The organism is Acetanaerobacterium elongatum (assembly GCF_900103835.1).
GTDB classification, from domain to species: Bacteria; Bacillota; Clostridia; order Oscillospirales; family Ruminococcaceae; genus Acetanaerobacterium; species Acetanaerobacterium elongatum.
This window is the reverse complement of the sequence record NZ_FNID01000005.1, coordinates 57672-103865: the sequence shown is the minus strand read 5'-3', so window position 1 is coordinate 103865 and position 46194 is coordinate 57672. Positions and strand designations below refer to the sequence as shown.

The following is a 46194-nucleotide window of genomic DNA, read 5'->3' as shown; positions in this document are numbered from 1 at the left end:
TGATAGGCATGCAAATTTGAAGTATAAGTATGGGAACAGGCATTTCTGGTGCAGAGGATATTATGTTGATACAGTAGGAAGAAATGCAAAAGTAATTGAAGAATATATCAAAAACCAATTACAAGAAGACATAGCTTCAGATCAAATATCATTCAAAGAATACATAGACCCGTTCACGGGTAGCAAGGAAACAAAGGCATGAAAAACGAACAGCCGCTTTAGCGGCTGCCCGTAATAGTAATGCGGTTGGCGGAACCATTCAGTGCGTCTTGAGACGCTGTGCCAGTAATATGCCCTTTTAGGGCTGGTGCATACCACCAGTTTAACTGGTGGTTTTGATTATAACGGCAGCGTTACTATAAACGTCGCCCCACCGCCAGGGGTATCTGTAAGTGTAAGAGTACCGCCGTGCAGTGCCGCAAGCTCCTTCGCAACCGAAAGGCCAAGGCCGAAATGTGCCTTGTCGGTACGGCTTTTTTCCATTCGGTAAAAACGTTCAAACACTTTTCTCTTTGCCTCATCAGGTATACCCGGCCCATGGTCGACTACTGAAAGCTGTACGTTGCGGTGCAAAAGTTCTGCCTTAAGCAAAATGGGCGTGCCCGCCGGGGCGTAATCCATGGCGTTGGAAAGCAAAATGACAAGCAGCTGAACCAGCCGTTCCTTGTCGGCATTAATGGCAGGCAGCACCTCTTCCGGCAGGCACAGCTGCAGCACATGGCCCTTCTGAGAAGCCAGTAGCCGCATCTGCTCATAAACCTCAATACACAGGGTATCGGTTTCTACAGGCTTGGGGGAAAGGCTCCAGGTCTTGGCGTCTGAACCCGCGAGCAGGAACAGGTCGTTTACGAGCCTCGCCAGCCGTTCGGTTTCCCGCTGCGCAATCTCCAAGAACCGTGTAGCTTCTTCAGGCTGTTGCCTGGCAGCAAAAATATTGGCGTTAATCACGGCAAGAGGGTTGCGCAGCTCGTGGCTTGCCGCCGCTACAAAGTCGGATTGCTCGCGAATCGCTTCCGCTGTGGGGCGGATGGCAAGCCCCGCAATAAACCAGTTCACTGTGTACAGCGCAAGGATGCCGATAACGCCGAGACCGATGTAGAGCAGCAACAGGTTCACAAGATGCTGGCTCCGTGCCGAGATATCCTCCAGAAGCACTAGATTGTACCATCCGTATTGTATGGGAATGCGAACTACGGTTACTTTATACGGCTCTCCGGACTGTCCCTTAAGGGCAAAATCCAGCTGCTGGGCATATAGGGAGGAGTGCGGTGTGCCGGTAAGCGATACACCCTGCTTTTCCGCCTCTGCCTTTGCAAGCCCTATCAGTATGCTACGGTCGGTTGCCGTCTTCCACGAGCCCTGAAAATGCAGTGCGACCCCTTTATCCTCTATATGTATAATACTTCGAGAATCGGTCTCAAGTGTCGCCAGCCATAAGTCTTTGATACTGCGCTCGGTCTGCAGCTTGATTACAATCGAGGTAACGGTGTTTTGATGCAGCATGTCCATACTGGAGCTGTATTGCTGCTGTGCCATGAGATAGGTAATACTGAGCGTAGCACCCAACACAACGCCTGTAAGCACAGTAAATATAATGGTTAAGCGTCTGCGAAGCCTGCATAACATCAGTATTCCTCATGCCTTTCCTTTTGATGATAAACCCTTAAAACCGGCGGTTTTCTCTGAATACCGGCTTATTTAGCATTCTCCATACGGTAACCTATTCCGCGAACGGTAGTTACAATAGCTGAAGCGCCAACCACGCGGATACGCCTGCGCACGAAGTGTATGTAGCTGTCTAAGATAGCCTCCTCCACCTCAGTATCCGGCCCCCATATCTTCCCAAACAAGATTGTACGGGAAAGGGTTTGTCCGCTGTTTGAAATCAGCGCCGCCAACAGCTCGCTTTCCTTTTTTGAAAGAGTGCATTGCCCCTTTGGCCCGTTTAGTATCAGCTGCGCGGTATCCAGCGTGATATCCGCAAACTGCTTTAGCCCATCCGGCTCAGTATTTGCGGGGCGCCTGCATAGAGCGCGTACCCTAGCTAACAGCTCCCGCATGTCAAAAGGCTTCACAAGGTAATCATCTGCACCGGCATCCAGGCCGTCCACGCGGTCACCGATGCGGCCCATGGCAGTCAGCATCAGCACCGGAGTGGTAATGCCCTTAGAGCGAGCAGCGTTCAGCAGGCTTAGGCCGTCCAGGCCAGGCAGCATGCGGTCAAGCAAACACGCATCATAGAGCCCTTGATTTAAATAATACAAGCCATCCTCTCCGTTATGGCAGGTATCTGTCTCATACCCAGCCTGACGAAGCTGCTGTATCACGGCTGCACATAAATCCTTATCGTCTTCTATCATCAGGATACGCATCGAAGTTCACCTCATTTTATTACTCCCATTATACAGCTTTAATCTTAAAATAACCTAAAATTTTCTTAAACTTTTTCCATAAATAAGTATTACATTATTATTGCTCTTTGAACCATATCACAAATGTTCAGACATAGAATATTAACATTTTTAATCATAAACCTTCATAGAAGCAAATGATTATTTAAGGATTTTTTAAGACTGCGTTGTTATAGTTTTATTAGGATATGGAACCATATGACATTCAAGATAAGGAAGGGATAACCTTGAGCAGTAGAAAAAGAATACTGGCGGCTCTGCTTGGAGCAGCCATCATCAGCACCTCTTTTACCGCGTGTAATAGCGGTACAGCCAACACAGACAGCACGATTTCAAAAGAACAGACACCGAAGGGCGGCTATGTTGAAACGGAGATCACTCCGCCTAATGTTACCGGAAACCCGCTTGGGTTGTGGGTAAATACCGATGGCAGCATTGATTACTGGGCAGAAAACGCAAGCAGCCCCACGGGGAATGGGCTTTACCATTCAACAGACAACGGTGCCACCTGGCAGCAGGTAGATTTGAATTGGGTGAATGACCTGAAAGCCGGGCTTTTGAAACTGGCGGTAACCGGTTCCGGCAATTATTTTGCGGTCACTCAGGGCAGTTCTCTTTTCGAAGTCTGGAAGGTTAACAAAGGTGAAAAGCCTGTGAAAATACCTGTTTCGGGCTTGGAGGATGCCGCAAAGGGCGGAAGAATACTAACCCCCATAAAGCTGCAGGCAATAGGGGAAGACAGCTTCTTACTGGAGTATATGACAATGTCAGCAGAGCCGCAGCCAGGTGGATCAGACACCGGCGTAACTGTTAAGTCACCGGGTGCTGAATCAAAGAATAGCTCTTCAAACTCCGCTTTAGAACCCGGCAGCTCCTCCTCGGAAGAAACGCGTAAAAGCGGCACAGCATATTTTAGTTATTCAGCAAAAGATGGTTCGGTTTCCAGCGACCAGTTCAAGCAGGTAATGGGTATCTATAACGTAAAAGGCGAGCTGGTTAAAGTCATGGATAATCTACCTGATATCCGCGCTTGTGCGACAAACGAGCAGGCGCTGTTTATGATGGATTATTCCGGTAAAATACAGGCTTCCGAAATTTCTACGGGAAACCTTCTTTCCCAGTATGCAAGCAACGCGGAAATCAAGGATATGAATACAGCATTTACCGTGGATAAGGACGGGAACGCCTACCTTGCATCAAATTCGGGCATTCAGCGCATCGCGTCCGGCGGCAGTCTTGCTGAAACTGTACTGGAAGGCAGCATGTACAGCATAGGAACCCCCACTGCAAGCGTAAAGCACATATGTAATGCAAAGGATGGCAGCTTCCTACTGGCGTGCGAATCTTCAAATAATACGGGAAAGCTTTACCGTTATGTTTACGACGAAACGATTTCTGTTAGCCCGGATAACACCTTAACGGTTTGGTCGCTTAAAGAAAGCCCGACCGTGCGAGCGGCAATTCCGGTATTCCAAAAGAAGAATAAGAATTTCCGCGTAAACTATGAGGTTGCCCTTACCAAAGAAGCAACTGCCGCAGGCACGCAGGATGTATTGCGCAGCCTTGTTACCGAGCTGCTTGCAGGCAAAGGCCCGGATGTTCTTATACTCGACGGATTGGATTACCAAAGCTACAAACAGCAGGGGCTTTTAGGCGACATTTCAAAGCAGATGGACGTTTCGGGGCTTTATCAAAGTGTCATTAAGCCCTTTCAGGGAAGCGACGGCCTGTATGTGCTGCCCACACGCTTTTCATTGCCGCTGCTCTTTGGTAAGAAGAGCGGGCTGGATACGCTCAACAGCCTGAAAGACCTTGTCGCGGCTATTGAAAAGGCGCCGCAGCCCAAACAGGTTGCTATGAATTCGCAAGACTACAACAAGGCATTCCCTGAAGCGGAACGCTCGGCGTTTTCGTTTGAAGATCTCCGTGATGCTTTTGATTTCTTCTACAATGTCAGCGAACCGACTATAATCAATGACGGCAAGGGTATACAAACGGATGCGCTCCGCCAGCTTCTCGATGCGGTGAAAACCGTTTCTGATAAATACGAACTTGTTAAACCCAACACACAAACAGAAGAAGTTAAGATTGGTGTAGCAGCATCAAATTCTAATGGCTTTGTAGTAATAAAGAAAAGCCTGATGGACTATTCAATGGAGCATACCCTATATGGCAGCAACAATTTCACAGCACTTGATGTTATGCGGTTTATCATATCCTCCGGCAGTATTGGTGAACCGGATGTCAAGCTTATGCCGGGTTTGTGCCAGGGAGTTTACTACCCGTCTGCAATGGCAGGAGTAAATGCAAAAAGCTCCAAACAAAAGGAAGCACTCGCATTCATCGCCTCAATGCTAAGCGACGAAGTGCAAAGCTTTACACTCGGTGATGGCTTGCCAGTTACGCAGAGTGGGATGAAGCTGATTATTGATACCTATAACAAAGAAAATGAAAAAAACGCGTTTTACGGCGGTGCCACTACAAAAATACCACCACTGAAAATGGATATCAACAGCCTTATTTCTCAGGTTTCCACGCCTGTAACCATAGACACTGCAATGGCCGATATTATCTTTAAGTCCGCAGAGCGTTACTGCAAAGGGGAAATCAGTATTGAAGATGCAATAAAGGCCATTAGTTCGGAAACCGAGATTATTCTTGCCGAAAAGAAGTAGTAAGTAGTGTAAAGACCGGAGCAGCGATGCTGTTTCTGGTCTTTTACATAACGAAAGCAGTATTAACGATTAACTACAGCAAAGCAAGACGACAGAACGGAGATGTATTCTACTGAAATACAGTAAGAATAGAAACAGCATCAACAGACATATGCGCAACAGTACGGCATACCTTTTTCTGGCCCCAAGTTTGGTCGGCTTGTGTATCTTTGTACTGTTTCCCTTTGGCGATATGGTTCGGCGCAGCTTTTTTAACACTATCGGCTCCCGCTTTACAGGGCTTGAGAATTATACAAGCGTTGTAACCAATACCGCCTTTCAGCAGGCAGTTACCAACACCGCGAGATTCATCTCGGTATGTATCCCGCTGCTGCTTTTGATAAGCCTTGTGCTGGCACTTTTAGTGCGGTTTATTCGCCCGCATGGGAAGGTGTTCAAAACAAGCTTCCTTATTCCAATGGCGGTACCGGTGGCAAGTATTGTACTGCTGTGGCAGGCGTTGTTTCATAAGATGGGGATTATTAATAATATCCTCGCCTGCATGGGGGGCACCCCAATTGACTTTATGGAGACGGATGCCGCATTTTGGGTGCTGATTATCACCTACCTGTGGAAAAACAGCGGCTACACCATGATTCTGCTGCTTGCGGGGCTAGACGGTATTCCTAGCCAGATGTACGAGGCGGCGGGCGTAGACGGCGCGGGTACGCTGCAAAAATACAGGTTTATTACTCTGCCGGAGCTGTTCCCAACCCTGCTGCTCACCGCAGTGCTCAGCCTTTTAAATTCCTTCAAGGTGTTCCGCGAGGCCTACCTTGTGGCGGGCAGCTATCCGCACAAAAGTATCTATCTTTTACAGCATTTGTTCAACAACTGGTTTTTAGACCTTGATTTAGGCAGGCTGAGTGCCGCCGCTGTGCTGGTAGCGGCAGCATTGCTGGGGTTGATGATAGTGCTGTGGCGGATGTGGAAAGGGGAGGATGCTCTGTGAAAACCAAGTGCAAAGGTATTATTCCTGCAATTGCGGTACTCATGGTTGCGGCTCTCCCCGTTTGGTGGGCCATCTGGTTTATGATTGCGGGAGCCTTAATTCCGCTGGATGAGCTGAAGGCAACCATCGGGCCCGTACTGGGAATAGAGGAGAGCGGCGGATACGCTTATTGGCCAGTTCTGCCAAGCTACCCCACGCTACGGCCCGCGGTGGAGCTATTGCTGGATACCCCACAGTTTTTCACAATGTTCTGGAACACCTGCAAGCTGGTGTTTCCGCAGGTGCTCGGGCAGTTTCTGGTGGGTGCTCCCGCGGCATGGGCGTTCTCACGGCTACGTTTTCGCGGGCGTACAGCAATGTTTGCCATTTATACAATTCTGATGCTGATGCCTTTTCAGGTAATGATGGTGCCTAGCTATCTGGTGGCCGATACATTGGGGCTGATGGATTCAATATGGGCGGTTATTCTGCCCGGCGTGTTCTCTACCTTTCCGGTATTCATCATGGCAAAGGGCTTTGATGCTGTACCATTTGCGGTGCTGGAGGCGGCTTCTCTGGATGGTGCAGGCCCGCTGCAAACCTTCGTCCGCATCGGAGTGCCGTTAGGGGTACCAGGCATTCTTTCGGCGCTGGTGCTGGGCTTTTTAGAAGCATGGAACGCCATAGAACAGCCGATGACCTTCTTAAAAACGCGTTCCAACTGGCCGCTCTCGCTTTTTTTACCGCAGATCGTTTCCGATAAGGTCGGGCTTGCGATGGCCTCCAGTCTCGTAATGCTGGCACCTACGGTACTGATCTTCCTTTTCGGGCAGAAGTATCTGGAATTGGGTATACAGGCAAGCGGTTTGAAGGAGTAGCACTTGGCCATGACAGGAATGAAAGGCATGATTAACAACATGAACAATAAAGAGTCTATTTTAACGTCGGTAAAAAGCCGGCTGCCGCGCTTTCAGGATTCCAACCAGAAGAAGGCACTTGCCAATATCTCGTTTTTTTTTGCACTGATGCTGGTGCTCACCTTGGTTGCGCGCGGAACTGCGGCTGCAAATATGCCAGTCGTAACAGTAAAAAGGCCTGCAATGGGTGAGATTGTACAGCGTATTAAGCAATGCGGAACGGTGAAGGGCGCAACCGGAGAGGCACAGCAGGCGGTATCGGGTATTACAGTTGATGAGCTTCTTGTATCCAACGGGCAGGCTGTGAAATCGGGCGATGCGGTTGTAAGGCTAAACCTCAAAGAGATTACACAGGAGCTTGATAAAGAGCAGGTAGCACTTCAAAAGCTGCAGCTAAGGGTATCGCAGCTAACAAAGCAGGAGGAAACCGACCGCAATGCGCTAAAGCAGGCACAGCAGGCTCTCGCATGGGCACGAGAGGATTTTGATACTGTGGTGCATAAGAGTGATGATGTTCTGGACGAAACCAAGGAGGCCTACCTGAGTGCACGGGATACCCTAGAAAAGGCCAAGAATGCGCTTGCGGCGCTGGAGAAAAATCCGGATGCAAGCGCAGATGATCTCAAGGCTGCGCGTGAGCAGGTTGCTGCGGCCCAAACTGCCTACAATGCAGCGAGGGATGCTTTTTACAATGCAGATTCCGCTGCGGATGCGCAGCTCACCGAGGCAGACCGCAGTGTAATTCGGGCCGAAAACACCCTTGAACAGGCCATTGATAACGTACGAAAGGCCGAGGAACAAGCGAAGGAACAGGCAGATACCAATTCGCTGGAGGCCAAAGGCCTCACATTGGATGTCGCGGAAAAGAAATCCCGTATTGAAGGGCTGAAGTTACTGAAGAACAGCAAGGGGATAATGACGGCACCGAAAGATGGAACCGTTCGTGATCTGAGCCTTACCAAGGGCCAGAAAACCACCGAGACGCCGGCCTATTATATTGCGGATGATACCGTCGGCTACCTGCTGGAATTAGTACTCACCGAAAAACAGGCGAAGCTCGTAAAGACAGGTACAAAGGCGGTAGTTACCAGGGATCGTGCAAAGCTTGAGGCGATAGTACAGGCACTCGCCCCCAAGGGGGAGGATGGCACTATGACTGCAACCCTGAGCCTGCCCAAAGAGGATTGGCGCGACGGGGAGCAGGTTCAGGCCGAGATGGAGATAAGCCGTAAGCGTTACGACCTTTGTCTGCCGATCTCTGCGGTTCACAGCGGCAGTGACGGGGATTATGTACTGGTAATTGATAAGCAGAACACAATTTTGGGCCTGCAGAATGTGTTGCGCAAGATGCCAGTAACGGTGGAAGAGAGCGACGACAGCTCCATTGCCGTAGCCGGAGCACTTTTTACCGAAAATGATGTGGTCATTACCGGTTCAAGGCCTGTTGAGAGCGGTGATCGTGTGAGGATAGATTCATGAAACAGCTGCTCATAAGACTTGCCGGGCTGCTGATGCTTTTCTTATTGCTGCTTGCTGCTTTCGGGAATGCCGAGCGGTTTTGGGAGGTATATCAAGCGCCCGTCAGCCTGCGCTACGATACCCCACTTACCCAGCAGCAGGTGGAGAACGCGCTTAATTATGCCAAAGGAAAACAGAATGAGGAGGGCTGCTGCCCGACCTTCTGGCTTCAGAAGAACAGCGAAAAGGTAAAAGCTGAATACGCCGAGGTTTCTACGCCCATGATTATCGGCCTTGGTGAGGGTGATCTTATCATGCCCGCACGCTTTATTACAGGCGGTTGGCCGGGGGTATATGATGAAAACGGCTGCGCTGTATCCATGCAGCTTGCATGGAAGCTATGGGGTGATACAGACGTACTGGGCAAAACAGTGGAATATAACAAGCACAAACTGATTGTCCGCGGCGTTTTTGAGGGATCCGAGCCGCTCATATACACAACCGGCGGCACCGATGTCGGATACACCTGCGCAGAACTTGCGCCATTAGCACATAGTGACCGACGCCAGGCCGCTGAACGCTTTTGCATGTATTCAGGGCTTTCGCTCCCGCCTTACATGGTTTATGGCAGCTCGATGCATACTATTCTGTGCTTATTATGCTGGCTCACGCTGGCTTTGCCGGCCATTGTTCTGCTTTACCGCCTTGTAGCCTGCTTGCCCAATCATCTTCAGCGCTGGGCGGGGCTGAGCTTGCTTTTTGTCGTGGCAGTGCTGCTGCCGTTTGGGCTTGCGCAGCTGCCTGGCTGGATGGTTCCTACCCGGTGGAGCGATTTTGCATTTTGGGGGCGGTTGATTCAAACGTTCAAAGATTGCACAGAGGAGTGGTTCGCACTGCCTGTGTTGTTTAAAGATGTTGAGGCAAAATGGCTGCTGGTGAAACAGGTTTTGATATTTTTTGCATCCTTCTTTATAACTATACTGTTTATTACAACAAAAACCAAAGGCATGAACGGCAGAAGCTGATTCATGCCTTTGGTTTTTATACTTATCTCAATTATAGAACATCTGAAGAATGGAGCAAAGAGCTTGGACTTATGGCATTTTGTTAAGACTCGTTGAAAGCTTATAATAAGAGATTAGTATTGTATGCTTAATCTTAATCCGATTAGCTATACTAAAAGAAGGACGTTGCAATATACCTTAAAATAATGTTTTTGCAAGGAGGATGTTTTAGTGATAGGATTAGGTGACGAGTATGCGTTGCACAACGGCGTAAGGATTCCATGCATCGGCTACGGAACATGGCAGATGCCCGATAATGAGGAGACTGTAAACAACATTAAAGAGGCAATCGCTTGCGGCTATCGGCACATTGATACAGCTTCGGCATATGAGAACGAAGCGAGTGTCGGTAAAGCGGTGCGGGAAAGCGAGGTAGCCCGTGAGGGGCTTTTTATTACAACAAAGCTGTGGAACAGCGATCACGGCTACGACAATACCCTGCGTGCCTTTGAAAAAAGCTTAAGCCTCCTTCAAATGGAGTATGTGGATCTTTACCTCATCCACTGGCCGGTGCCGGTGCACCATAAGGAGGATTATCAGGAGCTGAACCGTGAAACATGGCGCGCATTCGAGCGGCTTTACAATGAGGGCAGGGTAAAGGCCATAGGCGTAAGCAACTTCTTAATTCATCACCTGCAGGAGATTATGCAGGACTGTGAAATCAAGCCCATGGTGAACCAGGTCGAGCTGCACCCCGAATATCCCCAGCAGGAGCTTGCTGATTTTTGCAAAAACAACAATATTCTTGTTGAGGCATGGAGCCCATTAATGCAGGGCCGTATCTTCCAGCTGCCGCTTCTGCGTGAGCTTGGGCAGAAATACGGCAAATCGGTTTCGCAGATTGCTATCCGTTGGATTTTACAAAAGGGTATTGTACCACTCCCAAAAGCTTCGGGTGCTGAGCATATCCGGCAAAACGCCGATGTGTTCAGTTTTGAGCTGCAGAAGGAGGATATGCTGAAAATCGACGCCCTCAAGGGTATCGGCAGAATCGGTTCCGACCCGGAGCATATCGATTTTTAAAACAGAAAAGAGGTTTACAGTAATGAGCAGTCACTATCTGAAGAATATCGACTTTGAAGCACCGCTCGCCCTTAAGGAGCTGGTAAGCTGCCAGCCGGGGCAGGTAGTCAGCCGTACGCTTGCTCAAAACAAAGCGGTAAGTATTACCCTGTTTGCCTTTGATAAGGGTGAAGAGATCAGCTCTCACCGGTCGGAGGGAGATGCAATGGTTGTGCTGTTTGATGGAAATGCAGAGATTACCATCGGCGATAATACCTTTACGGTAGGTGAGGGGCAGACTATTGTAATGCCTGCAGGAATCCCTCATGCACTGAAAGCCGTTACACCGTTTAAGATGCTGCTTACCGTTGTTTTTAAAACAGAATAATCTAAACCTTTAGGTATAATCAAGCGGCGGAACTTCAGCTCTGCCGCTTAAAATATTATAACTTTACTTTGATCGTTCAGCATTTTCGGCATTAACATCGCTGTAATCCTTATTCTTTTCAAACCAGCCTTTGGCGTAGGAACAGCTTGGAATGGCGCGTCTTCCTTCGCTTCTCAGCTTCTCGGCACACGCCTTCAAAAGCTGCCCCGCAATGCCCTGCCCCCGTAGGGAGTCGTCAACGAAGGTGTGGTTAATCTCTGCAACCTTAGAAGAAACGGCGGGGTAGGTTACCTCTGCCAGCAGCTTTCCGTTATCGTCTGTATAATAGATACGTCCCTCTTCGTATTTAAAATCCATAAGCATCCTTCCTTTTTAAGTATTCTACTATTTTAGTATATTATATCGCTGTATCCCTGTCAATATAGTATAACATTCTTCTTCTGTTATAGTCTTCTGCAAAAGCAATTGTAATAGTTTAGTTGAGCAGCAGGCCAGTTTATTACCTGAAACCAGTTTTCAAGGTATTCGGCCCTGCGGTTTTGATATCTTAGATAATATGCGTGTTCCCAAACATCCACCAGCAGAATGGGGCATAGGCCTGCGGCGGTAACAACATCTTGATTAGCGGTGCTTACCACCGTCAGCCTGCCGTTGGCAAAGGTTGCAAGCCATGCGTAGCCGGAACCGAACCGTGCCAGTGCCGTAGCAAGCAGACGTTTTTTAAACTCATCGAACGAGCCGAAGCAGCGTATAATGGCGTCGTACAAGTTGCCGGATTGCGGTAATTTTGAGGCGGGAGACATCAGACTAAAGTATAGGTTGTGGTTATAAACCCCGCCGGCATTATTTTTAACCTTTTCACGTATCTGATCGGGTAGCCGATCGCTGCAGGCAACAAGCTCTTCCAGAGTCATATCCTGTAACGGCGGGCAGCCGGAAAGCACGGTGTTCAGGTTGTCAACGTAGGTTCTCAGGTGCTTGTCGTGGTGCAGCGCCATTGTTTCGGCATCAATATACGGCTCCAGCGCATCATAAGCGTAGGGCAGAGGAACGAGCTCAAACGGGTAATGATTATTCACCGCCATCAGTCCTTTCATCATAGTATATTTTACAACCGGTTAAAAAAGAATCATTCTATACTTAAATCCCATTAAATCACGCCGTTTCGCAGATGTGAGGCCGACACTCAGTACTATGCTTGTGCCGAATTAAACAGCGAAATAAGAATTAGCACTAAAGCCTATGGACTTTTGGGTTGTTTCTCTTTTCGCTTTGTAGTAAGATAAATACAGATTCTAAACCTATAAAATTGGAGTGATAAAACCATGGCAATGGTAGATACAGTACGCGCGCGTATGATGGCGGCAATGAAGGAGAAGGATACACAGCTGAAAGACGTGCTTTCAAGCCTGCTTGCCGCACTGAAAGACGGTGTAATTAAAAAGCGCGCGGATTTAACGCAGGAAGAGGAATTCGCCATTATTGCAAAGGAGCTCAAGCAGACGAAGGAAACGATGGAGGCTGCCCCGAAGGACAGAACCGACATTATCGATGAATGTGCCTTTAAAATAAAGGTGCTCAGCGCCTATTTGCCCGAGCAGATGGACGAACAGGCTATTCGGGCCGCGATTGAGGGCGTACTTGCAAAGCTCGGCATTTCTGCCCCGGCTCCGAAGGATAAGGGTATTATCATGCGCGAGCTGATGCCGCTGGTAAAAGGCAAGGCAGACGGTGCCAAGGTAAGCGAGCTGCTGGGCACATACCTGGTGGGCTAAACAATTACTGTAATTAAATGAGCTTCCCTTTGTTTAGAAGGGAAGCTCATTGCTTTTATTGGATTAATAGACAAATGCCGCCGCAGTTACCCGCGACGGCGTTTGCCTCGAAGAAGAAAATCTATGAAAAATGTAACCCGCGATAGTTAAAACTGGGCTTATTTCTTAGCCTTAGCCCATTCGTCGAACTGCTTCTGCATCTCGGCAAGGAGCTTATCAACGCCAGCAGTCTTGAACTTAGCATCCATAGCTGCAACGTCCTTGTCAACGTCCTTAGACTGACCGGAAAGCAAAGTTCTGAAGTATTCCTGGGTAACTGCCTTGCAGTTAGCAACCTGAGTCTGAATGTCATTGTTAGACTTATTAAACATGAAGCCTACGCTGTAAAGAGAGGGAGCAGATTTGTTCAGCTTATCCCACTGCTCATACTTATCAGCAGCCTCAAAGCTTAAGCGGAGGGTGGTGAGCTGGTTGCCCATTCTCCATCCGTTTCCAGAAGCATAACCGGAACCTGAAACCAGTGTAATGGTGCCGTCGGCGTTTACGGTATAATCCTTATCCTTCTCACCGTAGATGATGTAGTTAAGTACATTAGCATCGGTATAGAGAAGAGAGAGGAACTTCATGGCTTCATCGGGATGCTTGCTCTGCTTGGTGATAGCCATCATAGCACCGGTGTTCTCACGGTTGGTGCAATAGTCGGGGGTCATCTGAGCCTGAACATATTCAATGCCGGTGGAAGCGGTCATCTCGGCATCCTTACCGGGCTTGAGGGACTGAACGGCGCTGAAATATTTACCGGTTTTCAGCAGATTGGAAACACCGTCGGCAGAAGCTGCATCAGGACTGATATAGCCTTTCTTCAGGTACTCCTTCATAAGCTTGTATACCGCAACGCTTTCAGGAGCGGTAAGCTGGTTAATAATCTTGGTCTTGGAGTTGTCGGTGGAAGGATACATTGCACCGGGAACATCATCATCGCTGATGTTATCCCAGTCAAGCAGCTTGTAGCCAGGTACATCAAAGCCTTCCATGGCGATAGGGGTAATTCCGGGTTCACCCTTCAGAATCTGGTCATAGATAGGCTCCAAATCCTTCATGGTCTTAATCTTGGTAACATCAACCTTGTACTTATCAACAAGGTCTTTTCTAAGCAGCATGCCCCAGGAGTGGAAGTGCTCTTTGTTGCAGGGCAGAGCGAATATTTTACCGTCAATCTTTGCGCTGTTGAGGAAGTCGGTACCCAGAATCTTTTCAATATCAGGGTACTGTGCTAAGTAGTTGGAAAGCTCAACAAAGTAACCGTCCATTGCATTCTGCTGGACATTTGCGGCCCAGTTAGAGGTGAACACAAGGTCAACATCCTGACCGGTGGAGAGAGCGTTGTTTACCTTTGTGGTGTAATCGGGGTTCCAGCCAAGCTCTTCAAGGTTAACTTGAATGTTAGACTTCAGGGTCTCTTTCAGGTATTTGTTGAGAGCCTGCTCAACACGGTCCCCCTGATCCTGAGCGGTACCAACATACCAAACATTCAGCTTAACGTCTTCGCCGCTAGCTGCGGAGGGAGCGGCCGCGCTGTCTGCCGCACTGGAAGCCGCAGCGGATTCAGAACCGCTGGGAGCAGCTGCCGGAGTGGTAGAACAGCCGGTAAGTACCATTGATACTGCAAGACATAAAACAAGGGCTACACTAAGAATTCTCTTTGCCTTTAGCATTTTATAACCTCCTGCTAAAATTATATATGAAGCCGGATAAAACCGGGTTCATCCCTTTACTGCGCCTATGGTCAGGCCTTTTACGAAATAACCTTGGAAGAAGGGGTATGCGAAGATAATCGGTCCGATAGAGAGTACCGCAATCGCCATTCTTGCACCCTCACTGGGTAAAGAAGCAGCAATATCCGAGGCGTTACCAATGGTTGTGGTGCTTAGGAACTGAATATTCTGCAAGGTCTGGTACATTAAGTACTGAATGTTATAGACCTTTTTATCGGTAACAAATAACAGGGGTAAGTACCAGTCGTTCCAATAACCCAGCATCGCGAACAAGCCTATGGTTGCAAGTCCGGCTTTGCATAGTGGCAGTACGATTGCAAACAATGTTTTGAACTCGCCCGCACCGTCAATTCTGGCCGATTCAATAATCGCTTCCGGTACGGTCGTTTTTATAAAGGTACGCATGATGATCACATACCACGCATTGATCAGCATTGGAAAAATCAGAACCCAAATGCTATTTGCGATAGGCAACAGCTGGTTGTAAACCATAACCCATGGAACAAGGCCGCCGCCAAAAATGGTTGTAAAATAGGCTAGAAATGCAAAGAAGCCTTTGTACTTAAAATCGTTCCTCGAAAGCGGGTAGGCATACAGGGTGATGGTTAGCAAACTTAAAACTGTACCGATTATTGCAACGATAATTGATACACCGTAAGCATTCATAATCAGGCTTCCGCCCTTTAGCAGATACTGATAAGACTGAACACTGAACTTTTGCGGCAAAAAGCTATAACCGTTTTGCAGAATAGTTCTTTCGTCTGTCAGTGAAATCATGATTACTAAGAGTATCGGAGCCAGACAAAGAATGGTTATAATTATAAACAAGACAGTCAGAAACACATTACTGCCGAAGGATATTTTATTAATACCAGGACTTTTAATTTTCATTTCTGTACCCCCGTTAGAACAGTGCCTGTTCTTTATCAAACTTTCTCACAATACCGTTGGCAATGAATACTGTAATACAGCCCACAACCGCCTGATACAGGCTTGCAGCGGCAGTCATACCTACGTTGTTGGAGTTTCTAAGCATGATATAAACCAGGGTATCAATTGTATTTGTAACAGGGTACAGGGCACCGATATTTCTTGGAACACTAAAGAACAGACCGAAATCAGAGTTAAATATCTTACCTACCGCAAACAAAGTGGTGATAATTATAACTGTTTTTAGCATCGGCAGGGTTATGTAGCGAACCTGTTGGAACTTTGTAGCGCCGTCCAACGTTGCAGCCTCATAATAATCGTCACTGATACCGGAGATGGTTGCTATGAAAATAACAATGTTGTAGCCGCAGTATTTCCACACCTGAAAGAAAACAATAAAGAACGGCCACGCGCCGACCTCGTAATACCAGTTCACCTTTTCAAGCCCTAGAATCTTGAATATGCCATTAATAAAGCCGCTATCGTAGCTTAAAAACGAGTATGCCAGATAACTTACGATAATCCATGAAAGGAAATAAGGCAGGAAAAGTGCGCTTTGAAAGAATCTTGACAAGCCCTTATGCCACATTTCGGTCAGGGCTATTGCAATTACAACAGGGATAATAATTTGCAGAGCTATGAATACAAGGTTGTATAATACCGTATTTCTTGTAGCCTGCAGGATATTTGGGGAGGAGAATAAGAACTTAAAGTTGTCAAGCCCAACCCACTCGCTGTTAAAGATACTTTGGAAAAAACCGTTTTCAAATTTGTACTTCTTAAACGGTAACAATACGCCGATCATCGGGATATAGTTGTTGATGATCAGTACAATCACACCGGGCAGCATCATCAAAAAGAACGGCAAATTACTTTTTAAGCCCTTTGAGAATCTGTTGCCTCGGCCCGCAGTTACCGGCGCCCTTGACGCAGGTTTTGCTGCTTCGGCTGTCGCCTTCACTATAGATTTCTCCTTTCGTATGTGTTGCTGTGGCTTGCAATGCATAAGCCGCCGGGTTACAACAGCTTATGCCGCCTAAACGGGGATCCTTTATATCACAGGCATATCTTACCACGGGGCAGTTTTATTAAAAATAAACGAAATTGCCTTATGGTTTAAAATCTTATCCGCATTCAAGTGCAAGAAAATGCAACAAAAAAATATACCAACCAGCAGCAAAAAGCCCGCCCTCAAGTAGACCACTAAACGACCTTTGAGGGCGGGCTTATGAAATTCCAAATATTACTTAATACGCTGTTTATAGCAGTATAGCTGCCACAGCAAGTCGGCCGCGTCTGCACGGGTAAAAGGCTCATCCGGCCTTGCATATCCATCGTAAAGGTTCAGCATTCCGTAAGCTGCAAGGTTGATGTAGCTCTGCAGGTCTTTTGCCGGAATACGCCCCACATCCTTAATGTACATCGGTTTTGTATATACATCCTTCATCCCTGCGGCTTTTGCTGTAAGGGTAACGGCTTCACATTTCGTTAAAAGCTTATCGGGTTCAAATGCATTGCCGGAGATGATCCCCAACTTACTTGCATACTGTACATAAGGCTTTAGCCATAGCTGAATTTCATGGTCATTCTCTAAACCGGTGCTTACGCAGGGCGCCAGGTCTTCCTTGGTACCCATAGCCGCGAGCAGCATTACCAGGTACTCACCGCTGCCGACCACGCTCTTAGGCTTAAAAAAATCTGCGGTGCCGATACGTTCGCCGCTTAAGATACTGCTTTTTGTGAGCATAATAGCACTGTATTGAGCGGGGCTGCTTTTCATATCACAGTAACCGGCGTCCCAGTTGTTATCCTGTATGGTAACCGATATCCCGGCATTACCCGAAAGGTTTCCAACACTATCCTTTGCCGCAACTATAAAGCTGTCTGCTCCGGTTATATCGGGGTAGGGTTTATAGATAAAGGTACTGCCGTAGAGCGTGACATTCCCATACTCCGGGCTTTTTACGAGCAGCAGCTCGGTTTTGTCCCCATTCGGGTCATATTGCTCAATGTAACCCCAGATCGGAACATTTTTTAGGGTTATACATTGCTTGGAGTTTACCTTCGGTGCAAAGTTCTCTTTTTCACCTTGTGCGGTCAATGCCGCTGTCGGAGCCGTAAGCAGCAATAAGACTATGACCAGTGCCGCGGCTGCTCTGCAGATACGCATAGAGCTCTCCAACTTCCTTTCTGAACCTGCCCGGTTCCTTCAGCCTGCAAACAGGGCCTTCATCACTATTTTTTACAGTTCTTTGCCCGTTATGTTACCCTGTTTTAAGCAACTCCCTAAAAATTATAAGGATACCCGCGTATACTTGCATTTTTTAAGCAGAAATGGCACAATGGTAGTAGTACGTTAGTGAGTGGGATAACTCTTCACTTGTTCCGGCAGAAACAACAGCTTAAAATAATAGTATTTGCCGCAGGATTACTGAGAAACTAATGAGAGCAGAGGGATGTAGTAGATGGCACATCAGTTCGTTTTGGTTTTGGATTTCGGGGGACAATACAATCAGCTTATCGCACGCCGCGTGCGTGAATGCGGTGTGTACTGTGAGGTGCGCTCCTATAAAACGCCTGTGGAGGAGATTAAGGCATTAAACCCGGTCGGCATCATCTTTACCGGAGGGCCGAACAGCGCTTATCTCGACGATTCTCCGCATTGTTCAGAGGAAATCTATAAGCTTGGCGTTCCGATTTTAGGCATCTGCTACGGCATCCACCTGATGGCTTACCAGTTGGGTGGCAGGGTGGAATCGGGTGCTACGCGTGAATACGGTAAAACTGAGATTGAATACGATACCGACAGCCTGCTATTCAAGGGGCTGCCCCGCAACGCCATATCATGGATGAGCCATACCGATTTTGTGGCCAAGCTGCCGGAGGGCTTCCGCGTTTGCGCATCCACAAAGGGCTGTCCCGTAGCGGCGATGGAGAACCCCGATAAGAAATTCTACGGAATACAGCTTCACCCTGAGGTAAACCACTCGGAGCACGGCACCGAGATTCTGCATAACTTTTTATACCTTGTATGCGGCTGCACGGGCGACTGGTCGATGGAAAACTACGCCCGCACCGCGATTCAAGCGCTTGAAAGCAAGCTTGCGGGCGGCAAGGTGCTGCTGGCGCTTTCCGGCGGGGTAGACAGCTCGGTAGCCGCGGCGCTGCTTTCCAAGGCGGCAGGGAAGAACCTCACCTGCATCTTTGTAGACCATGGCCTGATGCGCAAAAACGAGGGCGATGAGATTGAGGCGGTATTCGGCAACAAAGACATCAACTTTGTTCGTGTAAATGCCGAAGCGCGCTTTTTGGCAAGGCTTGCCGGGGTAAGCGACCCCGAAACCAAGCGCAAGATTATCGGCGAGGAGTTTATCCGCGTATTTGAGGAAGAGGCCAAGAAGATAGGCAAGGTGGATTATCTGGCACAGGGCACCATCTACCCGGACGTGATTGAATCCGGCCTTGGCGATGCCGCCGTAATCAAAAGCCACCACAACGTAGGCGGTCTGCCCGACTTCGTTGATTTTAAAGAGATTGTAGAGCCCCTGCGCATGCTGTTTAAGGATGAGGTTCGCGCGCTTGGCACCGAGCTCGGTCTGCCCGACACGCTGGTTTGGCGTCAGCCGTTCCCAGGCCCGGGCCTTGCCATCCGCGTAATCGGCGATATTACCAAGGAGAAGCTCGACATCCTGCGCGACGCCGATGCCATCTTCCGTGAGGAGATAGCAGCGGCGGGCTTAAACCGCGATATTCACCAGTACTTTGCGGTGCTTACCTCCATGCGCTCGGTGGGCGTAATGGGTGATGGCCGCACCTACGATTACACACTGGCTCTGCGCGGCGTGACCACCAGCGACTTCATGACCGCCGACTGGGCGAGGATACCCTATGACGTGCTGGAGAAGATTTCGAATCGCATTATTAACGAGGTGCGCAGTATCAACCGAATCGTTTATGATATCACCTCTAAGCCACCGGCGACGATTGAGTGGGAATAATCGCAAAAAGCCCCTGAAATCCGCATAATCAAGCGGATTTCAGGGGTATATTATTGCTTTTTTTGGCTAATTATATAACCTTAAAAACTCAAAATATATGTTTTGCTTCAATGCTCGCTGCACGGGCTTTATCATATCTGATGCTATTGTGTAAAGGTCGTCCTGCTCAGCAGCTCCTTATACTCCGAGGGCGTCATCCCCACATAGCGCCGAAACAGCTTTGAGAAGTAGTGCGGGTTGGAGATGCCAACGCTGTCGGCTACCTCGTAGGTTTTATAGTTGATATCCCCCAGCAGGTCTTTGGCGCGGCTGATGCGAATTTCATTGAGGTAGTCCACAAAGTTTACGCCCAGCTCCTTCTTGAACATGCGGCTGATGTAGGAGGGGCTAACATAGATTTCGTCTGCCATCTGCTGCAGGGTAATGGGGTCGGAGTAGTGCTTATTGAGGTAATCCACCGCCTTGCGCAATAAGAGCTTCATGCTGCCGCTGTCGTAATCCCCGATCTTGGCGGCGGCGCGGCGAGCCACACTTTCGAGCAGCCCGTTTAAGTCCCCGACATTGTCACAGCGTTCAATCATGTTGTAAAGGTTGCCCTCCCCGGCGTTCTGCGGAGGAAGAGAATCATCGGCGATCAGCGCAGAGGCACGGATGGTGTTGATTACCGTAATGGTATCAAAATAGAAGCGCCGTATGTATTCCTTATCGGTGAGCCCCATGCTGGTTATGCAGGTGAGCAGCTCAGCGGTGCATTGCGAAACGCCGTCTACGTCCCCGGCCTTCACCAGCTCAAACAGGCGGTTGTTGCATTCATATAAAGCCGCGTCGTTTTGCTTAATCTGTGAACCGATACGGTCATAAAAGATAATGGTTTGGCTTCCCAGATAAAAGCTGTGTTTAAAAGCCTCACAGCACTCCCTGTACTTTACCGAAAGCTCGCCAAACCCGAACCCTTCGCTCGAAACAGTAACCGTCACCCCAAACCCGAAGCAGCTTTTCACCATATTCTGAAGATTTGAGCAACAGTTTTCAATGCAGCACACCGCTGCACCACTGGAGGATTTCGCGGCTTCTGCTTTCGGTGAGAGAACGAAGGCCGTGCGCCGACTGTTGAGCGAAACCGGCTGGACGCTGTAGAAACCGGAAAAGGCCTCTTCAAAGGCACTGGTGATACCAAACTGATATAAAGGGTTTCCGTTATAGCCGTCGTCCTGCGCATCGCGGCTATTGTCGTTTTCCACCATTACAACCTGAAAAAGTCCAACATCAATTCCCAGCTGCTGGGCCTCTTCAGTCACGCTTTGGCTGCCGGTAGCCACGCCGGTAAGCATATTGTACAGGAATTTTTCCCTTATAAGCGGCAGATTCTTTTCGTACAGCTTTCTCAGCCGCTCTGTTTCCGGGTCGCTTGATGCCTTGGTTTTGAGCTCTGTAACCGCACGTTTTACAACATCGTGCAGCTGCTCCAGCTTGGTGGGCTTCAGCAGAAAATCAAAGGCCCCCAGCTTGATTGCCTGGTAGGCATAATCAAAGTCACGGTAACCGGTAAGAATGATTACCTTACAGTTCGGTACAACATCCTTGATATCCCGAATCATGGTAAGTCCATCAACCTCGGGCATCTTGATGTCAGTAATAATAATATCCGGTTTCAGGCGCTCAATCAGTTCTCGCCCCTCCTGCCCGTCCTCCGCCTCTGCGCAGACGGTGCAGCCAAGCTCCTCCCAGTTGATAACGCTTCTGATTCCCTTGCGAATAATTGGCTCGTCGTCAATAATCATGAGGTTGAACATCTTAAGTGCCCCTCTCTTACGTGTCTATGCAAATACTCACTTTCGCTTATCACCTAAGTAAACAGTACTGCCTAGCCTTTTTCCTCGCTTACTGCCTCAGCGGAACCGGTAAGAACCTTCATAGAAGCGTTTACCCGCTCCTTTACCGTAAGTGGAATTTTCACAAGAATGCGCGTATACTCACCTTTTTTACTCTCAATGTCAAGCCCGTATTCGGGGCCGTAATAAAGCTTGATTCTGCGGTTTACGTTATTAAGCCCAACACCTTTTCGCTTGCTTTGGCCGCTTGCCGTAAAGTAGGTGTTATCCTCTACCGCCAGCTGTGTCTTTAAAGCTGCAAGCTCCTGCTCGTCCATTCCGGCGCCGTTGTCTTCCACAGTAATGCAGAGCAGCTGATCGGCTACCTGAGCACCGATATATACCCGGCACTGGCCGCGGCTGTTCTCTACGCCATGATAGATTGCATTTTCAACAAGCGGCTGTATCAGCAGCTTGGGTACAACCACACTCAGCGCAGCGGGGTCGATCTGCTTATCCACCGTTAGGCGGTCTTCAAAGCGTTTGGTGAGGATATAGATGAAGTTATCAATATAGGTAAACTCTTCGCTGAGCGGGATAAACGCATCCCCCCGCATGATACTGGCCTCCATCAAAGATGAAAGTGCCGTGATGGTTTTGCTGATTTCAGGCACATTATTAAGGATTGCCATCCAGTTAACGGTTTCCAGCGTGTTAAACAGAAAATGCGGGTTAATCTGCGACTGCAGTGCCTTGAGCTCAGCCTCCTTGCGGGTAAGCTGCTCACGGAATACCCATTTCTCGAGCGTTGTTATCTCCGAGATCATATGGTTGAAGGTTTCACCCATGTAACCAATCTCATCCTTGCGTTCAAGCGCAATCGTTACATCGGTCTCGCCCTTGCGCACCCGCTCCATGCCCGAAACAAGCTTGCCGATAGAGGAAGCAAAGTCCACTGACATCAGCACCCCGATGAGTGACATAAGCAGCACGGCAATAACACAGGCAACCACAATGGTCTGCCGTACCTTATAGACATCCGCATACAGCGAAGAGAGCGACACATATGAAACCAGCTTCCAGCCAAGGTCGGCATTGGTGGAATAAGAAATCAGGCGCTGGTATTTACTATCGATGAACCAGCCCTTTCCCTGCAGCTTGCCGTAATCGGGCTGCCCCATTAAAGAATAGTTCACCTTCTGTAAAATCGCCTTATTCCCGGATACAATCTCAAGGTTCTGCACATCATCGCTTACCAAGCCGTTGAAGGCCTTGCTGAGATATTCCGGGCTTATCAAAATAACCAGAACACCGCTTTCCTGATAGGTGTCGTGGTTATACATGGTGCGAACCAGAAAAACGTTGTTATTTTCATCCACCACATATACCGGTAAGCCTGCGTTCGCACGTGCGGATTTATAGATGGTTCTATAGAACTGCCGGTTATTATCAAGAATATCCTTCAGCCTGCCCGGAGCCGAAAAGCTGTTAACAATAAAGCCATCGCTTAATGAAGGGAAAATCCCGATGGAGAGTGCACCGTCGCGCGTGGAAAGGATGTTCTTTAAGATGTTATTAACGGTAGTATCAACCTCATAATTTTCTAAGGAATTCCTATCCTTGCTCAGACTGTCTACCACATTATAGATACGTTCATCAGCCAACAGGTCGTTTGAAATGTCGGATATTTTGGAGAGGCTGTCTACCAAACGCAGTTGCACCATCTGCAGGATATCCTGTGAATACTGTACCGATTTTGCTTTTAAAGCATCTTCGGTATTTTTGTAGCTGATATAACTGATGGTAATAAGCGGTATCAGAATAATAGAGTTAAGCACAAGCAAAAATTTACCGCGAATGGGCAGATTCTTATAAAGCTTATATAAAACCTGTAAAGGTTTCTTTAAAATGAAGGAAGCCTTTTGCAACACAAAAGATAGCTTTGGCACGTTTACCGCCAGCCTTTCAACGTTTTTCTACGGGCCGACAAGGTCTAGGTAAGCGATTGCAGGGCGCCCCGATTAATGACCTTCTGCCAAAGCTCCTCGGGGCTGACATCATTTTCAAGCATATAGGGAAATTCTTTAATAATCACACTCTGCCATAATGCACGCGAAATAAAACTATCGGGCGGGCCGATAAGCTCATCGGCAGAATTGACATAACAAAGCCCTTTCTGAGTGAGACGGTTATAGTTAATACTATATCCTGAGATATCAATATTGCTGATCATACCTCTGCGTGCAGCATAATAAGAAGCGCTTTCACGGGATGCAAGATGATGCAAAAGTTTAAGAGCTGCCTGCTGCTTATTCTTGTCGTTCATCGCCTTTTGGCTTACATAGAAGATACCGCAGCCCATTCCGTAGATAATGCGTTTGTTCCCCGATTTTTCCGCTGTAAGGGTGGGGAATGCGGTAAGATCCACCGTAAAATCATTTTGAAAGTTACCGATAAACCATGAGCCCTGCACGATCATACCGGCCTTTTTGTTAATAAAAAGGTTGTTGCGCTCCTCGCTGGAAAGACTGGTATAGTCGCTCGGGAATGCACCCAGTGCTTTCAATTCGCGCATCTTATACATGGCCTGAATATAGCAGTCATTAACCGCGCTTCTGGTAAAAGGCTTTTCAACCTCATCTTTATTGCCCAGCATCATGATAAGGTTTTGGTAAAGGTAGCTGCCCTCGGCTTCGCTGTTGTAGGCGATGGGAATAATACCATGAGATTTTAGTGCCTTTACTGCTTCCACCAGCTCGTCGTAGGTTTCAGGAACCTTGATACCATACTTGTCAAACAAATCCTTGTTATAAAAGAGCGCCTCAAAAATAATCTCCATCGGCAGACCGTAGATACAACCGTTTACCGTTGAATACTGCCACATCTTTTCGTTAAAGATGCTCTTATATTCCGGGTCGGCATCAAGCATATCTGTCAGGTCGGCCACCTTGCCGTTGGCGATAAGGTACCGAATATCTGAGCCCGGCCAAAGCCCGAATACATCTGGGTCGTTGCCCGTCGCAAACTTTGTTTTAATGCTGGGGAGAAAATCATCCCCCCAGATCGATTCGTTTTTAACCACAATATCGGGGTTTTCGGCCATAAACTCATTTAGCTGCTGCTGCAGAACGGTGGCACTGCCATTTTCGCCGCCCCAGCTGTTCATAAAAACAATCTCCGTTTTAGCAGCAGAAACAACCTCCTTTTGTTTGGGTAAAACCGGAACCGTATCCCGGTAGGAAACCCAAACGGTAAAGAAGGTTACCGATAGTATTGTAAGCAGAAAAAGAAACAACCAACCGTACTTCTTCGTAGATGTCCCTCCCAGCAAAAGCCTTGGTGAAAATTCGTCAGGCTTAGCCTGATTGTGATATAAAGAATCCTCATCCTACGGCGGATTGCAGGTCAGCGGTTGAAATACTCAGCAATATAGCCAATTATAGCCACATTATCATACATTATTTCTGCTTCACTGTCAATAAAAAGCAGGTTATACCTCTTTATACATAAACATCACATGCTCTGCTGTTGTAAAACCATTCTTCTCATAAAAGCGCGGGGCAGGCATATACCGGTTGGTGAGCAGGGTAAAGCCTGCAAGACCTTTTGATTTGATATAGTCCTCAGCATACTTTAGCATTGCCGCACCATATCCTTTGCGCTGATGCTCCGGTGCAATAAAGAATTCGTCTACATACAGTTCATCGTTAGTGTACCAGGTGTGCTCCCGGCAGAACATGGCACCAACAAGCTCGTCCCCCTCAAAAGCCGCAAATCCGAAAAAACGTGGGAAGCCAAAGAACTCTGAAACATACCGTAAAGCGGATTCAGCGGTCCACCGGTCATTCCACGGCGGGCAGTTGTAGGTGCGCATCAGAAGTTCGGCACAAGTCTGAAGTTCATCGTTTGTAATACTCTTAAATGTCATAATAAATCCTTTCACTGTCTATTCCTGATAAAAATACTCTTGCGGTTTAAATCGGGATGATTATCGGTAAGCAGAACAAGCCCTTCCTCTATGGATGAGAGTGCAGCAACAGCACACACCACCCAGACAATAACGCTGCTGTGTGTAAACATAAACGCAAGTGCCGCAATAAAGAGGATTACCCCTGTTGCCTTGTTTGCTACGGTATGAATAAAAAGCAGCTTTTTATGACGCACCCCCGAGATTACCAGATTCAAGAGCCTCAGCACGATGACAACGATAATCGGTGGCAGAAGAATCGTAAGCCTATTACCCGCCCACAATACCCCAAGGGTGAGGATGACCGCAAACAGCACAAGGTCGGCAGCGGAATCCAGCCGTGCACCCAAGGTGCTCTGTGTTCCCGTTTTGCGCGCAATAACACCGTCAAGTATGTCGGTGAGCCCGCACAGCAGATAGATTACCGTAAAAACGGCACAATGATCCCGCAGCGGCACAAGCAGAAAGCTCAGCACAACCCGAAACAGGGTAAGTATATTGGCAGCATACTTCACCGCAGTTATTCCGCCCAACCCTTGGCACGCCCAACGGCTTTGTTCCAGCCGCTTAACAACTGCTTACGAGTTTTATCGTCCATATCCGGGGTATACATCTTGTCCAGCGTCCAGTTCTGCTTAATCTCATCGGTGTTTTTCCACAGCCCCACTGCAAGCCCCGCCAGATAGGCAGCCCCCAGCGCCGTGGTTTCACGGATCATCGGTCGGCGGATGGTTTTATTGATGATATCGGCTTGGAACTGCATCAGAAAAGCATTGGCAGAAGCGCCGCCGTCTACCCGCAGCTCGTTGATTGTAATACCGGTATCAGCCTCAATGGCGCTTACAAGGTCACGCGTCTGGTAGGCTATCGATTCAAGTGCCGCACGGATGATATGGTTTCTGCCAGTACCGCGCGTTAACCCGAAGATGGCACCGCGCGCATACATATCCCAGTGGGGTGCACCAAGGCCGGTAAACGCGGGCACCACATAAACCCCGCCGTTATCCTTCACCTTTCGGGCAAAGTATTCACTGTCGGCCGATTCACTGATAAATCGCAGCTCATCTCGCAGCCACTGTATCACCGCGCCGCCCACAAAAACACTGCCCTCTACCGCATACTGCACCTTGCCGTTTGTGCCAGCCGCAATGGTGGTAAGCATGCCGTTTTTGCTCTCACAGATTTGGTCGCCGGTGTTCATCAGCATGAAACAGCCGGTGCCGTAGGTGTTTTTGATGCCTCCAGCCTCAAAGCAGGTTTGACCAAACAAGGCTGCCTGCTGGTCACCCGCCATACCGGAAATAGGCACATTTACACCCAATATATTGGTATAGCCGTAAATCTCACTGCTGCTGCATACCCGCGGGAGGATGCTCTTGGGGATATTCAATGCTTTAAGCAGGGTGTCATCCCACTCAAGCGTATGTATATTAAACAGCATCGTGCGCGAGGCGTTGGTATAGTCGGTTACATGTACCTGACCGTTTGTAAGCTTCCACACCAGCCAGGTATCCACCGTGCCGAACAGCAGCTCGCCACGCTCGGCCTTCTCGCGTGCGCCGGGCACATTCTCCAGTAACCACGCAATCTTGGTTGCGCTGAAGTAGGCGTCAATCCGCAAACCGGTGTGCTTGAGAACGGTTTCGCGTAGCCCCTGCTCTTCCAGCTTGCTGCAAAGCTCGGCGGTTCTGCGGCACTGCCACACAATCGCATTATACACGGGACGTCCGGTGGCTTTATCCCACAGGATAGTGGTTTCACGCTGGTTGGTAATGCCGATGGCGGCAATCTCCTCCGGCAGCACACCGCTCAGGGCTATCACCTCGGTAAGCACACTGTACTGAGATGAAAAGATCTCCATCGGGTCGTGTTCTACCCAGCCCGGCTTCGGGTAATACTGGGTGAACTCCTTTTGCGAGATGTTCAGAATGTTCTGCGCCTTATCAAAGATGATGGCGCGGGAGCTGGTGGTTCCTTGATCCAACGCGATGACATATTTTTTGTCTGCCAAAACCAATCCATCCCTTCAAAAAGTGTAGTGTAATGCAAAAGACGATTTTATACTATCGCAGGCTGCTTTGCCGCCTCACCGTGCTTTACAAAAATCGCGCAGAGCAGGGCCAGCAGGCAAGAGACACCTGCAAACAAAAACAGGGTTCCGTAGCTGCCGGTAAGCTCGCGGATGGCGCCGAACAGCGAAGGAGCCGCGATGGAGGCAGCCTGCGAAAAAAAGTAGTAGTAGCCGGTGTATCGCCCGATGCGCGAGGTGTGGCCGATCTCCACCACCATAGGCAGGGAGTTGGTGTTGATGCAGGCCCAGAAAAAACCGCCCGCCACCATCAACACGCGTATCGCGATGATATTGGTAATGAAGAACATCGCCGTAAAAAGCGTTATGCACATGATGAGCCCTATTGCAATACAGCGTTTGCGCCCGAACCGTGCGCCGAGGTAGCCGGCAGGCACTGCCGCTATGCCAAACGCAACCGCAAAAAACGCGAGCGAGATAGAGGCATCACCCTGCTCCAGCTTCAGCGAGTTGGTGGCATAAAGGGTAAAGAAGGTTTCGATGGCGTTAAAGCCCAAAAACCAAAAGAAGATGGCAAAGAGCAGCAGCATCAGGCTTTTTCTTTCTCCCTTGGTTTCGGGGGCCGCCTCCTGGGAGGCAGCCTGCGCGGTTTGCTCCTCATGGGATAAGCGGGCAGGCTCGCGCACAAAGAAGAATATCATCGCCCACGCAGCTAAGGTTAACAGGGTAACCAGCGAAAAGGGCAGCTTTACCCCATCGGTGAGCTTAATCAGCAGGCCGCCGCCCAACAGTGCAATAATGGTGCCGATGCCGCCCATCAGGTTGATTACCCCGTTGGCCTGCGAGCGCAGATTAGACGGGGTAACGTCGGGCATCAGCGCCACCACAGGCGATCGCCATGCCGACATCGAGAGATTATAAAGTATAATTATTCCAATCAGCACCGTAAGCGAGCTGCCAAAGGGGATAAACGCAAAAAGTATGGCGCTTACCGGCATGCCGATGAGTATGTAGGGGAGCCTTCTGCCGCAGCGGGTGCGCGTTTTGTCACTGAGTGAGCCTATTAAGGGCTGCAATATTACGGCTAAAATATTGTCTATAGACATAATCAGCCCGATAAGTACGGAGTTTTTAATGTGGTGCTCCAACAGGATGGGGACATTTGCACTATACATGGCCCATGCCAGTGATACTGCCATGAAACCAAGGCCGATAAGAGCAGTTTTCTTGTAGTCAAGTCGGTTGCGGAGTGCGGTTTCTGGCAAGTTGAACCCCTATTCTCGTGAGACTTTTACAATATGTCTTACACGCTGTGTTATATATCTTTTTTAAATATGTTCCTGTATTGTAAGCAGGTATGTAAATTGCTTGTTCCTTTAATAACCGTCACGAATCATATGCATTTATCAACATTATAAACAAAACCGCAGGAAAAGGCAACCAAGCGCCGCTTAATACCATCAGCGCACTGCAAAGGCGGTATTCAAGCACTGGTGGGTGGCAAATTCGGCGTGAACCGACGTAATAATAGAAATACAATTTAGCTAAATTAAGATACAAAAAGGCCTCACTTATTTACAAAGTGAGGCCCAGTGGTGCCGGTGGCGGGACTTGAACCCGCACGTTGTTGCCAACAACGGATTTTGAGTCCGTCACGTCTGCCATTCCATCACACCGGCGTGGAACTTAACTATTATATCTGATTTTTGCATGAAATTCAAGCAGTGTAAAGGTGTTTTTTATCTTTTTTTCTGCCGCCCAGCTTGATATTAACTGCCTCTTTGCAAACCTTTGATTCAGCTTCCTTCGTGTTTAGCCGGGCGCTGCCGTTCTTACAGTAAAAACGCATGGGTAAAGGTCTCCGCCACAGAAGGGGAACCATCCAGGTCCGGCATTTTCTCAACCCCGGTCAGCGTAGCTTATTGCCACACTCACTGCAGAATCTGGCTTCCGCCTGGTTTTGCGCGCCGCACTTGGAGCATTTATTCAATGTCAGGCTGGCACCGCAGTTGTTGCAGAACTTACCTTGGCTGGCAGGCTTACCGCAGCTGGGGCAGACAATCTGCTTGGATTCAATCTTGCCGCTGAAAACGGTGGTCTTCTCCGCTCTTGCGCGGATATCCTCCACCATCTTCTCGGCCTTCGCGTGGGCTATTTCAACGTTCATACGGGGGGCGCACTCAACACAGAGGCCCTCATCCTCGTTATAATCGGCCTCACAAACCCACATATGACATTTATGGCAGCGGTGAAAGTGGTTCTTAGCCTCGTTCTGAGCAAGCTCAAACGCATGCTCATGCTCACGCTGCCAATCGGGAGACATGCCCTCAAATCGCTCGCTGATGATATCGGTGCCGCGCTCTACATTATATCCGCCGTCCAGCCCAAGAAGGGAGGCACCAACCGAAACCCCGCGGCCCAGTGTTCTAAAAAAGTTACCCTTTTTATAGGTAGAGGACTCTATAAACTTCGTTTTGTACCCGTCGCCGCAGACATCACAGTAAAAGGTAAACTGAAAACCTGCGTCGGTGCTGTTGTCTTCGTAATTTCGGGTAAAGGCTGTCATTTCCATGTTACATTGCTCCTTAGTCAAGTTTTTTATTACATTTAAGACATCTGTCTCCTATCTTGATCTGAACATAGCCGCATTTTTTATTTTGGCACTTCACGGTAAGCGGCGTGCCGCAGTGCTCACAGCCGCTTGAAACAAAGGTCAATTTACCGCAGGAGGGGCATACTATATGTAGTTGCAGCCCGCAGCTGCTGCATTTTTGCCACCCTTTTTCAATAACATTCCTGCATTTCGGGCAGCGAAAGGTAAAAGGGTCTTGCATACCGCAAAATGGGCAGAGGTTTGCATCGGCTGGAATCAATTTTTCGCAGTATATGCAGAAATGCTTGTAATCGGCCATCGTTCTCGTCCCTTTAACAGTTGTATTTTTATGGTTGATATATCCCTTTTTATCAGCCTACGGATAGATATTACAATAATTTTTTATAACTTTCAATAAAAAAATAGAAATGTTTTAGAATAAATATGTAATAATATACATGATTTTAATGAGGTTCATTCAATATAACTAGCCAGATACGAAATACATTCAGGGCCATGCAAAATGGTTACGGGGCAAAAAATAAAGCGGATACCTCAAAAGGCATCCGCTTTATGTGTAATAGTTTTTAATCCTTCGGATTGGGCGCACCCACGGGGCAAACCCCTGCACAAGCGCCGCAGTCGATGCAGGCACTGTCGTCTATTACAAACTTAGAGTCTCCGGCGGAAATAGCAGAAACAGGGCATTCAGCTTCGCAAGCGCCGCAGCTGATGCAATCGTCGTTAATCTTGTATGCCATATAAATATACACCTCCTTGTAGTTTGACTTTATTGTACCACAATCGAGCAAAATTGCAATAGAATTCTGTTTATCAACCAGGTAGCCATGCATGGTGTCATTCTGTTGGTTATAGGCATAAATCTACTCGGCTGTACCAAGCTCGCTCTCGTTTATGAGCACCGTTTTGGGGTAATAGTGCGCAAGAATCTCCTCGTAGGTGCTGCCCTGCCGGGCCATATAATCAGCCCCATATTGGCTCATCCCCACGCCATGCCCGTAGCCAAGTGTGGTGAAGGTGAAGACACTGTTTGCATAAGCGATGGTGAAGTTTGCCGAGCGCAACGAGAACAGCGACCTTGCCTCCTGCCCCGTCATGGAGATATCCCCCGCGGTAAGCTCAGTAATGGTGCCGGAATCGGTACAGGATATAATCTTAAACCACTTTGATTTTGTAGAGGAAAGTATAATATCAGGGTATTGTTTTTTCAGCAGGCTCTGCACCTCGGTAGCCTTAAGCTCGGTTTTTGCCTCGTAGTTTTTGGCTAAGGTATCGCCGAAGCTCTCCACCGGTACCAGATAGGGCGCGCCACTTTCCCAGACTGTTTTGGCATCCTCTGTCTTACCGGCGGACATAGAGTGATAAGCGGCCACAATAGGCTGGTTTTCGTAGATTAGTACCTTTTCCAGCACCTCATCACAGGCCTTGGTTATTTTATTCCAATAAACGTCAAACGTATCGCCGAAACGCTCGCGTGCAGTATCCTCGGTAATATAGCCCTGTAACTTGGAGGGGTCGGCACTAAAGTCGGCATCCTTCAGGCTTTCATCCGGCGAGGCCTGCTGGTTTAGTCGTCTTCTTAGGGCATAGGTGTGGGCCGCCACTGCCTGCGCCTTGAGCGCTTCGGTATTAAATGAGGCAGGCATCTCGCACGCCACCGCACCGATGATATAATCCCGGCGCGAAACCGTTTCCACCTTTCCGGTGGAAAGATTGAGAATTTTAAATGCCTTCACCACTGCCGACGCTTTTTCGGAGCTGCCTTCCACTTGCTCTGAGGAAGCTGCCTGTGAGGAAGCCTCCGATGAGGAGGACACTGCCTGCGAGGACGCATGCTCAGCCAGCATTGCCTCCAGCTGGGCCTGAGCGTCGGCATTGGGGTCTGCCGCTAGTGACGAAGAAGCGCTGCCCTTTTCACTGACAGCAGTACTGCTGGTTGCCTTGAACGGATTTAACAGCTCCGTGCCGCCACCTATTGCCAGAAGCGGAATCAGGATAAGCGCTGCCAATAGTAGAAGTGCCAGCCCTAAACTTTCTTTCATTTTTAAATCAGTCCTCTCCGTTTATCGTTATGCCTTAAGCAAAATTCCTGGAGTTTATGAAGGACAATCAATTTGATTATGCATGTACATCTTTTGCGCGTGTTGACAATCCAAAAAAATGAGAGTAAAATGAAAATATTCATCACTGCACAGTAAAGCCTGTTGCGCCCATTTTCTGAGCGCTTTCGCACTACCCGTTAAAGAAAATAGCAGGGGCAGACTTATGCAGGATGAGAATATCATTTATGCATTAGCAGTATTAAGACGCTAGAGCCAGAAAGATTCAACCGGGAAAGAGCAGCATGAAAGGGATGGTGAGCACATGAGCATTGGCTTTAACAGTAACTTGAACATGGGGCAGGAGCAGAAAAAGGCCATTAAATACCTATGCGAAGAATATCTGAAGTATAACAATATAGACTCGTCACTGTACGATAAATTTAATGTAAAGCGTGGCCTGCGTAATAATGACGGCACCGGTGTTGTTGCGGGATTAACCCACATCTGTAATGTACACGGTTATCTCATCAGCGAAGGCGAGCGTGTGCCCATCGACGGTGAGCTGATCTACCGCGGTATTAACATTAAGGAGCTGGTGGAAGGCTGCAAAAAAGAAAACCGCTTCGGCTACGAAGAGGTGGTTTGGCTGCTGCTGTTCGGAAGTCTTCCCACCGCCGCCCAGCTGAAGGGCTTTCAGGATACGCTCTGCCTGTTTCGTGAAATGCCGTCCGGGTTTGTGGATGATATCATCATCAAGGCGCCGTCACCGAATATTATGAATAAGCTGGCACGCTCGGTGCTGGCGCTGTATTCCTATGATGACCGCGCCGACGACACCAGCCTTGAAAACACTATGCGCCAGTGTATTGAGCTTATTGCACGGCTGCCCAGCATTATGGTTAGCTCGTATCAGGTTAAAAAGCGTGCTTATGATAACGAAAGCATGGTGCTGCATCCCTGTCTGCCGGAGCATAGCACTGCCGAAAATATCCTTTCTACCATACGCGCCGACCGCAGCTTTACCGACGAAGAGGCAAAGCTCTTAGACCTGATGCTGATGCTTCATGCCGAGCATGGCGGCGGCAATAACTCGTCGTTTACCTGCCGCGTGCTCACCTCTTCGGGTACCGACAGCTATTCAGCAATCTCCTCAGCAATCTGCTCCCTCAAAGGCCCCAAGCACGGCGGCGCAAACAATAAGGTTATGCAGATGCTTGAGTATATAAAAGCTGACGTGAAACACTGGAACAACGAGATAGAGGTTACCGACTATCTGCGCAAAATCCTGCAAAAGGAGGCCGGTGACGGCTCGGGCCTCATCTACGGTATTGGGCACGCCATCTATTCCAAAAGCGACCCGCGCGCTGTTATCCTAAAGCAGAATGCTTTTCAGCTTGCTAAGGGCACCGAATATGAAGCGGAGTTTAACCTGCTGGAGACGATTGAACGTTTGGCTCCTGAGGTATTCTACCAGCACAAGGGCGACAGCAAGATGGTCTGTGCGAATGTAGACTTTTATTCCGGCCTTGTATACAAGATGCTGGGGATTCCCCCGGAGCTGTATACCCCCCTATTTGCGGTAGCCCGTATCGGCGGCTGGTGTGCACACCGAATTGAGGAGCTGACCACCTGTAACCGCATTATGCGCCCCGCCTATAAGGCAATTGCACAGGAGCGTTCCTACATACCGCTGAGTGAGCGATAGGTTTTAAACAGCAAAAAGCCATTGAAGTTTACAAAGCTTCAATGGCTTTTACCTTATACGAAACGTGTGGCTGTCCCATATCCATACTAAGCATACTGTTTAGCAATAGAGATGAAGCCCTCCATTGCGGGAGAAAGCCATTTATCTTTGTGGTAAATCAGTTGGGAAGAAATATTATAGTTGTTTGTATAAGCGAGCTTTATAAGCTTTTTTTCTCCTAGTTCTTTCATAACCGCCAGTTCTGGCAGAATACACAACCCTAATCCGCTCATGGCCGCTTCCTTTATTACCTGAATACTGGACGTTTCCAATACGATATTCGGTACAACACCATGCTCAGCCAAGTCATGCTCAAACATGCCGCGATAGCTGCAGCCACGGCCGGTAAAAATCACCGGCAATCCGGCAAAATCCTGAATATCCACGGCTGCCTTTTTCGCAAGGGGACAATCCGGGCTGGACAGAACGCAGATACGTTCTTCTATTTCAAGTGCGGTTTTAATACCGGAGTTGATAATAGGTTTATCCAGTACAAAAGCAACATCAAAGGTATTGTTTATCAGTAAAGGGGCAAAATCAGAGACGTTCAATAGATGAAGGTACAAATCAATATTGGGGTAAGCCTCTTTAAACCTGCTAATTATTGGGGGGAGCCTGTAAATACTGATCGATTCCGAAGCCCCCACAACAAGCTTGCCACGGCATTGAGCACCGGCGTATAAGCTTTTAATATCAGAGGATAATGCAAGCATTTTTTGAGCGTAAGGAATAAGCCTCTCGCCCTCTGCGGTAAGTGATACATTTTTCCCCATGCGTTCAAAGAGCTGAACATTCAGCTCTTTTTCTAATTGCTGTATTTGGGCGGTAATGCTTGATTGAACGTAACCTAAATATTGTGCTGTTTTGGTGAAGTTTTTCGTTTTACTTAAAACCAGAAAGGTATTTAAATTTTTTAGCTCCAACTGAATCTCCGCCAATCAATTAAAATTTATGATTGATTATATCAAAACTATCTATTTTACAGATTACATTCCTTATGTTATCATCTGCTTAAGAAAATAGCAAGCGGAGGTATTGAAATGTTATCGAAAGTAAGTCTGTTAAAGGAAGTTAACGAAATCGATCAGCTGTATGTGTATAAGAAGATAGGCTTTTTGAATCATCATGCCTTAAGCGTTGTGCAGGTAGAAAACAGGACATTGGATTTCCATATCCACGAGAGGTCGGATGAACTGTTTTATGTTATCGAGGGACAATTCCATCTTGAAACCGAGGATGGCCTTATAGAGGTTAGTCAGGGTGAATTTATCATTGTTCCGAAAAATACCCTGCACAGGCCGGTGGTGAATAAGCTTACAAAGTTTTTGATGATTGAGCTGGAAGGTACGTTGAACAAAGAGAACAGCGGTGATCTGTATGCTGATTAGCAGAATAATAACTACTATGGTAAGCGGTGAAATTGATGGAAATTGATTTGAGAGATTTAAAGCCGCGTCATGCGCACGATTTACTTACAAGCAGTATCATACCGCGCCCTATCGCATGGGTATCTACCATAAATGCGAAAGGTGCGCCGAATTTAGCGCCCTTCAGCTTTTTTACCGGGGTGTCCTGGTACCCCCCTGTTCTGGCTTTTTCTGCTGTTAATCGGGAGGATGGTTCAAAAAAAGACACCGTCATCAATATTGAAGAGACAAAGGAATTTGTAATTAACCTTGTTTCTAAGGATTTGCTGCATCCGATGGAATGCTCGGCCGGGCCTATCCCTTTTGGGGAAGACATAACATTTATAAAGGGCATCACGCTGGCTCCCTCTAAAACAATCCGACCATCAAGAATTTGTGAAGCCCGGGTTTCATTTGAGTGCGTGCTTGACCGTATTGTATCTGTAAGTGAAGGAGCCAACGCGGGTAATCTGATTATCGGGCGGGTTTTATCAATGTATGCCCAAGACGAAATTGTGAAGGATGAGCGCGAAATAGATTGGCAAGGTCTTGATGCATTGGGAAGGCTGAGCGGTAATCGGTATTGCACCATTCAGTCCATCATTGAGAGTGAAACCCATTAAGCAAATCCAGCTTGCTTTCCGCTGTTATTATCAATACTCTATAAAACCCACAAACAGCACCTCATATGAAAGTAGAGGTGCTGTTTGTAATTATAGGTTTTTTAACCTTTACCCCTTGTAAGTCTGAGTCAGTTCATTATAATGAAGCTAGAAACTGACCGAATTGGTCAAAAGGAGGTTGCGTATGCAGGAAAGCTTTCGACAGCTAAAGCCCGAGAAGCAGCAAAAAATTATCCACGCGGCGATGAAGGTTTTTGCGCAATCCCCCTACAGCAAGGCCTCCACCGATGATATTGCATCATTGGCCGGAATCTCAAAGGGCCTGCTATTTTATCATTTTAAGAATAAAAAGGAACTCTATTGCTTTTTGTATGAGTACAGCTGCGGAAAGATTTTAGAGGGAATCGAGCAGAGCGGGGCACTGGCAGAAACCGATTTTTTCGACCGCAATATCAAGATTACCCAGTCAAGGGTGCGCACCCTTGCGGCATACCCCGATATCTTCGAGTTCGCCCTGCGCGCCTATTACGAGACGGAGCCTTTGGTTGCGGCCGAAATCAAGACAATCAACCAGCAAGTTTTAAACAGCAACTACCGGGTGATGTATGAAAACATTGACACCAGTCGATTCAGATGTGATGAGGATATCGGAAAGGCGATCCGTATGATAGTGTGGATCGGTGACGGCTTCATCAAGGAACGCCGTACGGAGGGAAAGCTTGATCTGCAGGCGCTGGAAGCAGAAGCATGCACCTATATCGAGGTGCTTCGTCAGGGTTTCTATAGAAGCAATAAGGAGTGAGAGCTGTGGAGCAGATAAAATTGAGGGTTCAGGGTTATACAATAAACGTCTATCACCAGCCGGGGGAAACAGGAGAAAAGCTGATGCTTCTGCATGGAGGGGGTCTTGATAACGCAATGCTTTCCTGGAGTGAGGTTATCCGTCTGATGGGCAGCCGCTATGAGATCTATGCAGTGGATATGCTGGGCTATGGCTTAAGCGATAAGCCCGATATTACCTATACCGTCCCGCTGTATGTCGACCTGTTTGATGAGGTTGTAAAGCAGCTTGGAATAGAAAGAATGTCCCTTGCAGGAATCTCACTGGGTGGAGGGGTCAGCATCGGTTTTGCAGTAAGAAACCCTCAGACAGTAGAAAAGCTTATATTGGTAGACTCACTGGGGCTTAGCGAAAGGATGCGCTTTCATAAACTTAGTCGATGGCTGGTCTATTCAAAGCTCTATACAAAGATGTATGAACAGATGTGTAAAAGCAAGCGTTTGGTTAAATGGTCTATTGCAGCCAGTTTGATAGGGGATAAAGAGAAGATTTCTGACGAAATGGTTACCGAGGTGTTTACCCTTGCCCAGTCGGAGACCGGCTTTCGTGCGTTTAACTCCCTCCAGCAATACGAGATGGGGCCGGATAGGATTACAACTGATCTCACCTCGCATCTTTGTGAGTTGAGCATGCCGGTTTTGCTGGTAAACGGGGAAAGAGATGCAGCTGTTCCGTTGAAGTCCGCTATTGCGGCAAGTAAGGTTATCAGGCGCTGCCAGCTGCATATTATGAAGGGGTGTAAGCATGTGCCTCAGATGGAGAGGCCGGAGGAGTTTGTGCAGGTTCTTAAGACATTTTTGCAGCAGAAGGGCAGGGAACCAGCTGATCAGTTGTTAAAATAGGGCAGTTTACAACCTTGCTGCGGTAAGTAAACAATTGATTTTCCTTTGGTCTTACGCTATAATCTTGGAAACAAAAGTATTTATAAGGAGATATTAACTATGATACGAACACGTTTCCCATGTTAACCTTCTGCATACGCAAGGGGGCCTCCATCTATTGAAGCAGACAGCACAGTTTAACATATGGAGGTTAAGACAATGAATTCATTACTACTGCGTCCGCTGGAGGATAAGGATATCCCCTTGTTGAGAGAATGGCTCTATAAAGAGTATATAGCCAAATGGTATAAGGAGCCGGCGGAGTGGCTAAACGAGGTAAACGGACGTTTTACCGATTATCACTTTGTCACACATCTGATTGCCGAGTGTAACGGTATACCAATTGGGTTCTGCCAGTATTACGCCTGTATTAATGCCAAAGAGGATTGGTACGGAGATATCCCGCTAAAAGGTACCTACAGTATTGATTACCTTATCGGCGAGGAAACATACCTGCACAAGGGCCTTGGTAAGGAAATTATTCTTCTGCTGACAAAAAAGATCTTTGGACTAAACGATGCCAAACGTATTATTGTACAGCCGGAGGAGGATAACGCAAACTCCTGTAAAACCCTTTTAGCCGGCGGCTACCACTACGACTTAAAAAACAAGCTCTATTACATGGAAAAACAGGCATAACCAACAACCCCCGCAAGCCTTTATCGGCGTACGGGGGTTACTTTATATTTTTACTTTGGCCTAATAATTCTTATCCAAGAATAGGTTTTCCTTATTGTGCATGTATACACTTAACGCAAGGCCGACTGCAAGAAATACCGAAAGAATCGACGATCCTCCTTTAGAGAAGAAGGGCAGCGTAATACCGATAACCGGCAAAAGCTTGATATTCATACCTACGTTAATAATCGTCTGTGTCGTGAGCATAGTAAAGATACCAATGCAGATGGAGTTTCCCAAGGTATCCTTTGCCAATCTTGAAATAAACAGTACCTTAGTGGCAACCGCAAAGATCAGCACCACCGCAGCAATACAGCCCATCAGGCCGAACGATTCCCCAATAAAAGCGAAGATAAAGTCGTTCTGAATTTCATCTACAAAACGGTGAGTAGAAAAGATACCATTACCCGAAAGCTGCCCCGATCCGATAGATATCAGCGCAGAGTTTTGCTGCCACTCGATACCCTTGGGGTCGATTCCCGGTGTGAATATCGCCTGGAAGCGCATCTTTTGGTCGTTACTGAGTATATAATTCCATGCAATAGGAATGGCAATCAGCCCCAGCCCCGCGGCAACTGCAACATAGCGCAGCGAAAGCCCCGCAGCGAACAGCATGGCTGCGAAGATAAAAATAAATACCAGTACCGTACCGTCGTCACCCTGAAAATGAATAAGCAATGCGGGTACAGCACCGTGAATGAGGAGTGGCAGCAGGGTAAGAGGGGCGTTTATATTTTCCTTCACCTTATCAAGGTGGAACGCAAACGAAAGAATAAACGAAATCTTTAAAAATTCCGAGGGCTGAATACTTGCGCCGAAGGGGAGGGCTATCCAGTTGATATCGTCAGCACCGGTACGCCCATAACCAAGGATAAAGGTTGAAAACACCAACGCATAGGCCAGCGGTACATGCAGCTTCCAAAGCTTCGCCAAAAACTTGTAGTCCATCTTTGAAAGGATAATGGCACAGATAAGCCCCAGTACAGCACCGGCAATCTGAATATATAGCCCACGCAAGCCAAAATCAAAAGCCTCCAATACACCGTACAGCACCAATAACCCATAGCCGGTGGTGGCTAATGTAAAAATAAAAAGCAGCTTGTCCGTGGCTTTTATGTAATTGATAATACTTGATAGAATCTTATTCATGAGCAGCCCCGTTCTACTATGTACAAGTTTTAATGCAACCTCATTATAGTATGATTCTCGCCCTTTTACAAGCCGCATAACTTCCTTAGGAAATAATTTAACAAATAGAAAGTAAACTGCCAAAGTAACGAAGTAATTCATAATAAAACTTCATGCCCCAAAGGCAAAGTGCTTGCTTTTAGAGAGAAGAAAACTTGTGCTTTAATGCAGCTCGCAGTTGTGTTATAATACCAACTGAATGCAACGATACGGAACGATTACCCGAAGGAAGGGCTGGTTATTATATGCTGACAGATATTGAGATTGCGCAGGGCTGTAAAATGCTCCCCATCACCGAGATTGCCAAACAGATTGGTATCGGTGAAGAGGAACTGCTCCCCTACGGGCGCTTTAAAGCAAAGCTGGAAGACGGCGTTTATGAGCGCCTGAGCCATAATAAGGACGGCAAGTTGGTTTTAGTTACCGCCATTAACCCCACCCCTGCGGGCGAGGGTAAAACCACCACCACCATCGGTCTTGGGCAGGCGATGAACAAGATTGGTAAAAAGGCCATTATAGCGCTGCGTGAGCCATCTCTCGGGCCGGTATTCGGCGTGAAGGGCGGCGCTGCGGGCGGCGGCTACGCGCAGGTAGTGCCGATGGAGGATATCAACCTGCACTTTACCGGTGATATGCATGCCATTACCGCGGCGAATAACCTGCTGTGCGCGGTGCTCGATAACCATCTGCAGCAGGGCAACCCAATCGGTATCGACCCACGGCGTATCCTTTTTAAACGTGTAATGGATATGAACGACCGTGCTCTGCGCGAAATCATTGTGGGTCTCGGCGGCAAGCCCAACGGTGTTCCGCGTGAAGATGGCTTCACCATCACCGTGGCAAGCGAGATTATGGCGATTCTGTGCCTATCCCTAAATCTTGCCGATCTCAAGCGCCGTTTGGGGGATATTTTAGTTGCCTATACTTACAGTAATACACCGGTGTATTGCCGTGACTTAAAGGTTGCGGGTGCGATGGCGGCACTTTTGAAAGACGCGCTCAAGCCCAACCTTGTGCAGACGCTTGAGAATACCCCGGCGCTCATGCACGGAGGGCCGTTTGCCAATATCGCGCACGGGTGCAACTCGGTTCGCGCAACCCGTTTAGGGCTGAAGCTCGCCGACTATTGCATCACCGAGGCAGGCTTCGGATCCGACCTTGGCGCCGAGAAGTTTTTGGATATTAAATGCCCCACTGCGGGGCTTACCCCCTCTGCCATTGTAATTGTGGCAACCGCCCGGGCGCTGAAATACAACGGCGGCGTACCAAAGGCGCTTACCGGGGAGGAGAATCTCTCCGCTCTATCAGCGGGAATGGAGAATCTGCGCGCGCATGTGGAGAACATGAAAAAATATGGTGTGCCCGTTGTGGTAGCCATTAACCGCTTTGCAAGCGATACCGAGGCGGAGCTTAAGCTTATCGAGGATGCCTGCCTTGCCTTAGGAGCCGAGTTCGCGCTATCAGAGGTGTTTATGAAGGGCGGCGACGGCGCGCTTACCCTTGCGCAGAAGGTGTGCGAGGCCTGCGAGAAGCCGAATCATTTTGCGCCGCTCTATGAGACAGACCTGCCGGTGAAGGATAAGATCGAGATAATCGCCAAGAATATCTACGGCGCAAAGGGCGTCAGCTACAGCAGTGCCGCCGAAAAGGCCATCAAGGATATCGAGGCTCTGGGCAAATCCAGCCTGCGCATCTGTATTGCCAAAACGCAGTATTCGCTTTCCGATAACCCGGCACTGCTCTGCCGCCCCACCGGATTTGAGCTCTCGGTGCGGGAAGTCAAGCTTTCGGCGGGTGCAGGCTTTATTGTGGTGATTACCGGCGATATCATGACCATGCCCGGTCTGCCCAAGGTTCCGGCAGCCTGTAATATTGATGTGGACGATAACGGCAATATTACAGGGCTGTTCTGATATTTATAGTACGAATTAAAGAGGTGAGCGCGTGGAGCGCTATCTTTCTCACAGCACGCAGGATACCGAGACCATTGCTGAGACCTACGCAAAGAGCGTCAAGCCGAATGACGTGCTGGCATTCTTCGGCGGCCTTGGCGCTGGAAAAACCGCGTTTATCCGCGGGCTTGCGCGCGGGCTGGGGGTCAAGGGCGAGGTGCTTAGCCCTACCTTTGCCTTAGTGCATGAATATGAGGGCACGGTGCCGCTTTACCACTTCGACATGTACCGTGTAACCTCGTTTGAGGATCTATACTCCACCGGTTTCTTTGACTATCTGGATACCGGCGCAGTCATCGCGGTGGAATGGAGCGAGAATATCGTAAGCGCGCTGCCTAAAGGGTATAAAAAAATCAGCCTCAACCGCATCTCGGATGAGGAACGTGAGATTATAATAGAGGAATCTGTCTGAGCAAAATTCTCTCAGGCTCTGGGACTGTACTTTCATGCAATCCCGGTTTAAGCGAAAGGAACAGTTATCTGCATGGTTTTATTGGGGATTGATACCTCGGCCAAGGCTGCTTCAGTCGCAATCTGCGACGAAACCCAGCTATTGGCCGAGGCTATGGTAAACACTAAACTTACACACAGCCAGACCATCATGCCCATGGTGCAGTCGATGCTCGAAAACGCGCACATTGCCCTGAATCAAGTGGATGCATTTGCCGTTTCTGCCGGCCCGGGCTCCTTTACGGGGCTTCGCATCGGCATAGCGGCGGTAAAGGGTATGGCAATGGCCCTAAACAAGCCTTGCGTTGCGGTATCTACACTTGAAGCGTTGGCCTATAACCTGCGCGGGTTTGAGGGGATTATCTGTGCGGTGATGGATGCACGCTGCAATCAGGTTTACACCGCCAGCTTCCGTGCCCACAGCGGAGCGGTGGAAAGGCTCACCGAAGACAGCGCGCTGCCCATTGAGGAGCTTATCCGTCAACTTACACAATTTCAAGAGCCTGTTTTTTTTGTTGGAGACGGGGCCGGTTTGTGTTATAATAATAAAAATGTGTGTCTTTTCGATGCAAGGCTTGCGCCGGAGCATATGGTAAACCAAAGTGCTGCCAGTGTATGCAGGCTTGCGCTGGAGAGAATGAAAGCAGAGCCTTTGGCGGCAGTTGGCGCCGAAGCTATTTCGCCTGTGTACCTCCGTTTGCCTCAGGCTGAGCGCGAGCTGCGCCAGAAGCAGGCGGCACTTTAAGCGGTATAACAACCCGTTACATTCAGAATATTAAGCTTCGGCTGAAAGGAAGTATATTGGTATGGAACTAAAACCCTTTATTATGGATCACCCGCTGATTCAGCACAAGATTTCGCTTCTGCGTGACAAAAACACCGGTTCTAAAGAGTTCCGTGAGTTAGTAAGCGAGATTGCAATGCTGATGTGCTATGAGGCCACCCGCGATCTGCCGCTTAAAGAGGTGGAGATTGAAACCCCTGTTGCGGTAGCGCGTACGAAGGTTATTACGGGAAGAAAGCTTGCGTTCGTACCAATCCTCCGCGCTGGCCTTGGCATGGTAGACGGCGTGCTGAAGCTGGTTCCGGCCGCAAAGGTTGGGCATATCGGCCTGTACCGCGACCCCAAGACACTCGAACCTGTTGAGTATTACTGCAAGCTGCCCAGCGATATCGAGGAACGCGAGGTAATCGTGCTTGACCCGATGCTTGCTACCGGCGGTTCTGCTGTGGATGCTATCAAGCTCATCAAGGCGCGCGGCGCCGTAAACATCAAGTTTATGTGCATCATCGCCGCTCCCGAAGGCTTAAAGGCGCTTTCAACCGCACATCCTGATGTACAGATCTACTGTGCATCACTCGATGAGCACCTCAACGATCACGGCTATATTGTTCCCGGCCTTGGTGATGCCGGCGACAGAATCTTCGGTACGAAATAAATCATCCATTATCGGGCAGGAAAGGTTAACTTTCCTGCCCGTTTCAGTGTACTGAGGGATGGCTAGACATCATGATGAAGAAACTGATTATCGTTAACGGCACAATGGGGTTGGCAAAAGCACGGTGAGCGGTAAATAGAGGTTATTGACCGCAGTGTCGTCCGTCTGCCACTTTTACAGCTGAATGGACACAATAAAGGCAGCGGTATTGTTGCTTTGCAGGCAGCCACAGAAATCAGCAGTATTGTACCAGACCGGCAGTGAAGGGGAGAGCTGATTGGTGCTTTATGCTAAGGGAAAGCTAAAAAGCGAAGACGAGCTTGATAGAGGCCTGCCTTCCTTGTGCTTATAGACGTAGCGGTTATTTTACGTACTGTTTTATTGGGACATAACCAGTTCTTTATTTAACTATGGGGAGCGTTGCTTTCGTTATCCCCCCTGAGCTACTGCACGGCATTGTATTCCCCAAAAACGCCACCCCGGCAAATGCTTAAGGGCACACTTATGCAACTATTGGGTTTTCACTTCTATCGGTATTATCCGGTGGATACGATACAAAATGGTCTCTTTGATTATTTTTACATTATCCAAAGGGGTGACCTATGCTTTGCATAAGTCACCCCTTTGGATAATAAAATTATTAAGATATTATTTCAATCTTACGTGGTTTTTGACCTGAAAATTATGGTCATTTGAAGCCAAATAAACTATGCCTTCAATCAGGCCGATAATAGCGGGAACATAGGTCCAGCAGAAGCATAAATATAAGATCCCCATGCCGATTTTTCCAAGGTAAAACTTATGTATGCCCAATCCTCCAAGAAAGATTGCCAGCAATCCAGCAGCAACCTTACTCTTAATTGGCCAAGCTGGATCAATTCCATTATAGGCTGGAGATATAATATTATTGTTTATTACATTTTGCTGCGGGTAAACAGGCGGATTTGAGTATACCGGAGGTTGTTGATTTACAGGCCGCTGGTATACTGGTGCAGCGGGAACAGCTTCAACTGGCAGGGGTTCACCACAATAGGCACATTCTTTGGCATCAAAAGCATTAGGGGCACCGCATTGTGGGCAAAGATGATTGCTCATTTCATTATCCTCCATAAATTAATTATAAGGGAAATCAGTCTACTTTTTTGCCGCATTCCGGGCAGAACTTGGCACCGGCAGGCAGCTTTACACCGCACTGGCAAGTTTTTGGAGCCAATGAAGCGCCGCATTCAGGGCAAAATTTTGTGCCTCCCGCAATCGATATGCCACAAGAGGTACATTTTATACTATCCAGAACTGCTTCAGTATTAATGGTGTTTTGCATTTTATACCCCATAGCAGTTCCAAGGCCCAAACCCACACCTCCGGCAGCGAATGCACCTGCAACACCGGATTCGTTGGAAGCGGCATGATCATAAACATCAAAAGATCTTTTTGTTACATAGCGACTGTCGCCCATAATCTCAAACTCAGCACGGTTTTTCAAAATCTCATTAATCTGTTCAAAGTCTTCCTCGGGGAAGTTAATGGACTTAATAAAAAAGTTCACTATAGATAAACCGTACCGGCTGAATTCAGGCTTGATTCGTTCTATGGCAGTTTCAGAAATACTATCAAGCTTTGCGCTGATTTCTAAAGCGGATATTTTCTGATTGATAATGATATCTGCGATAACTGCCTTCAGCTTTTGCACTAAAACACCTTTGAAATAATCAATGATCAAATTAAACTTTACGATATCGTTTGGGCCGAGTACACCAATAAGCTCCTTCAGGAACAATGAATAATCAGACAGTTTCAAGCCCATCTGGCCGAAAGCCCGAACCCTTAGCCTTGTATAGTACTTTGGGTCGATTATCTGAATAGGATCAGAGGTACCCCACTGCAAATCAAGATTAGAAACAACATTTAAATAATATATCTCGGCGGTGAAAGGGGTTTGTCCGCCGAAGGGTATGTTAACTAAACTCTGAAGTATAGGCAGATTAACAGCGCTTAAGGTATATGTACCAGCATTAAAAAGATCACATACTCTACCACTTTTTACAAAGATAGCAGCCTGACCCTCACCCACAATTAGTTGGGTACCAACAACAAGATTATCGGCAGGATGCTTGAAAACTATCCAATCCCGGCTCCTAAGGCCGTCAAATTTTACTCTATCTATTATAGCCATCAAGACACCTCCAAGCAATTGTAATTGTACCATAATCAGATAAAATTTAGCAATACAAATACTTATATTTTTTAATGAATAATAAAAATTTAGGATACATTTCACAAAATAAAAAAAGCTTGAATTATTGGCAGTTAATTAAATCCGGTACGCTTATTGCGCAATATAAACAAATTAGTGCCTATCATATTTAACATAATCACGGTTTTGTACAATGGTGTTGCGTATTTTAAAAAGTTGTGGTATTATGAACTCAGAAATCGGAAACGTTTCCGGTAACGTTTTCTGACAAAGTTCGAAGAAAGGCCGGGCAGTTAAATATGACGATAAAGGATATCGCAAAAATCTCCGGCTACGGAATCAGCACGGTATCGCGTGCACTGAACGACCACCCGGACGTAAGCCAGGAAACCAAGGATAAGATAAAGCAGATTGCCAAAGAGAACCGGTTTGTTCCGAATTCCAATGCAAAGCAGCTCAAACAGCAGGTAAGCAACTGCATTGTGATTCTGGTAAAGGGTAGTTTTAATCTGTTCTTTGCCTCCATTATCGAGCAGATGCAGACGCATATCAGCCGGCTGGGGTATGAAACCGTCATTCACTACCTCAACGAGGATGAAAACGAGGTGCGCATGGCCGAGCAAATCTGCAAAGAGATTAAGCCGCTGGGCATCACCTTTTTAGGCGGTAATCCCGAGACCTTTAGAAAGCGTTTTTCCAATATTGCTATCCCCTGTATCCTCAGTACCACCAGTGCCCAGAGTTTGAGTTTTGAAAACCTTTCGAGTGTCAGCGTAGATGACGTTAAATGTGCGAAGCAGGCAGTCGATTACCTGTTTGCTTACGGCCATACCCATATCGGCATTGTGGGCGGAAATGAAGATATCTCCTGCACCAGCGGCCTTCGCTTTGCGGGATGCCGCCAAAGCTTTCAGGAGCATGGGCAGGAATTAACCGATCAATATTTTGAGCAGGCACACTTTAATATTTCAG

General features: G+C 48.0%; 44 protein-coding genes and 1 tRNA gene (1 of these 45 cut by a window edge). 21 read left to right on the top strand and 24 right to left on the bottom strand.

Features of this window, described 5'->3' with window-relative positions; translation table 11 throughout:
- Positions 1-202 (top strand): transposase (locus BLR50_RS02770; RefSeq protein WP_205408656.1); only part of this gene is annotated, 202 nt, incomplete at its 5' end.
- A 137-nt stretch (positions 203-339) separates the two neighbouring features.
- Here BLR50_RS02770 and BLR50_RS02765 read toward each other — a convergent pair.
- On the bottom strand, positions 340-1626 hold the full coding sequence (locus tag BLR50_RS02765) for a sensor histidine kinase (protein WP_092638287.1): 1287 nt from the start codon (positions 1624-1626) through the stop codon (positions 340-342).
- Positions 1627-1694: 68 nt separating this feature from the next.
- On the bottom strand, positions 1695-2372 hold the full coding sequence (locus tag BLR50_RS02760) for a response regulator transcription factor (RefSeq protein ID WP_092638285.1): 678 nt from the start codon (positions 2370-2372) through the stop codon (positions 1695-1697).
- A 266-nt stretch (positions 2373-2638) separates the two neighbouring features.
- On the opposite strand from BLR50_RS02760, the gene BLR50_RS02755 reads away from it, so the two are divergent.
- The 7 genes from BLR50_RS02755 (at position 2639) to BLR50_RS02725 (ending at position 10885) form a co-directional block, all read left to right on the top strand.
- The gene (locus tag BLR50_RS02755; protein WP_092638283.1) at positions 2639-5086 is read left to right on the top strand and encodes an ABC transporter substrate-binding protein; all 2448 of its coding nucleotides are present in this window, start codon (positions 2639-2641) and stop codon (positions 5084-5086) included.
- Positions 5087-5237: 151 nt separating this feature from the next.
- Positions 5238-6077: a carbohydrate ABC transporter permease gene (locus tag BLR50_RS02750; RefSeq protein WP_092638281.1), complete on the top strand. Its 840-nt coding sequence runs from the start codon at positions 5238-5240 to the stop codon at positions 6075-6077.
- The gene (locus BLR50_RS02745) at positions 6074-6934 is read left to right on the top strand and encodes a carbohydrate ABC transporter permease (RefSeq protein WP_341465402.1); all 861 of its coding nucleotides are present in this window, start codon (positions 6074-6076) and stop codon (positions 6932-6934) included. The genes BLR50_RS02750 and BLR50_RS02745 overlap by 4 nt, the downstream gene beginning before the upstream one ends.
- A gap of 9 nt (positions 6935-6943) precedes the next feature.
- Positions 6944-8452 (top strand): HlyD family efflux transporter periplasmic adaptor subunit, encoded by a 1509-nt coding sequence (locus tag BLR50_RS02740; RefSeq protein WP_143008025.1) that lies wholly within the window; start codon positions 6944-6946, stop codon positions 8450-8452.
- On the top strand, positions 8449-9456 hold the full coding sequence (locus BLR50_RS02735) for a hypothetical protein (RefSeq protein ID WP_092638277.1): 1008 nt from the start codon (positions 8449-8451) through the stop codon (positions 9454-9456). Before BLR50_RS02740 ends, BLR50_RS02735 begins: the two co-directional genes overlap by 4 nt.
- 210 nt (positions 9457-9666) lie before the next feature.
- Complete coding sequence (locus tag BLR50_RS02730) at positions 9667-10518, top strand: aldo/keto reductase (RefSeq protein ID WP_092638275.1); 852 nt, start codon at positions 9667-9669, stop codon at positions 10516-10518.
- 22 nt (positions 10519-10540) lie between these two features.
- Positions 10541-10885: a cupin domain-containing protein gene (locus BLR50_RS02725; protein WP_092638273.1), complete on the top strand. Its 345-nt coding sequence runs from the start codon at positions 10541-10543 to the stop codon at positions 10883-10885.
- A gap of 63 nt (positions 10886-10948) precedes the next feature.
- Here the strand turns inward: BLR50_RS02725 and BLR50_RS02720 are convergent, their stop codons facing one another.
- Complete coding sequence (locus BLR50_RS02720) at positions 10949-11242, bottom strand: GNAT family N-acetyltransferase (protein WP_092638271.1); 294 nt, start codon at positions 11240-11242, stop codon at positions 10949-10951.
- 86 nt (positions 11243-11328) lie between these two features.
- Positions 11329-11964 carry a superoxide dismutase gene (locus tag BLR50_RS02715; RefSeq protein ID WP_092638296.1) on the bottom strand — a complete coding sequence of 212 codons (636 nt, stop codon included), beginning with the start codon at positions 11962-11964 and terminating at the stop codon, positions 11329-11331.
- A gap of 246 nt (positions 11965-12210) precedes the next feature.
- Between BLR50_RS02715 and BLR50_RS02710 the strand changes: the two genes are divergently transcribed.
- Positions 12211-12660 carry a GatB/YqeY domain-containing protein gene (locus tag BLR50_RS02710; RefSeq protein WP_092638269.1) on the top strand — a complete coding sequence of 150 codons (450 nt, stop codon included), beginning with the start codon at positions 12211-12213 and terminating at the stop codon, positions 12658-12660.
- 158 nt (positions 12661-12818) lie between these two features.
- Here BLR50_RS02710 and BLR50_RS02705 read toward each other — a convergent pair whose 3' ends face one another.
- The 4 genes from BLR50_RS02705 to BLR50_RS02690 form a co-directional block, all read right to left on the bottom strand.
- Positions 12819-14375, bottom strand: coding sequence for an ABC transporter substrate-binding protein (locus BLR50_RS02705; RefSeq protein WP_092638267.1), 1557 nt, complete (start codon positions 14373-14375; stop codon positions 12819-12821).
- 48 nt (positions 14376-14423) lie between these two features.
- Positions 14424-15326 carry a carbohydrate ABC transporter permease gene (locus BLR50_RS02700; RefSeq protein WP_092638264.1) on the bottom strand — a complete coding sequence of 301 codons (903 nt, stop codon included), beginning with the start codon at positions 15324-15326 and terminating at the stop codon, positions 14424-14426.
- A gap of 13 nt (positions 15327-15339) precedes the next feature.
- Positions 15340-16326, bottom strand: coding sequence for an ABC transporter permease (locus BLR50_RS02695; protein ID WP_242871673.1), 987 nt, complete (start codon positions 16324-16326; stop codon positions 15340-15342).
- A gap of 282 nt (positions 16327-16608) precedes the next feature.
- A complete protein-coding gene (locus BLR50_RS02690; RefSeq protein ID WP_092638260.1) occupies positions 16609-17535 on the bottom strand; it encodes an Ig-like domain-containing protein in 927 nt (308 codons plus the stop codon).
- A gap of 295 nt (positions 17536-17830) precedes the next feature.
- Between BLR50_RS02690 and guaA the strand changes: the two genes are divergently transcribed.
- Entirely contained in the window at positions 17831-19363 is a 1533-nt protein-coding gene (gene guaA, locus BLR50_RS02685) for a glutamine-hydrolyzing GMP synthase (RefSeq protein ID WP_092638258.1), read from the top strand.
- A 143-nt stretch (positions 19364-19506) separates the two neighbouring features.
- Here the strand turns inward: guaA and BLR50_RS02680 are convergent, their stop codons facing one another.
- The 12 genes from BLR50_RS02680 to spoIID all read right to left on the bottom strand — a co-directional run bounded on the left by BLR50_RS02680 (position 19507) and on the right by spoIID (position 31826).
- Complete coding sequence (locus BLR50_RS02680; RefSeq protein ID WP_092638256.1) at positions 19507-21156, bottom strand: response regulator; 1650 nt, start codon at positions 21154-21156, stop codon at positions 19507-19509.
- Between the two features lie 71 nt (positions 21157-21227).
- Positions 21228-23123, bottom strand: a complete 1896-nt coding sequence (locus BLR50_RS02675) for a sensor histidine kinase (protein ID WP_092638254.1) — start codon at positions 23121-23123, stop codon at positions 21228-21230.
- A gap of 44 nt (positions 23124-23167) precedes the next feature.
- Positions 23168-24469, bottom strand: coding sequence for an ABC transporter substrate-binding protein (locus BLR50_RS02670; RefSeq protein ID WP_092638252.1), 1302 nt, complete (start codon positions 24467-24469; stop codon positions 23168-23170).
- 195 nt (positions 24470-24664) lie between these two features.
- Complete coding sequence (locus BLR50_RS02665) at positions 24665-25102, bottom strand: GNAT family N-acetyltransferase (protein WP_092638250.1); 438 nt, start codon at positions 25100-25102, stop codon at positions 24665-24667.
- 11 nt (positions 25103-25113) lie between these two features.
- Positions 25114-25656, bottom strand: coding sequence for a CDP-alcohol phosphatidyltransferase family protein (locus tag BLR50_RS02660; protein WP_162840296.1), 543 nt, complete (start codon positions 25654-25656; stop codon positions 25114-25116).
- Positions 25657-25661: 5 nt separating this feature from the next.
- The gene (gene glpK / locus BLR50_RS02655) at positions 25662-27152 is read right to left on the bottom strand and encodes a glycerol kinase GlpK (protein WP_092638246.1); all 1491 of its coding nucleotides are present in this window, start codon (positions 27150-27152) and stop codon (positions 25662-25664) included.
- A gap of 47 nt (positions 27153-27199) precedes the next feature.
- The gene (locus BLR50_RS02650) at positions 27200-28435 is read right to left on the bottom strand and encodes an MFS transporter (RefSeq protein ID WP_242871672.1); all 1236 of its coding nucleotides are present in this window, start codon (positions 28433-28435) and stop codon (positions 27200-27202) included.
- Between the two features lie 328 nt (positions 28436-28763).
- Positions 28764-28849: transfer RNA gene (locus BLR50_RS02645), tRNA-Leu, on the bottom strand.
- A gap of 230 nt (positions 28850-29079) precedes the next feature.
- Complete coding sequence (locus BLR50_RS02640; RefSeq protein ID WP_092638244.1) at positions 29080-29742, bottom strand: zinc ribbon domain-containing protein; 663 nt, start codon at positions 29740-29742, stop codon at positions 29080-29082.
- Between the two features lie 13 nt (positions 29743-29755).
- Entirely contained in the window at positions 29756-30004 is a 249-nt protein-coding gene (locus BLR50_RS14835; protein ID WP_423230276.1) for a double zinc ribbon domain-containing protein, read from the bottom strand.
- Between the two features lie 346 nt (positions 30005-30350).
- On the bottom strand, positions 30351-30524 hold the full coding sequence (locus tag BLR50_RS02630) for a DUF362 domain-containing protein (RefSeq protein WP_092638292.1): 174 nt from the start codon (positions 30522-30524) through the stop codon (positions 30351-30353).
- Positions 30525-30647: 123 nt separating this feature from the next.
- On the bottom strand, positions 30648-31826 hold the full coding sequence (spoIID, locus tag BLR50_RS02625; protein WP_092638240.1) for a stage II sporulation protein D: 1179 nt from the start codon (positions 31824-31826) through the stop codon (positions 30648-30650).
- 322 nt (positions 31827-32148) lie between these two features.
- Here spoIID and BLR50_RS02620 point away from each other — a divergent pair, with 322 nt between their 5' ends.
- Positions 32149-33531, top strand: a complete 1383-nt coding sequence (locus BLR50_RS02620) for a citrate/2-methylcitrate synthase (protein ID WP_242871671.1) — start codon at positions 32149-32151, stop codon at positions 33529-33531.
- Between the two features lie 86 nt (positions 33532-33617).
- Here BLR50_RS02620 and BLR50_RS02615 read toward each other — a convergent pair whose 3' ends face one another.
- Positions 33618-34493 carry a LysR family transcriptional regulator gene (locus BLR50_RS02615; RefSeq protein WP_092638238.1) on the bottom strand — a complete coding sequence of 292 codons (876 nt, stop codon included), beginning with the start codon at positions 34491-34493 and terminating at the stop codon, positions 33618-33620.
- Between the two features lie 117 nt (positions 34494-34610).
- On the opposite strand from BLR50_RS02615, the gene BLR50_RS02610 reads away from it, so the two are divergent.
- From BLR50_RS02610 to BLR50_RS02590, 5 genes are all read left to right on the top strand, one after another.
- Complete coding sequence (locus tag BLR50_RS02610; protein WP_092638236.1) at positions 34611-34958, top strand: cupin domain-containing protein; 348 nt, start codon at positions 34611-34613, stop codon at positions 34956-34958.
- 35 nt (positions 34959-34993) lie between these two features.
- Positions 34994-35599, top strand: a complete 606-nt coding sequence (locus BLR50_RS02605) for a flavin reductase family protein (RefSeq protein ID WP_092638234.1) — start codon at positions 34994-34996, stop codon at positions 35597-35599.
- Between the two features lie 184 nt (positions 35600-35783).
- The gene (locus tag BLR50_RS02600; protein WP_092638232.1) at positions 35784-36401 is read left to right on the top strand and encodes a TetR/AcrR family transcriptional regulator; all 618 of its coding nucleotides are present in this window, start codon (positions 35784-35786) and stop codon (positions 36399-36401) included.
- Positions 36402-36484: 83 nt separating this feature from the next.
- Entirely contained in the window at positions 36485-37282 is a 798-nt protein-coding gene (locus BLR50_RS02595; protein WP_278277978.1) for an alpha/beta fold hydrolase, read from the top strand.
- 198 nt (positions 37283-37480) lie between these two features.
- Positions 37481-37960, top strand: coding sequence for a GNAT family N-acetyltransferase (locus BLR50_RS02590; RefSeq protein ID WP_092638228.1), 480 nt, complete (start codon positions 37481-37483; stop codon positions 37958-37960).
- Positions 37961-38020: 60 nt separating this feature from the next.
- On the opposite strand, the gene BLR50_RS02585 is transcribed toward BLR50_RS02590, so the two are convergent.
- Positions 38021-39148: an FtsW/RodA/SpoVE family cell cycle protein gene (locus BLR50_RS02585; RefSeq protein ID WP_162840295.1), complete on the bottom strand. Its 1128-nt coding sequence runs from the start codon at positions 39146-39148 to the stop codon at positions 38021-38023.
- A 284-nt stretch (positions 39149-39432) separates the two neighbouring features.
- Between BLR50_RS02585 and BLR50_RS02580 the strand changes: the two genes are divergently transcribed.
- From BLR50_RS02580 to upp, 4 genes are all read left to right on the top strand, one after another.
- Positions 39433-41100 (top strand): formate--tetrahydrofolate ligase, encoded by a 1668-nt coding sequence (locus BLR50_RS02580; RefSeq protein WP_092638224.1) that lies wholly within the window; start codon positions 39433-39435, stop codon positions 41098-41100.
- A 31-nt stretch (positions 41101-41131) separates the two neighbouring features.
- A complete protein-coding gene (tsaE, locus tag BLR50_RS02575; RefSeq protein WP_092638222.1) occupies positions 41132-41551 on the top strand; it encodes a tRNA (adenosine(37)-N6)-threonylcarbamoyltransferase complex ATPase subunit type 1 TsaE in 420 nt (139 codons plus the stop codon).
- Between the two features lie 72 nt (positions 41552-41623).
- Complete coding sequence (gene tsaB, locus BLR50_RS02570; RefSeq protein WP_092638221.1) at positions 41624-42334, top strand: tRNA (adenosine(37)-N6)-threonylcarbamoyltransferase complex dimerization subunit type 1 TsaB; 711 nt, start codon at positions 41624-41626, stop codon at positions 42332-42334.
- 61 nt (positions 42335-42395) lie between these two features.
- On the top strand, positions 42396-43028 hold the full coding sequence (gene upp, locus BLR50_RS02565) for a uracil phosphoribosyltransferase (protein ID WP_092638219.1): 633 nt from the start codon (positions 42396-42398) through the stop codon (positions 43026-43028).
- Positions 43029-43676: 648 nt separating this feature from the next.
- On the opposite strand, the gene BLR50_RS02560 is transcribed toward upp, so the two are convergent.
- Positions 43677-44123: a TM2 domain-containing protein gene (locus BLR50_RS02560; protein ID WP_092638217.1), complete on the bottom strand. Its 447-nt coding sequence runs from the start codon at positions 44121-44123 to the stop codon at positions 43677-43679.
- A 34-nt stretch (positions 44124-44157) separates the two neighbouring features.
- On the bottom strand, positions 44158-45201 hold the full coding sequence (locus tag BLR50_RS02555) for an SPFH domain-containing protein (protein ID WP_092638215.1): 1044 nt from the start codon (positions 45199-45201) through the stop codon (positions 44158-44160).
- A gap of 320 nt (positions 45202-45521) precedes the next feature.
- Here BLR50_RS02555 and BLR50_RS02550 point away from each other — a divergent pair, with 320 nt between their 5' ends.
- Positions 45522-46194 carry the 5' portion of a LacI family DNA-binding transcriptional regulator gene (locus BLR50_RS02550; protein WP_092638213.1) on the top strand. Its footprint extends 329 nt past the window's final position, so 673 of the gene's 1002 nt are visible here — the first part of the coding sequence; the start codon lies at positions 45522-45524; its stop codon lies off the right edge, out of view.

Bases quoted from the DNA above. Each gene is read 5' to 3' on its own strand.
- tsaB (WP_092638221.1), top strand. From the start codon at position 41,624: ATGGTTTTATTGGGGATTGATACCTCGGCCAAGGCTGCTTCAGTCGCA.
- BLR50_RS02620 (WP_242871671.1), top strand. From the start codon at position 32,149: ATGAGCATTGGCTTTAACAGTAACTTGAACATGGGGCAGGAGCAGAAA.
- guaA (WP_092638258.1), top strand. From the start codon at position 17,831: ATGGCACATCAGTTCGTTTTGGTTTTGGATTTCGGGGGACAATACAAT.
- BLR50_RS02710 (WP_092638269.1), top strand. From the start codon at position 12,211: ATGGCAATGGTAGATACAGTACGCGCGCGTATGATGGCGGCAATGAAG.
- BLR50_RS02750 (WP_092638281.1), top strand. From the start codon at position 5,238: ATGCGCAACAGTACGGCATACCTTTTTCTGGCCCCAAGTTTGGTCGGC.
- BLR50_RS14835 (WP_423230276.1), bottom strand. From the start codon at position 30,004: ATGCAAGACCCTTTTACCTTTCGCTGCCCGAAATGCAGGAATGTTATT.
- BLR50_RS02735 (WP_092638277.1), top strand. From the start codon at position 8,449: ATGAAACAGCTGCTCATAAGACTTGCCGGGCTGCTGATGCTTTTCTTA.
- BLR50_RS02605 (WP_092638234.1), top strand. From the start codon at position 34,994: ATGGAAATTGATTTGAGAGATTTAAAGCCGCGTCATGCGCACGATTTA.
- BLR50_RS02585 (WP_162840295.1), bottom strand. From the start codon at position 39,148: ATGAATAAGATTCTATCAAGTATTATCAATTACATAAAAGCCACGGAC.
- BLR50_RS02590 (WP_092638228.1), top strand. From the start codon at position 37,481: ATGAATTCATTACTACTGCGTCCGCTGGAGGATAAGGATATCCCCTTG.
- BLR50_RS02765 (WP_092638287.1), bottom strand. From the start codon at position 1,626: ATGTTATGCAGGCTTCGCAGACGCTTAACCATTATATTTACTGTGCTT.
- BLR50_RS02680 (WP_092638256.1), bottom strand. From the start codon at position 21,156: ATGTTCAACCTCATGATTATTGACGACGAGCCAATTATTCGCAAGGGA.
- BLR50_RS02705 (WP_092638267.1), bottom strand. From the start codon at position 14,375: ATGCTAAAGGCAAAGAGAATTCTTAGTGTAGCCCTTGTTTTATGTCTT.
- BLR50_RS02720 (WP_092638271.1), bottom strand. From the start codon at position 11,242: ATGGATTTTAAATACGAAGAGGGACGTATCTATTATACAGACGATAAC.
- BLR50_RS02665 (WP_092638250.1), bottom strand. From the start codon at position 25,102: ATGACATTTAAGAGTATTACAAACGATGAACTTCAGACTTGTGCCGAA.
- BLR50_RS02640 (WP_092638244.1), bottom strand. From the start codon at position 29,742: ATGGAAATGACAGCCTTTACCCGAAATTACGAAGACAACAGCACCGAC.
- BLR50_RS02725 (WP_092638273.1), top strand. From the start codon at position 10,541: ATGAGCAGTCACTATCTGAAGAATATCGACTTTGAAGCACCGCTCGCC.
- BLR50_RS02690 (WP_092638260.1), bottom strand. From the start codon at position 17,535: ATGCGTATCTGCAGAGCAGCCGCGGCACTGGTCATAGTCTTATTGCTG.
- BLR50_RS02700 (WP_092638264.1), bottom strand. From the start codon at position 15,326: ATGAAAATTAAAAGTCCTGGTATTAATAAAATATCCTTCGGCAGTAAT.
- upp (WP_092638219.1), top strand. From the start codon at position 42,396: ATGGAACTAAAACCCTTTATTATGGATCACCCGCTGATTCAGCACAAG.
- BLR50_RS02560 (WP_092638217.1), bottom strand. From the start codon at position 44,123: ATGAGCAATCATCTTTGCCCACAATGCGGTGCCCCTAATGCTTTTGAT.
- BLR50_RS02760 (WP_092638285.1), bottom strand. From the start codon at position 2,372: ATGCGTATCCTGATGATAGAAGACGATAAGGATTTATGTGCAGCCGTG.
- BLR50_RS02610 (WP_092638236.1), top strand. From the start codon at position 34,611: ATGTTATCGAAAGTAAGTCTGTTAAAGGAAGTTAACGAAATCGATCAG.
- BLR50_RS02630 (WP_092638292.1), bottom strand. From the start codon at position 30,524: ATGGCATACAAGATTAACGACGATTGCATCAGCTGCGGCGCTTGCGAA.
- spoIID (WP_092638240.1), bottom strand. From the start codon at position 31,826: ATGAAAGAAAGTTTAGGGCTGGCACTTCTACTATTGGCAGCGCTTATC.
- BLR50_RS02555 (WP_092638215.1), bottom strand. From the start codon at position 45,201: ATGGCTATAATAGATAGAGTAAAATTTGACGGCCTTAGGAGCCGGGAT.
- BLR50_RS02600 (WP_092638232.1), top strand. From the start codon at position 35,784: ATGCAGGAAAGCTTTCGACAGCTAAAGCCCGAGAAGCAGCAAAAAATT.
- BLR50_RS02580 (WP_092638224.1), top strand. From the start codon at position 39,433: ATGCTGACAGATATTGAGATTGCGCAGGGCTGTAAAATGCTCCCCATC.
- BLR50_RS02595 (WP_278277978.1), top strand. From the start codon at position 36,485: ATGCTTCTGCATGGAGGGGGTCTTGATAACGCAATGCTTTCCTGGAGT.
- BLR50_RS02740 (WP_143008025.1), top strand. From the start codon at position 6,944: ATGACAGGAATGAAAGGCATGATTAACAACATGAACAATAAAGAGTCT.